Annotated in this window: 43 protein-coding genes (2 of these 43 cut by a window edge); 32 read left to right on the forward strand and 11 right to left on the reverse strand. The window is 41.8% G+C overall.

Annotated elements, in window-relative coordinates; genetic code table 11:
• Together B2746_RS20915 and B2746_RS20920 are read left to right on the forward strand one after the other, a co-directional pair.
• On the forward strand, nt 1-338 hold the 3' end of the coding sequence (locus B2746_RS20915; RefSeq protein ID WP_290798589.1) for a CoA transferase subunit A. 385 nt of this gene lie to the left of the window's left edge; only the last 338 of its 723 coding nucleotides appear in the window; the start codon falls outside the window, past its left edge; its stop codon occupies nt 336-338.
• Nucleotides 328-987, forward strand: coding sequence for a 3-oxoacid CoA-transferase subunit B (locus B2746_RS20920; RefSeq protein ID WP_290798591.1), 660 nt, complete (start codon nt 328-330; stop codon nt 985-987). The genes B2746_RS20915 and B2746_RS20920 overlap by 11 nt, the downstream gene beginning before the upstream one ends.
• Nucleotides 988-1,063: 76 nt before the next feature.
• Here B2746_RS20920 and katG read toward each other — a convergent pair whose 3' ends face one another.
• The gene (gene katG, locus B2746_RS20925) at nt 1,064-3,304 is read right to left on the reverse strand and encodes a catalase/peroxidase HPI (RefSeq protein WP_290798593.1); all 2,241 of its coding nucleotides are present in this window, start codon (nt 3,302-3,304) and stop codon (nt 1,064-1,066) included.
• Nucleotides 3,305-3,692: 388 nt separating this feature from the next.
• Between katG and B2746_RS20930 the strand changes: the two genes are divergently transcribed.
• Nucleotides 3,693-4,025: a hypothetical protein gene (locus B2746_RS20930; RefSeq protein ID WP_290798595.1), complete on the forward strand. Its 333-nt coding sequence runs from the start codon at nt 3,693-3,695 to the stop codon at nt 4,023-4,025.
• Between the two features lie 54 nt (nt 4,026-4,079).
• Here the strand turns inward: B2746_RS20930 and B2746_RS20935 are convergent, their stop codons facing one another.
• Complete coding sequence (locus B2746_RS20935) at nt 4,080-5,330, reverse strand: hypothetical protein (RefSeq protein ID WP_290798596.1); 1,251 nt, start codon at nt 5,328-5,330, stop codon at nt 4,080-4,082.
• Between the two features lie 286 nt (nt 5,331-5,616).
• Between B2746_RS20935 and B2746_RS20940 the strand changes: the two genes are divergently transcribed.
• The 13 genes from B2746_RS20940 (at nt 5,617) to B2746_RS21000 (ending at nt 31,290) form a co-directional block, all read left to right on the forward strand.
• A complete protein-coding gene (locus B2746_RS20940; protein WP_290798598.1) occupies nt 5,617-8,007 on the forward strand; it encodes an ABC transporter permease in 2,391 nt (796 codons plus the stop codon).
• Between the two features lie 84 nt (nt 8,008-8,091).
• On the forward strand, nt 8,092-9,783 hold the full coding sequence (locus B2746_RS20945; RefSeq protein WP_290798600.1) for a GMC oxidoreductase: 1,692 nt from the start codon (nt 8,092-8,094) through the stop codon (nt 9,781-9,783).
• Nucleotides 9,780-10,520: a ThuA domain-containing protein gene (locus B2746_RS20950; RefSeq protein ID WP_290798602.1), complete on the forward strand. Its 741-nt coding sequence runs from the start codon at nt 9,780-9,782 to the stop codon at nt 10,518-10,520. Before B2746_RS20945 ends, B2746_RS20950 begins: the two co-directional genes overlap by 4 nt.
• Before the next feature lie 99 nt (nt 10,521-10,619).
• Complete coding sequence (locus B2746_RS20955; protein ID WP_290798604.1) at nt 10,620-12,299, forward strand: DUF5060 domain-containing protein; 1,680 nt, start codon at nt 10,620-10,622, stop codon at nt 12,297-12,299.
• A 119-nt stretch (nt 12,300-12,418) separates the two neighbouring features.
• Nucleotides 12,419-15,721, forward strand: a complete 3,303-nt coding sequence (locus tag B2746_RS20960; protein WP_290798606.1) for a SusC/RagA family TonB-linked outer membrane protein — start codon at nt 12,419-12,421, stop codon at nt 15,719-15,721.
• Nucleotides 15,722-15,738: 17 nt separating this feature from the next.
• Nucleotides 15,739-17,532 (forward strand): RagB/SusD family nutrient uptake outer membrane protein, encoded by a 1,794-nt coding sequence (locus B2746_RS20965; protein ID WP_290798608.1) that lies wholly within the window; start codon nt 15,739-15,741, stop codon nt 17,530-17,532.
• Between the two features lie 30 nt (nt 17,533-17,562).
• Nucleotides 17,563-20,427, forward strand: a complete 2,865-nt coding sequence (locus B2746_RS20970) for a SusC/RagA family TonB-linked outer membrane protein (protein WP_290798610.1) — start codon at nt 17,563-17,565, stop codon at nt 20,425-20,427.
• Between the two features lie 17 nt (nt 20,428-20,444).
• Nucleotides 20,445-22,127, forward strand: coding sequence for a RagB/SusD family nutrient uptake outer membrane protein (locus B2746_RS20975; RefSeq protein WP_290798613.1), 1,683 nt, complete (start codon nt 20,445-20,447; stop codon nt 22,125-22,127).
• Between the two features lie 21 nt (nt 22,128-22,148).
• On the forward strand, nt 22,149-23,282 hold the full coding sequence (locus B2746_RS20980) for a PKD domain-containing protein (RefSeq protein WP_290798616.1): 1,134 nt from the start codon (nt 22,149-22,151) through the stop codon (nt 23,280-23,282).
• A 70-nt stretch (nt 23,283-23,352) separates the two neighbouring features.
• Entirely contained in the window at nt 23,353-27,531 is a 4,179-nt protein-coding gene (locus B2746_RS20985; protein WP_290798619.1) for a two-component regulator propeller domain-containing protein, read from the forward strand.
• A gap of 104 nt (nt 27,532-27,635) precedes the next feature.
• The gene (locus B2746_RS20990; RefSeq protein ID WP_290798622.1) at nt 27,636-28,661 is read left to right on the forward strand and encodes a glycosyl hydrolase; all 1,026 of its coding nucleotides are present in this window, start codon (nt 27,636-27,638) and stop codon (nt 28,659-28,661) included.
• A gap of 20 nt (nt 28,662-28,681) precedes the next feature.
• Nucleotides 28,682-29,893, forward strand: a complete 1,212-nt coding sequence (locus B2746_RS20995) for a glycosidase (RefSeq protein WP_290798625.1) — start codon at nt 28,682-28,684, stop codon at nt 29,891-29,893.
• Nucleotides 29,893-31,290 carry an MFS transporter gene (locus B2746_RS21000; protein WP_290798628.1) on the forward strand — a complete coding sequence of 466 codons (1,398 nt, stop codon included), beginning with the start codon at nt 29,893-29,895 and terminating at the stop codon, nt 31,288-31,290. Before B2746_RS20995 ends, B2746_RS21000 begins: the two co-directional genes overlap by 1 nt.
• On the opposite strand, the gene B2746_RS21005 is transcribed toward B2746_RS21000, so the two are convergent.
• Complete coding sequence (locus B2746_RS21005) at nt 31,265-32,140, reverse strand: helix-turn-helix domain-containing protein (protein WP_290798631.1); 876 nt, start codon at nt 32,138-32,140, stop codon at nt 31,265-31,267. The genes B2746_RS21000 and B2746_RS21005 overlap by 26 nt on opposite strands.
• A 366-nt stretch (nt 32,141-32,506) precedes the next feature.
• On the opposite strand from B2746_RS21005, the gene B2746_RS21010 reads away from it, so the two are divergent.
• The 3 genes from B2746_RS21010 to B2746_RS21020 are packed head-to-tail and all read left to right on the forward strand — an operon-like array spanning nt 32,507 to nt 36,370.
• Nucleotides 32,507-33,670, forward strand: a complete 1,164-nt coding sequence (locus tag B2746_RS21010; RefSeq protein WP_290798634.1) for an esterase — start codon at nt 32,507-32,509, stop codon at nt 33,668-33,670.
• A 3-nt stretch (nt 33,671-33,673) separates the two neighbouring features.
• Nucleotides 33,674-34,870, forward strand: a complete 1,197-nt coding sequence (locus B2746_RS21015) for an AGE family epimerase/isomerase (RefSeq protein WP_290798637.1) — start codon at nt 33,674-33,676, stop codon at nt 34,868-34,870.
• Nucleotides 34,871-34,882: 12 nt separating this feature from the next.
• Complete coding sequence (locus B2746_RS21020; RefSeq protein WP_290798640.1) at nt 34,883-36,370, forward strand: glycoside hydrolase family 30 protein; 1,488 nt, start codon at nt 34,883-34,885, stop codon at nt 36,368-36,370.
• A gap of 9 nt (nt 36,371-36,379) precedes the next feature.
• On the opposite strand, the gene B2746_RS21025 is transcribed toward B2746_RS21020, so the two are convergent.
• Complete coding sequence (locus tag B2746_RS21025) at nt 36,380-37,099, reverse strand: ligand-binding sensor domain-containing protein (RefSeq protein ID WP_290798643.1); 720 nt, start codon at nt 37,097-37,099, stop codon at nt 36,380-36,382.
• Nucleotides 37,100-37,215: 116 nt separating this feature from the next.
• Between B2746_RS21025 and B2746_RS21030 the strand changes: the two genes are divergently transcribed.
• Nucleotides 37,216-38,148, forward strand: coding sequence for a winged helix-turn-helix domain-containing protein (locus B2746_RS21030; protein WP_290798645.1), 933 nt, complete (start codon nt 37,216-37,218; stop codon nt 38,146-38,148).
• Here the strand turns inward: B2746_RS21030 and B2746_RS21035 are convergent.
• On the reverse strand, nt 38,145-40,322 hold the full coding sequence (locus B2746_RS21035) for an ATP-binding protein (RefSeq protein WP_290798647.1): 2,178 nt from the start codon (nt 40,320-40,322) through the stop codon (nt 38,145-38,147). The genes B2746_RS21030 and B2746_RS21035 overlap by 4 nt on opposite strands.
• Nucleotides 40,319-40,885, reverse strand: a complete 567-nt coding sequence (locus tag B2746_RS21040) for a biliverdin-producing heme oxygenase (protein WP_290798649.1) — start codon at nt 40,883-40,885, stop codon at nt 40,319-40,321. The genes B2746_RS21035 and B2746_RS21040 overlap by 4 nt, the downstream gene beginning before the upstream one ends.
• A gap of 221 nt (nt 40,886-41,106) precedes the next feature.
• Here B2746_RS21040 and B2746_RS21045 point away from each other — a divergent pair, with 221 nt between their 5' ends.
• From B2746_RS21045 to B2746_RS21090, 10 genes are all read left to right on the forward strand, one after another.
• Nucleotides 41,107-41,676, forward strand: a complete 570-nt coding sequence (locus B2746_RS21045) for a helix-turn-helix domain-containing protein (RefSeq protein ID WP_290798651.1) — start codon at nt 41,107-41,109, stop codon at nt 41,674-41,676.
• A gap of 290 nt (nt 41,677-41,966) precedes the next feature.
• On the forward strand, nt 41,967-42,338 hold the full coding sequence (locus B2746_RS21050; protein WP_290798653.1) for a DUF1304 domain-containing protein: 372 nt from the start codon (nt 41,967-41,969) through the stop codon (nt 42,336-42,338).
• A 101-nt stretch (nt 42,339-42,439) separates the two neighbouring features.
• The gene (locus B2746_RS21055; protein WP_290798655.1) at nt 42,440-44,755 is read left to right on the forward strand and encodes a mechanosensitive ion channel family protein; all 2,316 of its coding nucleotides are present in this window, start codon (nt 42,440-42,442) and stop codon (nt 44,753-44,755) included.
• Between the two features lie 122 nt (nt 44,756-44,877).
• Entirely contained in the window at nt 44,878-45,438 is a 561-nt protein-coding gene (locus B2746_RS21060) for a zinc-ribbon domain-containing protein (RefSeq protein WP_290798657.1), read from the forward strand.
• A gap of 56 nt (nt 45,439-45,494) precedes the next feature.
• Nucleotides 45,495-46,364, forward strand: a complete 870-nt coding sequence (locus B2746_RS21065) for a TolB family protein (RefSeq protein ID WP_290798659.1) — start codon at nt 45,495-45,497, stop codon at nt 46,362-46,364.
• Entirely contained in the window at nt 46,364-46,837 is a 474-nt protein-coding gene (locus tag B2746_RS21070) for a GyrI-like domain-containing protein (protein ID WP_290798661.1), read from the forward strand. Before B2746_RS21065 ends, B2746_RS21070 begins: the two co-directional genes overlap by 1 nt.
• A 130-nt stretch (nt 46,838-46,967) precedes the next feature.
• A complete protein-coding gene (locus tag B2746_RS21075; protein WP_290798662.1) occupies nt 46,968-48,251 on the forward strand; it encodes a hypothetical protein in 1,284 nt (427 codons plus the stop codon).
• 36 nt (nt 48,252-48,287) lie between these two features.
• Complete coding sequence (locus B2746_RS21080) at nt 48,288-49,022, forward strand: carbon-nitrogen hydrolase family protein (RefSeq protein ID WP_290798664.1); 735 nt, start codon at nt 48,288-48,290, stop codon at nt 49,020-49,022.
• A gap of 5 nt (nt 49,023-49,027) precedes the next feature.
• Nucleotides 49,028-49,756, forward strand: coding sequence for a diacylglycerol kinase (locus B2746_RS21085; protein ID WP_290798666.1), 729 nt, complete (start codon nt 49,028-49,030; stop codon nt 49,754-49,756).
• Between the two features lie 49 nt (nt 49,757-49,805).
• Nucleotides 49,806-50,492: a TIGR02117 family protein gene (locus B2746_RS21090; RefSeq protein WP_290798668.1), complete on the forward strand. Its 687-nt coding sequence runs from the start codon at nt 49,806-49,808 to the stop codon at nt 50,490-50,492.
• A 12-nt stretch (nt 50,493-50,504) separates the two neighbouring features.
• Here the strand turns inward: B2746_RS21090 and B2746_RS21095 are convergent, their stop codons facing one another.
• Both B2746_RS21095 and B2746_RS21100 read right to left on the reverse strand, forming a co-directional pair.
• Complete coding sequence (locus B2746_RS21095; protein ID WP_290798670.1) at nt 50,505-51,146, reverse strand: response regulator; 642 nt, start codon at nt 51,144-51,146, stop codon at nt 50,505-50,507.
• A gap of 48 nt (nt 51,147-51,194) precedes the next feature.
• Nucleotides 51,195-54,614: a sensor histidine kinase gene (locus B2746_RS21100; RefSeq protein WP_290798672.1), complete on the reverse strand. Its 3,420-nt coding sequence runs from the start codon at nt 54,612-54,614 to the stop codon at nt 51,195-51,197.
• A gap of 173 nt (nt 54,615-54,787) precedes the next feature.
• Between B2746_RS21100 and B2746_RS21105 the strand changes: the two genes are divergently transcribed.
• Nucleotides 54,788-54,982 carry a YiaA/YiaB family inner membrane protein gene (locus B2746_RS21105; protein ID WP_290798674.1) on the forward strand — a complete coding sequence of 65 codons (195 nt, stop codon included), beginning with the start codon at nt 54,788-54,790 and terminating at the stop codon, nt 54,980-54,982.
• A 77-nt stretch (nt 54,983-55,059) separates the two neighbouring features.
• On the opposite strand, the gene B2746_RS21110 is transcribed toward B2746_RS21105, so the two are convergent.
• The gene (locus tag B2746_RS21110) at nt 55,060-55,467 is read right to left on the reverse strand and encodes a DoxX family protein (RefSeq protein WP_290798676.1); all 408 of its coding nucleotides are present in this window, start codon (nt 55,465-55,467) and stop codon (nt 55,060-55,062) included.
• Between the two features lie 82 nt (nt 55,468-55,549).
• Here B2746_RS21110 and B2746_RS21115 point away from each other — a divergent pair, with 82 nt between their 5' ends.
• Nucleotides 55,550-56,119, forward strand: coding sequence for a PepSY domain-containing protein (locus B2746_RS21115; RefSeq protein ID WP_290798679.1), 570 nt, complete (start codon nt 55,550-55,552; stop codon nt 56,117-56,119).
• 6 nt (nt 56,120-56,125) lie between these two features.
• Here B2746_RS21115 and B2746_RS21120 read toward each other — a convergent pair whose 3' ends face one another.
• Together B2746_RS21120 and uvrB are read right to left on the reverse strand one after the other, a co-directional pair.
• Nucleotides 56,126-56,869, reverse strand: a complete 744-nt coding sequence (locus B2746_RS21120; RefSeq protein WP_290798681.1) for a ParA family protein — start codon at nt 56,867-56,869, stop codon at nt 56,126-56,128.
• 14 nt (nt 56,870-56,883) lie between these two features.
• Nucleotides 56,884-57,671, reverse strand: the 3' portion of a protein-coding gene (gene uvrB, locus B2746_RS21125; RefSeq protein ID WP_290798684.1) for an excinuclease ABC subunit UvrB. The gene runs 1,252 nt beyond the window's last position; only the last 788 of its 2,040 coding nucleotides appear in the window; its start codon lies beyond the right edge, outside the window; its stop codon occupies nt 56,884-56,886.

A 57,671-nucleotide genomic window follows, 5' to 3' on the forward strand; every position in this document is an offset into this window, starting at 1 on the left:
CAGAGGGTAAGGAACAACGCAATTTTAATGGAAAAGATTATCTGATGGAAGTTGCGTTTGAGGCTGATTTTGCAATTGTAAAAGCATGGAAAGGCGATACGGCCGGAAATCTTGTATTCCGTGCTACTGCTCGAAACTTTAACCCGATAATGGCAATGGCAGGCAAAATGACGATTGCAGAAGTAGAAGAATTGGTGCCTGCTGGAACTCTTGACCCTGATCATATTCATACACCCGGTATTTATGTACATCGGATTTTTCAGGGAAAGGACTATGAAAAAAGAATTGAACAAAGAACATCGCGCCCATCGCAAAAAAAAGACAGGCATGCTGGATAAAAACGGAATTGCAAAACGAATTGCCCGGGAAATCAAAAACAATTCCTATGTGAATTTGGGGATCGGCATCCCTACTCTGGTTGCGAATTATATTCCGGCAGAAATAAATGTGGTATTACAATCAGAAAATGGCTTATTGGGAATGGGACCATTTCCTGAAAAAGGGGAAGAAGATGCCGACCTGATTAATGCCGGAAAGCAAACCATAACCACCCTGCCTGGCTCTGCTATTTTTGATTCAGCCATGAGTTTCGGTATGATTCGTGCACAAAAAGTTGACCTCACGATATTGGGGGCCATGGAGGTTTCGGAAAAGGGTGATATCGCTAACTGGAAAATTCCTGGAAAAATGGTGAAAGGAATGGGAGGTGCGATGGATCTGGTAGCGAGTGCAAGAAATATTATTGTGGCGATGCAGCATGTAAACAAAGCCGGCGAAAGCAAATTGCTTCCGTCCTGTACCTTGCCTTTAACAGGTGTTCGCTGCGTTAAAAAAATAGTAACAGAACTGGCGGTATTGGAAATACTTCCCGAAGGCGGATTCTTGTTACTGGAGCATGCTCCGGGTGTAAGTGTTGATTTAATTAAACATTCAACTTTGGGAAAATTAATAGTTCCGGATCAGGTTCAGGAAATGAAGCTTGACTAAAATTATTCTTTTTAACTGCGGTATAAAAAAGTGGCCCGGTTCCGGGCCACTTTGCATGTGTATATCCGAGCCTTAATCAACCTAAATCAAAACGGTCAAGGTTCATCACTTTTGTCCAGGCAGCAACAAAATCATGTACAAATTTTTCCTGTCCGTCTGCGCAACCATATACTTCAGCAATGGCGCGAAGTTCTGAATTGGAACCAATTACCAGGTCTGCACGGGTTGCTGACCATTTGAGTTCATTGGTTTTACGATCCCGCCCTTCGAACAAATCTTTTGATCCGTTAACACCTTTCCAGGTGGTATTTAAATCGAGCAGATTAACAAAGAAATCGTTGGTCAGGATTTCAGGACGATTGGTGAATACGCCGCGTTTGCTTTGATCTGCATTTGCATTCAGCACACGCATTCCGCCAACCAGTGCCGTCAGTTCCGGAGCTGTTAGTGTCAGGAGCTGCGCTTTATCGATCAGCATTTCTTCAGCAGAAGAAGTTGTACGGTAAGCGGAGAGGTAATTACGGAAACCATCTGCAGCCGGTTCCAATACAGCAAAGGATTCTACATCGGTTTCTTCCTGGGAAGCGTCCGTGCGACCGGGAATAAATGGAACGGTTATATCAACACCAACTGCTTTAGCGGCTTTTTCAATAGCTGCAGAACCTCCCAAAACAATCATATCTGCTATGGAAATTTGTTTTCCGTTTGCAGCTGAGCTGTTGAACTGGGAACGGATGGCTTCCAGTGTTTCCAACACTTTGGCCAGCTGTGCCGGATTATTTACTTCCCAGTCTTTTTGAGGAGCCAGACGAATGCGTGCACCATTTGCTCCGCCTCGTTTATCAGATCCACGGAAGGTGGAAGCAGATCCCCATGCGGTGGAAACCAGTTGCGCTATGGTGAGCCCTGAAGCCAGGATTTGAGCTTTAAGGGAAGCTATATCCTGATCATCAACCAGTGGGTGGTTCACAGCCGGAATCGGATCCTGCCAGATAAGGTCTTCTGCCGGAACTTCCGGACCGAGGTAACGGGATTTTGGTCCCATATCACGATGGGTCAGTTTGAACCAGGCGCGTGCGAATGCGTCGGCAAAGTAGTCGGGGTTTTCGTAAAAACGACGGGATACTTTTTCGTAAGCCGGATCAAGTTTCAGCGACAAATCCGTAGTTAGCATAAAGGGTTTATGGAATTTACCGGCGATATGCGCATCCGGGATGGTTTCGCCCACATTTTTGGCTTCCCACTGATAGGCTCCGCCCGGGCCTTTGATCAGTTCCCACTCATATTCAAAAAGGTGTTTGAAGAAATCATTGCTCCATTTGGCCGGTGTGGTTGTCCAGGCGCCTTCAATCCCACTGGTAATGGTATCTGCACCTGCTCCGGTACCAAAGCTGTTTTTCCAGCCCAGACCCATTGCTTCAATGGATGCTGCGGCCGGTTCTTCCGCAACATATTTAGTTGGCTCTGCAGCTCCATGGGTTTTACCAAATGTATGTCCGCCTGCAATCAGCGCTACAGTTTCTTCATCATTCATCGCCATTCTGCCGAAGGTTTCACGAATTGCCTTTGCTGCCAGAACGGGATCAGGCGTGCGATCGGGACCTTCGGGGTTAACGTAAATGAGTCCCATTTCAGTGGCGCCTAATGGGTTTTCCAGTGCTTCAGGATTACGGTGCTGGGCTACCCATTCTTTTTCAGAACCCCAGTAAATATCCTGTTCAGGCTCCCAGATATCTTCACGTCCACCTGCAAATCCAAAGGTTTTGAAACCCATCGATTCCAGTGCGCAGTTTCCGGCCAGGATCAAAAGATCTGCCCAGGAAAGTTTTTTGCCATATTTCTGTTTGATTGGCCAGAGTAGTAAACGGGCTTTGTCAAGATTAGCGTTATCGGGCCAGCTATTCAGGGGCGCGAAACGTTGTGAACCTGATCCGGCTCCACCACGACCATCAGAAATACGGTAGGTTCCCGCACTGTGCCATGCCATCCGGATGAAAAACGGACCATAATGTCCATAATCAGCCGGCCACCAGTCCTGAGAATCCGTCATCAGGTTAAAAATGTCCTGCTTAACCTGGGCCAGGTCGAGGGATTTAAATTCTTCTGCATAATTGAAGGATTCACCCATTGGGTTAGAAAGGGTGGAATGCTGACGGAGGATATTTAATTTCAGCAGGTTGGGCCACCAGTCCTGGTTTTTGGTACCACCTCCGGCAACCGCTTTTACAGCTCCTCCGTGAAAGGGACATTTGGAGGCACCGTTCTTGGAGGCGGTTTGATCACCACCTTCGTCGTTCATTTTTTGTAGAGTATCCATATGTTTTGATGAATTAGTTGTGCGTTGTATACGCAGCGAAATTATCGATGAAATCCTCAACAATTTTATTTATTTAATAGATGATCCGATAGATAAAATCTATGAGATTGCCCACTCTTCGGATGCAGCCGATACTCTATTAGTAGGTCAATTGCAGGCTTAAGGCAGGTTCTTCCTTGTATTAACATGGATCCACTAACCGTTCTTTAACCGTCCATCTACCGTTTATCTACCGTTCATGAACCGTTTTAAGACGGTAAGTGAACGGTAGATGAACGGTAAATGAACGGTAGATGAACGGTAAATGGTATTACTTTAGAACCAGGATAAAGCTTGTTTAGGTATATGCAACCCTAAGGCTGAATCTGTTGTCAGCCAATAAAAAACTATGCGGAATTGGTTGGGATTGCTGCTGTTGGTCCTATGTTTTGCAGCCTGTAATAAAAAAGGGGAGACTACCCCTTGTAGCAGCGATCAACCTACGGTAAGAAAAATAGTCAACAAAAATGCAATTGTTCGGGTTACTGCAACAGCAACTGAACCGGTGTATCTGACAGAGGCCGGCACCATTGATTCCCGCCTGATTCCCTGCACCCTTGCATTGGAGTATTACCTGGATGGACTCGAGGTTGTGATTAGTGGTGATGTAAAAGCTTCCATTCAGGCGGCCACGGGCCCTTGTTGCGCCGAGCCAATTGTTCTAACCAGTATTCAAAAATAAATTTCACCCGACCGGTGGCACCCGACCGGTGCCACCGGTCGGGTGAAAGGGAGATTACTTAATTCTTTTTACGCGGAAAGTACCTTCTACGGTTTCTGTTCCGATTTGCAGGCCGCTTAGTCCGGAACGAATTCCGGAAGGTGAAACAAGAAAGCTGCCAGTTACAACCGTTCCAATCGGCCCCCAATTATTAATGGTAATTCCTCCACCACTGTTGAGCACTTCTTCTTCCGTTATTTCATAGAAAGCGGTATAGTATTTTGAAAGCAGCGGATTGGTTATTGTCATTCCACAGCTTCCTCCTTCATAATTCCATGCATAGGTTCCGGATGTACCTTTCCAGATTATGCTAAGAACATCTGTATCATCTTCTCCTGCTAATCCGGATATGTCTCCGGTGGCAATCCCTATATGTCCGGGTATTGTCCTCCAGTCTCCGTTTCCATAGCGGTACCGTATTCCTTCACCAAGGATTTTGATATTGGAAAGAAGCAGTAATTGGTGTGCGTCGGATTTTAATTCAACAACTACAGTAGCACTTGCTTCACCCGAAACAGTTGCAGGTGCTGTATAATTGCCTTTATTTCCCGAACCAGTCAATTTTCCCGGACCAGTGAGTTGCCATTTTTTTATAAGGCCTGCGGGAACCGGTTTGCCTTCTCCGAGTGGCAGTGTAGAATTATCGGAGCTTACCAGCGGTGCAAGCAGATCATTTGAATAAGGATGAAAGTTTAAAACAGTCAGGGGTACTTGTTCATTGGTTGAAACTTCAGCTGCTGTTGGTATGAGTTTGAGCCAGGTTACCAGCACCCAATCACTGAAATGGGTAGTTGGAGTTTCAATTGTTTTATTGTTTTTATTTAATGTATGTGGTCGTACCATATGCCAGATTCCGTCCTGGGACTGATAGGCGATTGACAACACATCCTCAGAGGGAATCGAGTCTATAAGATCCTCGTATGAAAACTGAATGGTAACTGGCTTTTGAAAATTGAGCCCATGAGGTAAAATTCTATATCCCGTCCCAACGCCGGCATCAGCTGTATTGGAAATCGGTTGAACCAGGAAGGTGGTTGTTTCTGTTAATGCACCTGCAGGAATTATTACTTTCAATTTACCATCCGCAGAGCTGAATTGTCCACCTGCAGCACCAATTTGAAAATTTTGCTGGTCACCAAGTGGCTGGCCGGCTGGCCTGCTAACCGGAGGCGGACCCTGGTAAGGTATTTCACCATTTTTAGATTTACTGCAACTGGCAAATAGAGAAAAGAGCCCAATACAAAGGAAGAGATAAAATTTGTTCATGATAAGGTTGTTTCGGGGCGCAAATTAGGGTTGGAACTTTTTGTCAAAATGTTAAGGAAGCAGTAATGGCAGGATTACCGTGATTAAGCGCAGTTTTCGCCCACCAGCGGTTGTCTCAAGAAAATTTCACCCGACCGGTGCCACCGGTCGGGTGGGAGGTAAAAGCGAACACAGGTTGTTCGGATTCGGACATTTTGAGCGATAGAAAATTGCTTAATAATCAGATAATCAATGAATTGAAGGATTGGCACAGGCATTGGGGGAATTTTGTTACAACACAATGGGTATGTTAAAGAATTACTGGCGCATCGCACTTAGAAATCTTTGGAAACATAGGGGCTTTTCGTTTATCAACCTGGCCGGACTAGCGGTGGCATTTACCTGCTGTTTGCTTATGTTTATGTATATACGGCATGAACTCAGTTTCGACCGGTTTCAGGAGAAAGGCAACCGAATTGTTAGAGTTATCATGGAATATGGCTTTGGAGATTCCGAAAAGCGCGCAGGAAATTATACCAGCACCAAAGTGATGCCATCCTTCAAACGAAACTTTCCGGAAGTGGAAGAGGGTGTCCGAATGACATCCGGAAGCGGGTTACTAAAAATTGGGGATCAGGTTTTTGAAGACCCGGAATTTCTTTTTGCAGACTCCACCTTTTTTAATGTATTTTCTTCCTTCACCTTACTGGCAGGGGTACCCGAAAAAGTATTGCAATCACCCAATCAGCTTGTCTTAACGGAGTCGGCAGCAAAAAAATATTTTCCGCAACAGCATGCAGTTGGTCAGACCATACTGGTAGGAGCAGCTCAAACACCTTATCAGGTAACGGGTATTGCAAAGGATTGTCCGGCTAATTCACAGATTCGCTTCTCTCTGTTAGGATCCTTTTCATCACTCGGAGCCAGCCAGGAAGAAACCTACTGGAATGCGAATTACCAAACCTATTTATTGCTAAAGAATGAAACTTCCATTCAAAGCATGCAGCCCAAGATCCGTCCATTTATGGAGAAGGAGATGAATGATCCGAATGTGTTTCTTACCTATTATCTTGAACCCTATTTTGATGTTCATTTGCATTCTCCTTACAGCGCGTATGTTGCGAATACGGATATCCGTTATATCTATATTGCCAGCGGCATGGCCCTTCTTATTTTGCTGATAGCCTGCTTTACTTATATCAATATGAGCACAGCAAGATCATTGGAGAGGGCGAGAGAAGTGGGAATTCGCAAAGTTGCCGGAGCATCCAGGCAACAGGTCTTTGGGCAGTTCCTTGGAGAATCAGTAATGATCGCCGTGTTGGCGCTGGCTGCAGCACTTGGATTAACTGCGCTGCTCCTGCCTGGCTTTAATGGCCTGGTTGACCGGCAATTGAATTTCTCCGATTTATTGCATCCTTCCCTGATTCTCTCGGCCCTTGTCATGGTATTTTGCATTGCCCTGTTGGCGGGTTCTTATCCGGCGATGGTACTATCCGGTTTTCAGCCGATAAAAGTATTAAAAGGAAGCTTCCGAAACAGTGGCAGTGGGCAGCTGGTTCGCCAATCCTTAACGGTATTTCAATTCGCGATTTCAGCCTTCCTGCTGATCGGCAGTTTTGTAATTTATAAACAGGTTCAATACATCCGGGAAAAATCACTTGGCTTCAACCGGGATCATGTAATCCAGTTGAAGATTGATAATAAGGTCCTTGAAAAAATGGAGCTACTAAAGAGTCAGTTAAAGGCGAATCCAGCAATCAAACATACTTCCTTTGCCTACAATGCTCCCATTTCGATTAAAGGCGGATATGGAATGCGAAGTGCAACCATGCCTGAAAACAGCTCATTAAATGTATATGCCAATCCGATTGATGAGGAGTATTTGAAGACCAATGAAATTAAATTGCTGGCAGGTTCGGATTTGACAAAACAGGATTTGCTGGATGCAGATCAGGAGGAGGAGAGTAAAAGAAATTTCCAATTTATCTTAAATGAATCTGCAGCAAGAGAACTGGGCTGGACTGCTGATGAAGCAGTGGGTCAGCGAATGTTTCTGGATGCATCCAGACCGGGAGTTGTAAAAGGAGTGGTAAAAGATTTTCATTTCAGTTCATTACATGCGCCAATCCAAAGTCTGGTACTTTTTCCATCCACTTTTGGAAATTTATTACTGGTGAAAGTATCAGGCGAACAGCTTCCGGAAACTATTGCATTTATCGAAAAGACCTGGAAAAGCCTGGTTCAGCACCGGCCTTTCAGTTATAGTTTTATGGATGAATCCTATACGGCAATGTATCAGGCCGAACAGCAAACATCCAAAGTAATCGGATTGTTTACAGCAGTAGCCATTCTCCTTGCCTGTGTCGGACTGATTGGTTTATCCGCTTTCGCTGTACAGCAACGAACCAAAGAAATTGGTGTTCGTAAGGTATTAGGAGCTTCCGTAAAGGGGATTGTCTGGATGCTGGCTTCACATTTCCTGCGCCTGATTTTCATCGCGCTGGTTATTGCCTTACCCATAGGATGGTATGCAGCTAATAAATGGCTGGAAGATTTCAGTTATAGAACCACCATACACCTGGATGCATTTTTTTGGCCTGCGTTTGGCTTAAGCATGTTGGCATTGATAGCGATCAGTGTTCAAACCATTCGGGCTGCCTTCCTGAATCCGGTAAAAAGCTTACGCTCGGAATAAGAATTTGCATCATTTTTTGTTAGGATTGAATTATTATTTGCCTGACTGGTCCGTTAGATTTGAATGAATCTAACGGGTATTGCCATGCAAACATATGATGCTATAGTAATTGGATCAGGAATCAGCGGAGGATGGGCAGCCAAAGAGTTGTGCGAAAAGGGCCTGAAAACACTGCTGCTTGAAAGGGGAAGAATGGTTGAGCATGTAAAAGACTACCCAACCGCAAATGACCATAGCTGGAATGAATCACACCATGGAAATGCGACGCTTGCAGCAAAAAAGGCGAATCCGGTTCAAAGCAGTATTTATGCCTGGTCACCGGCATCCAGGCATTTTTTTGTGGAAGACGAGGAACATCCCTATGTGCAGGAAAAACCGTTTGGCTGGATTCGCGGTTATCAGTTAGGAGGGCGTTCTCTTGTTTGGGGGCGACAATGCTACCGGTTCAGTGATCTGGATTTTGAAGCCAACCAAAAGGATGGGTTTGGCATTGACTGGCCAATACGATACCGTGATATAGCCCCCTGGTATGATTATGTTGAACGATTTGTCGGCATCAGCGGATCCATTGAACAAATTCCTCATCTGCCGGATGGTGTTTTCCAGCCTCCAATGGAAATGAATTGTCTCGAGCAGGAAGTAAAAAAACGGATGGAGAAATTGTATGGAAAGGATCGCCGGCTGATAATGGGAAGGGTAGCCAATCTTAGTGAACGAATAGGGAATCGGGGACCCTGTCAATACAGAAATAAATGTCATTTGGGTTGTCCGTTTGGAGGCTATTTTAGCAGTAATTCCGCAACAATTCCAGCTGCAGTAGCAACCGGAAAATTAACCATCCGTCCCTTTTCAATCGTAACAGAACTGCTGTATGATAAGGAGACAAAAAAATGTAAAGGAGTACGGTTGATTGATGCGGAAACCAGCGAATTCAAAGAATATTATGCCCGCATTTTATTCCTTAATGCATCTACCATTGCATCAGCGGGCATCCTTTTGAATTCAGTATCTGAGGTATTTCCCAATGGTTTGGGGAATAATTACCAGCAGGTTGGACATAACCTGATTAATCATCATGTTGGAGCTGGTGCATCAGGTAGTTGGGAGGGAATGGACGACCAATATTACAGCGGACGAAGAGCCAATGGTCCCTATCTGCCCAGGTTTCGGAACCTCGGCAATTCAGCTACTGACAGAGCAGATTATCTCCGTGGATTTGCGTATCAGACAAGTGCAGAACGGCAGGGTTGGGCGAGAAATCCGAATGAATATGAAATAGGAGAGGAACTAAAAAAAGGACTTATTGAACCGGGAATCTGGACCATGAGCTTTGGTGGCTTTGGTGAACAATTGCCTTTTTATGAAAATCATATCCGCCTGCATCCGACAGCAAAAGACAAATGGGGCCAGCCACTGATAGTGGTTGATTGTGAAATAAAAGAAAATGAGTATGCCATGCGAAGGGATATGGTTGAAAGTGCAGCAGAAATGCTGGAAATGCTGGGCTTTTCCAATATTCAAACCTTTGACAGGGCAACTACTCCCAAGGCAAGGGTATTAAGTGTGCATGAAATGGGAACTGCCCGTATGGGAATGGATAAAAAAACATCCGCAGTAAATAAATTCAATCAGGCACACGAAGTTAAAAACCTGTTCATAACCGATGGTTCCTGTATGAGTTCAGCAGGCTGCCAGAATCCTTCACTCACCTATATGGCATTAACCGCAAGGGCATGTGATTTTGCAGTAGCAGAACTAAAAAAACAAAACCTATGATAAAAATAATTCAACTGCATTGCAACAAATTCATTGGATTAGCAGTAGTGTCTTTCTGTTTACTTTCCTGTACTGAAAAAGCAGGCCAGAAAAAAAGCGTTTTAGTTTTTTCGAAAACAACCGGTGGATATCGGCATGCATCCATTGAGGCAGGAAAAAAAATGTTCATGCAGACGGGGGTTGAAAGGGGATATCAGGTGGATACGACAGAAAATTCCGGAATATTTACGGCTGAAGGACTAAAAAAATATCAGGGTATTGTGTTTCTTAATACAAGAGGAGATATTCTGGACAGTCTGCAACAATTAGCCTTCCAGCAATTCATTCGGTCAGGGGGCGGCTTTACCGGTATTCATGCAGCCACAACAACCGAATATGACTGGCCCTGGTATAACAAATTGATCGGTGCTTATTTTGATGGGCATCCCGAACCTCAGCAGGCCGTATATCAGGTGAAGGATAAAACATTCCCCGCTGTAAAACATTTGCCAGCCAGTTTTAGCTGGTATGATGAAGTATATAATTTCAGGTCGGTTTCCGACTCCCTGAATGTTATACTAACAGTACAGGAAGATTCCTATAGCGGCGGTAAAATGGGATCCGTACATCCCGTAAGCTGGTACCATGAATTCGAAGGTGGGCGTAGTTTTTATGTTGGTCTGGGGCATTTTGACGAAGCCTATACAGACAGCTCATTTATCCGATTGGTTTGGGTGGGGATTGAATGGACTTTGTAGTTTTTGCATATCTCTTTGTTAAGAATCAATCAGAAAACAGGAACTATACCAACTAGTTTTGAGAAGCTATATTTTCTTTGTTTGCCATAATTCAAAACTATGTACCGTATTTTTTCTATTCTTTCTGTCATTTTTTTGTTGACTATTCAATTCTCCAAAGCGCAGGACAAAATTGAATCTGCTGTTACTGCTTCTGCAAATTTATCGCAGTATGAAAAATCAGAATGGAATCTGCAAATCAGCACCAGTTTTGAAAATCCCTATTTACAGGAGGAACTGGCGCTGAATATGATACTAACCACTCCATCCGGAAAGGAACTTATTCTACCCTGTTACTATGAATCTGGCCAGTCGGGTCAGGTTTCCAATTGGAAGGCAAGATTTCTGCCACAGGAAGTGGGTAACTATTCGTATAATTTTGAATTATGGAAAAAGTATAAACTTGTTCATACAACAGCAGAGCAAAGCATCCTGTCAAAAAAATCAAAGAAGAAAGGAATTCTTAAAGCGGGAGACAACTGGACTTTCCGTTTTGATAATGGAGAAGCTTTCCGTGGCATTGGTGAAAATATTTGTTGGGAGTCAAGAGCCAGTGATGATTCAAAATATTTCAAATCCCTGCATGAAAAGCCAAAATACAATTATGAAGAAATGCTTCCTGCTTTGGCTTCTTACGGAGGCAATTATTTCCGTACCTGGATTTGTTCCTGGAATCTTCCGCTTGACTGGAAATCAGGAATAAACAGTAACCGGTATACGAACTCTGATGCCTATTATCATCCGGAAGCAATCCGTAAGATGGATCGATTGGTTGAATTGTCCGATTCACTTGGATTATATATCATGTTAACACTTGGGCCAGGTACCTATGATGAAAAACATGGCCGTTATCAGACTTCTACACAGGATTTTTTCATTGATCCCAAGGCAAGAGCTCAATATAAAAACCGCCTGCGTTTTATCGTAGCACGTTGGGGATATAGTCCCGCCATTGGAGCATGGGAATTTTTCAATGAGATTGATAATATCCAATTTAGAAATGCCGGAAATCCCATTCCTTCTCCTCATATTGTTCAATGGCATGAAGAAATGAGTAATTACCTTAAACAGATTGATCCATTCGATCACCTGATTACAACCAGTATTTCCCATCGCGACTTACCAGGATTGAATTCGATACAATCCATTGATTTCAATCAGAAACATATTTATAAAAATAACCGGGCCTTACCTACCACAATAAACAATTACACGAAGGATTTCAATAAGCCCTATGTAATTGGAGAATTTGGCTATGAGTACGACTGGCAAAAAGATTTTAATCAGTTTGGAGCAGAAATGGACAGTGATTTCAAACGGGGATTATGGTACGGGCTTTTTTCATCAACACCGGTATTACCGCTTTCCTGGTGGTGGGAGTTTTTTGATGATCGTGGAACTGACCGGTATATTTTGAATGTTCGGAAAATTATGGATCAGATGCTGGAGTCGGGGAAAGGAGAATTTAACGTCCTACCTGTTACCGCAACGGAAGGAGTTGAAATTTACGCCGTAAAATGTGGAGCTAAAATTTATGTTTATGCATATAATCCTTCCACAGAATCTAAAAAAACCAGTATCCAACTGAATTCCACACAGCTTAAAAAGAAATCCGGAAAAGTGTATGATTGCGAATCAGCTACCTTTTCAACTCTGAAAAATATTGAATCAACAAAGAATAGTTTATTAAATGATATCAGTATGGAAGCCGGGAAAGATAAAGTTTTTATACTTGAATGAAACCGATTTCATGCATTTTGAATCCTGCAGAACATAAGCAAATGTTAAGAAAGCATCAGAATTCGATTTGTTCTGCATCTACTTTTGAAATAATAACGATTGACCAAAACCAAAGCTATATGAAAAGAGCCCAATGGCGTCTTTGCCTCTTATTAATTGCGCTGCTTCTGGGATCTATGCTGCATGCACAGGTAAACTCTTCCGGAACAATGCAGGTTACCGGGCAGGTCCTGAATAAAGCCGGACAACCCATTGCTGATGTAAGTGTGAATATCAAATCGTCGGGCACTGGAACAACTACAGGTGCCGATGGACGATTCACAGTTCGGGTTCCAAATGCCCAATCTGTTCTTGTTTTTTCTCACGTAGGGTTTCAGACCATTGAACAAAGAGCAGGTACTGCTTTAGAGTTAACAATTATACTGGAGGAGTCTGGCGGTACGATGGATGATGTAGTGGTAATTGCCTACGGAAGTCAGAAAAAAGCAACCGTTACAGGTGCGGTAGCAGCCGTATCAGGAAGGGAGCTGGTGCGTACACCGGTATCCAATATTTCCAATATGCTGATTGGGAATACACCCGGACTTACCGGATTACAGGGCAGTGGTGAGCCTGGTCGGAATGCTGCGTCCATTTATATAAGGGGTGTATCCACTTTTGCAGGAAGTGTGAATCCATTAGTAGTAATTGATGGAGTAGAGCAAGCACCTGAACGTGCCTTTGATCAGATGAATGCGATGGATGCAAATGAAATTGAAAATATCAGCATTTTAAAAGATGCTTCTGCAACTGCTGTTTATGGTATTCGTGGTGCAAATGGTGTAATACTGATTACCACTAAAAGAGGTAAATCCGGGAAGGCGCAAATCAGTCTTTCAGGAAATTATGGTTTTACCAAGGCAACCAATCTATTGAACAACGCTAACTCGTATGAATATGCGATGATGCGGAATGAGGCAATTCGTGTGGAAGAATCCGCCTTTCAGAATACAAGTTTTGGCCGTAATCTGTTTAGTGCAGATGATCTCTGGAAATTTCAGAATAATCGTGACTATACTCCGGATGAGGTAGCAGCGATGAGTAATTTAACTGACCAGCAAAAGACCGCATTGAATAATAGTCCGGCGCTCTATTATGGTAGCCGTGATCTGTTTGCAGAACAATTCAATGGAACCGGCCCACAGAAACAACTGAACATGAATATTTCCGGCGGCACATCGCGGCTGAAATACTTTACTTCAATAGGGTTATTTGATCAGGGCAGTATTCTTACCAATACGAAATACGAAGGGGCGAATACGGAATCCAGGTATAACCGGTACAATTTCAGATCCAATTTTGACATTGATGTGATGAAAAACCTGCAGATTTCTGTTAATCTGGCCGGGCAGTTTGGTACAACGAAGGGACCTGGTATTGGTGCAGGTCCTTATGATATGGCGGGCCGGTACAAAATCATCATGCAGTATATTTTTGATTCCAATCCAATAACGGCACCCGGTTTGGTGGATGGAAAACTGGTGAACGGATACTCCGGACCAAATGGATCACCCGGTAATCCGCTGGGTGAAAAAGTGGGAAGTTTAAAGGGACCGCAGAATGCAATTAGAAATCTGCTGGTAAGCGGATCAGAAACCTTGTTCAATACCATGTTAACCGGAAGTATAGTGGTGAAACATGATATGAATTATCTCACTAAAGGATTATCACTGAGAGGAACTTTTAACTATGACGACAGTTATGTAAAAGCTATCGTCCACGCTCCGTCACTTCCCGAATATGCCATCCGGAGAAATCCGGAGAATCCGAACCAGCTTGATTTTTTTGGAGGTGCTGTAGGGGCAGATGTATTTAATCCGGATCCCGGGCATAATTCTGTTTGGAGAAAATTATATGTGGATGCCGGCATAAATTATAACAATCGGTTTGGAGACCATGGCATAACTGCCTTATTTCTTGGAAAAGCGCAAAAATATATTATGCCTGGAAGCAGTGATAATACGCCTTCCGGAATTATGGGTCTGGTTGGAAGAGTTGGCTATAATTTCAGGGAGAAATACCTGCTTGAATTCAATGCGGGATATAATGGAACCGAACAATTTCTGGAAGGGAATCGATTTGGTTTTTTTCCGGCCTATTCAGCGGGATGGGTTGTTTCCAATGAAAATTTCTTCCCAGAGTCAAATGCAATTACATTCCTTAAAATTCGGGGCTCTTATGGTGAAGTAGGAAATGATCAGATTGGAGGCCGGCGTTATTTGTATGTACCCAGCACCTTCAATTTAAATCAGGCAGGTTATTATTGGGGTACAAGCGATGGATCGGCACAGAATCCATTTTTCTCCGGAGCAACTGAAGGTAATATTGGAAATCCCCTTGTTACCTGGGAACGAGCTGTAAAGCAGAACATAGGTTTGGAAGCCAGGTTTTTAACTGATCGGTTATCGCTCACGGTGGATGTATTTAAAGACGATAGAAAAAATATCCTGACCAGTCTGAGTGAAATTATTCCGTATGCATATGGCGTAAGTGCTTCTGCTGTTCCTCCGGCCAATGTTGGAATCACTACCAATAAGGGGTATGAAATTGTATTGAACTGGACAGATAAAATAGGCAAGGTTGGTTATTCAATTGGCGGAAATCTGAGTTATGCAAAGAACAAAATAATTTATCGGGCTGAAGCACAGAAAGAGTTTCCCTGGATGGCTCAAACCGGTTATTCAATTGGTCAGTATAAAGGACTTAAGACAGATGGATTTTTTAATACGCAGGAAGAATTGGATGCCCGTCCATATAATACCTTCAATGGTAACAGAGCTACATTCGGAGATGTTCGGTATCAGGATATAAATGGAGATGAGCTTATTGATAACCGGGATATTGTTCCCATTGGATTTTCAAATCTGCCACAGTATGCATACAGTTTCAGAGCTGCGATAAACTATAAAGGATTTGACCTGACCATGTTGTTCAATGGATCGGCAAAAGGATCTTTTAACCTGGCCAATTATCAGTTTAACACACCCTTTTTTCAAACTGCAGGCAACCTCATGCAATGGCAATATGAGGGCAGGTGGACGCCGGAAAAGGCAGCCAGTAATACTGCCATACAATATCCTCGGGCAACCATGCATGGTGGTGCGGGCGGCAATGCCAATTATCTTTCCAGCGACCTCTGGTTAATTTCAACAGATTTCTTCCGGCTTAAAAATGTGGAACTGGCCTATACCTTCCCTCCCAATCCCTTCTTCAAAAAAGCAGGCATGAGTGCTGTTCGGGTTTATGCCAATGCCAATAACCTGTTTACCTGGAGTAAGGAGGCCCTGGATAAGGGAGTAGATCCGGAATCAACTGATCAGGGAGGATATGGAATTTATCCCATGACGAGAGCGGTTGTATTTGGTGCAAACATTCGTTTTTAATTTTCAAAACTGAAAGCATGCAATATAAAAGAGTAACAAAATTTGCAGGATTGATATTGCTGGCCCTCGCCGTATTCTTTTCCTCCTGCCAGAAATATTTTCTTGAAAAACCAAATACCACAGGAAACACCACGGTGGAAACAGTTTTCGCCAACAGGATAGGAGCAGAAAGTGCCATTGCAAATGCCTATCGTCAGGTATTGGTGCAAAACTTATGGAATGGCAGTTCAATTAATAATGGAACACTTACGGGTATTTCAGGTGAGGCATCCTATGGTGAAACCTGGGCGAGTCTGGTTCGCTTTGTAACAGCCGGGTTTGCTCCCACACCATTTGAGAATAACAGGGCGCAGAGCACGGATAATTTCTTTGATAATTTCAGGAGTATCCGGCAATGTTATACAGTAATGGAAAATATTGACAGGGCGGTTGATATTCCTGCAACAGAAAGGGATCAGATTAAGGCAGAAATGAAAGGATTGATTGCTTATCGGTATATGGGTATGTTTATCAGATACGGCGGAGTTCCGCTGGTATCAAAAGCACTGGCGGCTGATGATGATCTTAATATTCCCCGCGCTTCCCTGCAACAGACACTTGATTTCATTACCGGATTGGCGGATGAAGCCGTTGCAGGTTTACCGGATACCAGAGAATCAAGGTATGTAGGCAGGTTAACAAAAGGAGCTGCACTGGCCATAAAGGCCAGGGTATTGTTATATGCTGCGCGTCCGCTATTTAACAGCCCGGCGCCGGTTGTTTCTGGCGATGATAATACCTTAGTGTGCTTTGGCAGTTCAGACGCTGGTCGTTGGACAGCTACCATACAGGCACAGGAAGCTGTGTTGGCCTGGGCCAGACAGAATGGATATGAACTAATTAATACAGGCGGTGGTACCAACATACCAAATGCAAATGCATTCGATGATTATGGAACAGCCACTTCTCTTCCCAATAATACTGAGGTATTGCTTGCCTTTAAATTGAATGAAGGTGGCAGTAAACTGTATAAGTTTTACAATCCTACCCGGTATAGTGGAAATGAACGTTACCTGACGGATAATTATGGAATGCCCACCAATTTTCTTGAAAACTATTATCGGCAGGATGGCACCGATCAGGTTTGGCCGGGAGAAGGTGTTGGCAATGCCTTTCTTTATGCAGATTATGCCAGCAAAATGCAGGCGATGGAGCCAAGATTCAAGGCATCCAATTATGCGCATGGTATTGACACCTGGAATAATCCCGGGGAGTTTGCATGGACCTATGCACAATGCAGCAGTGGACAAAATCATGAAGGAAGAGGAAAGGGTGCTGCCCAGAGTACAAAATTTTATTACCGGGCAGGTGCAAGAATCTGGTTTGATTATCCCTTATTCCGTATGGCAGAATTTTATCTTTCCCTGGCTGAAGCGTATAACGAAGCCGGAAATGCTACAAAGGCTTTGGAAAATCTCAATATCGTTCACAATCGGGCCGGATTACCTTCTATTACAGAAACAGATCAAAGCCTGCTTCGTGCTATTATCCAACGCGAATGGGCGATCGAATTTTATAATGAGAACAAGCGCTATTTTGATGTCAGACATTGGAAACTGGAAGGAATAAACAATGGTATTCTGGCCGGACCAATGCGGGAGTTTCAATTTACGCTGGTGGCACAGGGAGCGAATGATCGCCTACCACAGAACCTGCTCAACTATTATGATAAAGTGACCTATACCGTTTTCTGGGATGATAAAATGTATTTGGATCCCATTCCGCAGGAAGAAATCGATAAGGGAATTATCATTCAAAACCCCGGCTATTAATTTGTCTCCACTATTCAAATAAGGATTGCAATGCACATAAAATATTTAACCTGCTGTACTGTACTGTTGAGCCTGCTCAGTAGCATGGCTCATGCACAGGATATAAGCTCCGATTCCGATACTACCAGAGGATTGAAACCTGTTTATGAACATAACCGATTGTTAACCGTTCCCGCAAGGTTATCAACAGCAGCTATTTCAACAGTAAGCGGCCAAACGCTTTATAAAACACCAACGGCTAATTTTACCAATACATTATTCGGTAGATTACCGGGATTAACCGTTAGTCAGGGTAGTGGTGAACCCGGGAATGATGATGCACTACTTGGAATTCGTGGTATTGGAACCTATGGTTTTTTAGGGGGCTCAGGTGGTTATCATACCTATAAAATATTTGTGGATGGCTTTGAGGCCAACCGAAATTATTTCCGGAATCTATCCCCGGCAGAAATTGAATCAGTTTCCATTTTAAAGGATGCTGCTGCCCTGGCTACTTTTGGGATGCGTGGAGCAAATGGAGTTATTTATGTAACGACAAAGCGGGGAGAAGCGGGTAAACCAACCATTCGTTTTCAAACAAGGGCAGGAATTCAGCAACCCATTCATATGGCAAAGCCTCTTGGAAGTTTTGAATTTGCATCACTCTATAACCAGGCTGTGAGCAATGATAATGGAAGAGTTTGGACACCTGCTTATTCACCTGCCGAGCTTGATAATTACCGAACTGGTTCAGGAACCAATGTGAACTGGTACAACGAAACAGTAAAAGAGCAAACACCTTATGCGGATGCTGATCTTGTATTCAGCGGTGGCAATGAAGATGCAAGGTACCTGGTATCCATGAACTATGCCAATCAGCAAGGGTTATACAATGTGCCGAATACAGATACCACCTCCAATAAATTATTCCGGAGGTATAACCTCCGGACCAATCTCGATTTCAGGATGTTTAAAATTGTTGAAGCAAGAGTTGATCTGAGTGGACGGATCGGTGAAAACAAACAACCTAATTATAATACTGGTCAGTTTTGGAATGATCTGGCCAGGTATCCTGCCAATATTTATCCACTCAAAGATCCGGCCAGCGGAGAGTGGTCGGGTAGCACAATTTATCCGAATAACCCGTATGCTTCGATCAATGAATTAGGCTGGACATCCAGTAATAGCCGCATATTACAGGGAAATTTTGAATTGAAGGAAAGACTGGATGCAATTTTACCCGGGCTCTACCTGAGTCAGGCCTTTTCCTTTAACAGTTTCATGATTTCCAATTATAGTAAAACGGCGAATTATGCCCGCTTCCTGAATGGAGTAAAAACAACCACAGATGTGAACACTCCTATCCGTGCCAATCAGCAATGGCCAGGCGGACAGGAAGACTGGAAACAATTATTGGCAACAGTTGGATATGATAAAGAATCAGGAGATCACAGTTTAAAATCAGCCATTAATTTTCATCAATCGGAATTCCGCGGAGACGGATTATTTTCCTTTGCGTATCATTATCGGAATTTAAATGGAAGAGCACATTATTCTTATAAGAAAAAATACCTGGCAGAAATTGCGTTTTCTTATTTTGGATCGGATGCATTTGCAGAAGGAAATCGATGGGGATTTTATCCCGCACTATCTGCTGCCTGGATCCTTTCTGAAGAGGATTTCCTAAAATCAAGTAAGCTGGTTAATTTTTTGAAACTGCGTGCCTCTGCCGGTAAAACCGGTTCAGCGGATAGCGATGGGGCAGGTATCGGTATGCAGAATGGCCGGTTTTTGTACCAGCAGTATTATCAGCTAAACTGGAACCTGTTTTACCTTGGAAATGGCACTCCGGCATCCCAGGGTTCACTTCAGCCTCAATATATTGCCAATCCCAATGTATTTGCAGAGCGCAGTATGAAATATAATATTGGTGCTGATGTGCAGCTGTTTAAAAAATTATCCTTAACTGTTGATGCGTATGTTGATAAACGTACGGGCATCCTTACACGAGATAATCTGGTGCCTGGATCTTACGGAAATGTGGTGGTTGTAAGTAACCTCGGTGAACAAACCAACAAAGGGTTTGAAATCAATGCAGAATTTGCCGATCGTATTGGAAAATTCGACTATGCGCTTTTCGGGATGGCTTTCTATAATAAAAACAAGATCAAATATATGGCAGAAGTTCCGCCTGCCAATTCCTTCAGTGCTTTAACCGGCAGATCTTTTGGTACCAGAATTGGTTTGGAAGCAGAAGGATTCTATCAGCTCAGTGATTTTAATGCGGATGGCTCACTAAAAGCCAATTTACCAAGTCCGGCTTTTGGCGCCGTTCAACCGGGCGATTTAAAATACAGTGACCTTGACGGTGATGGCGTTGTTGATCAGCGGGATGTTACTGAAATTGGCAATCCTGTTTTTCCGAAACTGACCTATTCATTTGGGGGGCGTATTGCCTATGCAGGATTTGATTTGGATGTATTGTTTCAAGGTGCTTATGGAGCATCGGTTTATCTGTTGGATAACGGAAATATATATCGGCCTTTTGTTGATAACGGAAATGCTTATTCGACTTCAACCAATGCATGGGCCTATTATCCGGATCAGCAGATTGACACCCGCGAAACGGCCCGGTTTCCACGCTTAACAACTCAGGGAAACAATAATAATTACCGAATGAGCAGCTTCTGGCTTAAAAGTGGTGATTACCTGCGCATCCGTAACCTTACCCTTGGATATACGTTGCCTGGAAAGATGCTGGAAAAAATGCGGATGAGCAGTTTCCGAATATTTGTGAATGCAGTTAATCCGGTTACCTGGAGCAGCCTGATGAAAAATTACGATATGGATCCGGAAACGCTGGGAGGTTATCCGGCCATCAAATCCTTTAATGCCGGCATCTCTTTAACATTTTAAATCTTACAACTTCTAGTATGAAAATAGCTAAACAGCAGATCGCTTTACTGGTTGTTGGGTTCACCTGCCTGGCTTCCTGCAAAAAAGACTTTCTGGATACAAAAATAGATACCAATGCAACGCCTGAAACGATTATAACGGACAGGGCAACCCTTTATACATTTGGTAACGCTTTTTATGCTTCTTTACCAAATGGATTTACTGCTATCGACAATAACCTGTTTGCTACTGTATCGGATGAAGCGCAGCAAACGCAACCGGTTAATCAGTCGCAGGTATTTAATGAAGGTGTATTAAATGCCAACAGTAATCCGGATGAGGGCTCTTATAAACGTTTGTACGAAGGAATCAGGGCAGCCAATTTTTACCTGAATTATTCAGCGAACTGGCGGGCATTTATTGCCATGAATCGCGATACGGTTGCAGATGTGGTAAATTATAGTCGTGATAAATTGTTTATCAACTGGTATCGTGGAGAAGCTCATATTGCGCGTGCCTATTATTACAGTGAGTTGATTAAACGATATGGGGCTGTACCTCTGATTACAGAAACCTATAATCCAACAGCGCCTGTTATTGTACCGCAATCTACGTATGATGAAGTGGTTGATTATATAGTTTCTGAAATTGATACCTATAAAGACAGTGTTGCAGCCAACTGGAGGGTAGCGGGGTATGCTGATCAGGATGGAAGGTTTTCAAAAGGAGCAGCATTAGCCATAAAAGCAAGGGTATTACTGTATGCTGCCAGTCCTTTGAATAATCCGTCAAATGATTTGGGAAAATGGCAGCGGGCGGCCGATGCGGCCCGTGACCTGGTGCAGGCAACCGAGCTGGATTATGCCTTACATACTGGGGGATATGGACAATATTTCACCGGAAATAATGCGTTGAACAGTAAAGAAACCATATTTGCGGTTCGTCGGGCAGCCAGCAATCAGCCGGAGGTCAGTAATTATCCTATCTCAACACCAGGAGGAAACAGTGGTGTTGCACCAAGTCACAATCTGGTGGCCGCATATGAGTATATTGGTACACCCGACCCTGTCAATCCCTATGCCAATCGTGATCCACGATTAGCAGCATCTATTGTAACCAATGGCAGTACCTGGAATGGTCGGATCATTGATCAGTCATTGGGAGGCAGCGATGATATGACAAAGCCTAATACCAGTCCGACTGGTTATTATCTAAAAAAATTCCTGACAGATCAGTTGAATCTTACCCAGGGAGGAACCGCGCAACATAACTGGGTATTGTATCGGTATGCAGAAGTATTGCTGAATTACGCTGAAGCATTAAATGAAGTGGCTGGACCGGATATGGCACCCCAGGGTTTTCCATATAGTGCAAGACAGGCTGTACAGCTGGTTCGTAATCGCGCCAGCAATGCATTGCCGGCAATTACAGTTGCTTCAGCTGATGAATTCAGAACAGCGTTGAAAAAAGAAAGAAGGATAGAATTGGCCTTTGAAGATCACCGTTATTGGGACCTTTTACGTTGGAAAGATGCAGAATCTGTGCTGAATCAACCTATACAAGGAGTAACAGTTACCAAAAATCCCGACAATAGCTTCAATTATCAGGTGGTATCCATTGTGCAAAGAAAATTTACTGCTCCGGCCATGTATCGTTATCCTTTTTCACAAACAGAACTGGCTGCCTCCAAAGGAAGTTTAATTCAAAACCAAGGCTATTAATTCGAAACAAATTGCTTCAATATGAAAAATAGATTCGCTTGCTACCTGGCACTTGCTATGTTTGCAATTACCATTTTGAGTGCCTGCAGGAAAGACGCCGACTTCATATCAGATCCGGTTGAGGGGCCGGAGCCGCAGGCTTCGTTCACACATAACTCCGGAACACTGCAGATAAGTTTCACCAATACCAGCCAAAACGGGGATACGTATTATTGGCAGTTTGGGGATGGAGGCAGTTCTACAGAAGCTTCTCCGGTACATTCCTATGCAGTACCAGGTAAATATGAGGTCAAATTAAAAGTGAACAGTGCAGCCGGATATGCTGCTGTTTTCAATAAAGAAGTAATTGCCTCTTCACCGGCAACAGCAGATTTTGCGATTGCTTCCTCGTTTGGAACAAATCTTGTTTTCCAGAACACCTCTACTGCAGTTGAGTCTGTCTTATGGGATTTTGGTGATAACAGTACCTCTACAGAATTGAATCCGGATCATGCCTTTCCTGATTTCGGGACCTATACTGTTCGTTTAACCGTAACCGGATTATTGGGTGATGAAATAAGTACAGAAAAGGAAATTGAAGTAAAGGATATGAATTTACTAAAGGGTGGGGGCTTTGAATCAGGAGATGAAACGCATTGGCAAAACTGGGCAAGCCAGAATAATAATCCACCTCAATTTGGATATACCGGAGATAAACCTGCAGGTGCTTATGGTGCTGCCCTGCGTTTCCCTTCTTTTTCGAATAGTGGTGGTTCCACCAACCAGCTGATTTATCAGGCTGTTCAGGTAGAAGCAGGCAAAAAGTATAAATTGTCTGCACAGGTAAAAATTCCTTCCGGTGCTTCTCAGGCATATTTCCAGTTTTACATTTCTACTGATGCAAATACCTGGGTTGAAAACAATACCAGTGCAGCCAATCATTTTCTGGTAATTAATTCCTGGCATGGCTGGGGTGCACTTAATAACAGTACTGCCTTTAATGGAAGTTTGCTGGATATAGCCAACAAATCCTATGGATTTGGCGCAACAAGCGGCGGAGTATATACGGCAACTGAAACAAGAACGGTATTTATTGGAATTCAGGCAGGAACCTGGCAGGGGAAATCCAATGGAGACTGGTTATTGGATAATATGTCATTTGTAGAACTTCCTTAACAGGATGCAGCAGTAAAGGTGGTGGTTAGCGTTCATTTCTGTAGATTTGAAGCATTAATGAACTGCGCCGATGACGAGATTATGGTTGAAACTGTGGCTGTTCTTTCTTCCCTCCTTTGCCCTTGCACAAGAATCGAATCGTTATTTTAATAGTACAACAGAACAGGGACTACCAACCAATTCGTTTGATTATATTTTCCAGGATTCCTATGGTTTTAACTGGCTGGCTTCCTTTGATGGTTTGTTCCGTTGGGATGGTCATTCCTTTAAAAAGTATCAGGCCAATTCTATCGTCTACACCATATTTGAAGACAGCAGGAAAAGATTATGGGTAGGTGGTCTAAATGGGTTATTTCAGTACGACAGAATAAATGACCAGTTCAATTTTCACCCTCTTCGTACTAATCAAACCACGATTCCGGTAAATGCAATTTTGGAGGATAGGTCCGGACAATTATGGCTGGGAACCTCCTATGGGTTGTGTGCCTATGATCCGGTAAATGCAAAGGAAGAATGGTTCAGTACCGGTGCTGATGTGATCTTTTGTATGGATATTGATGCTTCGCAGAATATTTGGATTGGCACAATCAATGGTGGACTTCAACAGATTTCAGTTAAGGAAAGAAAATTGCGAATACTCCCCATACCGCAACCGGCACAAGGCAATCCGGGGTTCACAAAAATTAATAGTTTGTTAGCGGCATCAGATAGTACAATTTGGGTAGGTACGGAAAACCAGGGCTTGTATGTGTTGAATAAGAGGGGTGAATTAATAAATAAATTGGATCAGTTTTCATTGGGGGGATCAGGTAAACCCAATCTGATCCGATGTTTGTATGAAGACAGAAAAGGGACGATTTGGATTGGGGTTGTGCGTGATCTGGTTTATTTTCTTCCAAAAGGAGCAAAAGAGCCTATACCATTAAAATCGGCTGCGCAAAATAATGAGAATGAAAGACTGACTTCAATAACCTCTGTTATGGAGGATAATTCCGGAAATACCTGGTTCACATCCATCGATAAAGGACTTTTCTATACCAATCAATATAAAAACAGATTTATAAGTTATAAATCGGGCATTCGACCCGAACAGATTCCGGGTGCAATTAATGGATTTGTAGAACTGCCGGATGGAAAAGTTTGGATTGGAACAAATGGTGCGGGAATTTATAGTTGGGATTTTAAAAAAAACCAGTCTGTTCGATTGTCAGACCCCTCTTTGTATTCTGATGCGGTAAATGATATGCAGCCGGATGGAAAGTATGTTTGGATAGCGACCTGGGGGAATGGAATCCGACTATTGGATTCAGATGGAAATCAACTAAAACATTTCCATTCTAAGCCTCAGAACAAAAACGGTATGCCGGGCAACGATGTCAAAACAATACTTCCGGATGACAGCCTTGTATGGATAGGCACACATGGTGAAGGATTGGTGATTTATAATAAACGGACCGATCAGTTTATTCACGAGGGAAACAATACTAAATATCCATTTAATCTAAAAGCACCAGCCTGGATAAATCATCTCTTTAAGGATTCTCAAAAGAGAATTTGGATTAGCACCTACAGCGGACTTTTTGTGATTGATGGCGAAACCATGCGGCAATTTATTCATGCAAATGAATCAGGCAGCATTGGAAGCAATTCGGTCAATATGGTCACGGAATCACCCGATGGCAGGATCTGGATTGTACATGAAGCCGGTCTGGACAGATTTATAGATACCAGTGGAAAGTTCGAAAGGATAGCAACTCAATTAGGTCTGCCACCTGCTATGAAGTCGATAAAGGTAGATGGCGACCATCTCTGGATTAGTTCAAATGAAGGAATTCTGGAGTTGAACAGCAGCACCTTTGAAAGGCAATTGTATCGGCAAACAGATGGATTGGCATCAGATATGTTCCAACGCTCCGTTTTTATTTCCAGAAAGGGAGAAGTATGGACAGCGGGCTCAAGAGGGTTTATACGATTTAAAGTGTTACCGGATCAAATCCAACTTCCGCATTCTTTCTATTTTACCGAGTTACAAATTTATTCCAATGAACAAAAGGGTTCTAAAAACGATACTATTCAAAAGAACTATTTATATGATACGGACACGATCCTACTCAATCATAATCAATCCTTTTTTTCTATCTCATTTACCAGTCCCAATTATTATGCAGCTGAAGATTTGCGTTTTCGTTATAAATTGGACGGATTACGAAATGAATGGATAGATGCAGATAACCAGCGAAAATTATTGTTTACCAACTTACCAACGGGAAGTTATACCCTTATTTTTCAAGTTCTTCAACGGGATGGGCATTGGAAAGCTGTGGATAAAAAATTACATCTGGTTGTGCTTCCTCCCTGGTGGAAAACCTGGTGGTTTAATTTGATCCTGCTATTAATTACCATTGGTTTAGTACTGTTTTTTATTTCCTGGCGGGTTGCAAACATAAAAGCCAGGAATCTTCAATTGAAATCTGAGATTAAACGACATACTGCGTCTCTTCAGGAAAAGAATGAAGCATTAATGGAGCAACGGGATGAGATTCTACATCAGAATGAAACAATTGAAGCTGCCAATACGGAGCTGATCCGGCAAACAAACCGTATTCTGGACCAGCAAAAACAAATGGTACAACACAATTCTCTTTTAGCAGAAACAGTAGAAGAATTGCAGGCCATCAATAAAACCAAAACACATTTATATTCAGTACTTGCACATGACCTTAAGAATCCGGTTCATGCACAGGCAGAACTCTCCAGTTTTCTCCTTAACAATTTAAAGAGAATGAATAAAGCAGAGTTGGAGACTTATTTGTTAAGTCTTCAGCGCTCTTCTTCAGCACTACATGATTTATTGCTTAATCTGCTGAATTGGGCTAGAACAGAATCCAATCTGCTTGAGCCGGAACCGACTATTTGGGATTTGTCAGATTTGGTTGCAGAAAATCTTGAATTGATGAATAGTCAGTTTAGGAATAAGAATATTACCGTGGCGATTGATCTTCACACAAAAAATAAAATATTGGCAGATCGGAATATGATAGATGCTGCTTTTCGGAATATCTTATCCAATGCGTGTAAATATTCAAAGTTTAATGGAATTGTTGAAATCAGATCTGAAACTATTGAGAATAGGATTTTAATAACGGTAAAAGACTATGGTATTGGTATGAGCTCAGCGCAGTTGAATGAATTGTTCAGTTTGAAAAAAGATGCGTGGCAAGCTGGTACAGCCGGAGAAAAAGGAGTGGGGTTGGGCTTGTTGGTGGCGAATGAATTTATGAAAGCAAATGGTGGATCCATCCAGGTAGTTTCAACTCCCGGATCCGGGAGTTTATTTACCCTTGCCTTTCCTTTGGCAGAACATTCTGAAATATCAGAGCATAGAAGTTTACGATATGTTGCCAGCCAGCAACCATCTGCTGAATTGGTACTCCAGGAACAGGATCGATTGCTGATTCATGGTAAAAAAATTCTAATTGTTGATGATAACCGGGAAGTGAGGGAATACCTTAAGCTTGTTTTATCGGGATTATTCGAAATTTTTGAAGCTTCCGGAGGAGAAAATGCCTTGAAAATTATGGACGAAACCATACCGGATATTATTCTTGCTGATTTATTGATGCCTGGAATGGATGGCCTCCGCTTTTGTAAAGAGATTAAATCTAAATCTTCAACCAGTCATATACCTGTAATTTTATTAACGAGTCAGGTACAGGAACACATGCAAAAGGAAGCTTATTCAGCAGGTGTTGATATTTATCTGGAGAAACCTGTAAAGAATGATTTACTCATTCAGCTTATTATCAATTTAATACTAAAGAAAGAAAAGCAACGGGAATTGATAATGGAATTGGTGACAACTGAGCAATCTATGTCTGCGGTTACTGCAGGACTTAATAAATCAGATGAGGATTTTTTAAGGCAATTGGTTGAGTTGATAGAAACAAATCTGGCAGATTCTTACCTTGATGCACGTATGCTCAGCAAAGAAATGAGCGTAAGCCGTTCTGTATTATATGCAAAAATTAAAAGTCTGACAGGCAATACAGTTCATGAATTTATAAAGTCAGTAAGGCTTCGAAAAAGTGTAAAATTGTTATTGGAGGGGCGATTGAGCATTACTCAGGTGGCATTTGAAGTTGGCTTCAGCAGTCGCTCCTATTTTGATCGATGTTTCGTAAAGCAGTATAAGTTGGCTCCCAGGGAATACATCAATAATTATTTACCCGGGAAGAATAAAAAAAAGTAAAGGCAAATGGCAGGTTGATAAGTATTATTAATTGTCAAGATAGCATCAGAATGGTTTGATCCGGCAGGGTATTTTTGATACAGGTATTATCAAAAGTCTGCCATATGAATGCATTGTTTAAGCACAGCACCATCTTTATTGTATTATTAAGCTTCTCCTGTGGTGCGGGAAATAAATCCATAGTAGATCCTGTACCCCCACCGGTACCTCAGGTAAAATATAAAACACTGGAATATCTGAAAGCTATTTCAGGTTCCAAAACGCTTTTCGGAATACATAACAGGGAACCTAATTCAAAGCCGGCTCAGTGGACAGAAGAGGTTTTTAAGCAAACCGGAAAATATCCTGCTCTCTGGAGTGGTGATTTTCTTTTTCAGGAAGAAAATATCAGAGATCGGCCTGCTATGATTGCAGAAGCCGTTCGGCAGTGGAAAAATGGCGCTGTTGTCAATATAATGTGGCATGCCTGTAATCCTGCATTAGCACAACCATGTGGTTGGGATGATAAAGGAGTAAAAAGTCAGTTATCAGATGCACAATGGAAGGAGTTGATTACAACTGGCACAGGCTTAAATAATCGCTGGAAAGCGATGATGGATGAAGTGTCCATACATCTGAATATATTAAAACAACAGGGGGTGGAAGTGCTGTGGCGACCGCTACATGAAATGAACCAGGGCGTTTTTTGGTGGGGAGGCAGACCCGGGCCAGAGGGCACGAGAAAATTATGGCAGTTAACCTATGATTATATGGTGAAGGAGAAAAAACTCACCAATCTTATCTGGGTATGGGATATTCAGGATTTTCCTACGCTGGCAACAGATGCAGTACAGTATAATCCCGGTATCAATTATTATGATCTGGCTGCTTTGGATATTTATGATGATGCTTCCGGTTTTTCAAATGAGAAGTATAATATAATGCTACAGGCTTCAGGCGGAAAACCCATTGCTCTTGGAGAATGCCAAAAATTACCAACAGCAGCTGTGTTGGCTGCACAACCAAAGTGGACATTTTTCATGGGATGGTCTGAATTGGTATTCAGCCATAATTCAACTGAATCTATCAGGAATTTAATCAATGCACCAAATATAATTACACTGGATCAGATGCCAGGTTGGAACAATTAATGAACAACTTTTTTATACATATGAATTTCGACGAGAGACTTCAGGAACTGGTTGCAGGTTACCAGCAGTTATTGAATTTGAGAAATGAGGCAATTGTACCTGGAAATGGAATTTTTACAAGATATAAAAATCCGGTATTGACAGCTGACCATATTCCTTTATCCTGGCGGTATGATTTTAATCAGCTAACTAATCCGCATTTAATGATTCGGTTTGGTATTAATGCGGTATTCAATGCCGGCGCAATAAAATGGGATAATAAGTATATCGTAATGGCCAGAGTGGAGGGATGGGATCGAAAATCATTTTTTGCTCTCGCTGAAAGCGAATCCGGTATTGATGGATTTGTATTCCGGGAAAGACCGGTTCAGATTCCATCAGAAGGGTTTTATGATACTAATATTTATGATATCCGGCTTGTTCAACATGAAGACGGGTATGTATATGGTTTGTTTTGTACGGAGCGTCGTGATCCGGCGGCATCCGAAGGTGATCAAACATCAGCAGTAGCTCAATGCGGAATTGTTCGGACAAAGGATCTTGAAACCTGGGAACGATTACCGGATCTGGTAACACCATCCCCGCAGCAAAGAAATGTGGTCCTTCACCCTGAATTCGTTAATGGAAAGTATATGTTATATACGCGCCCGCAGGATGGTTTTATTGAAGCTGGAAATGGCGGAGGAATTGGTATTGGATTTTGTGCTGATATTACACATCCGATTATAGAAGAGGAAAAAGTTATAGATAATAAAAAGTACCATACTATTGCTGAGGCAAAAAATGGACAGGGACCGGCACCCATTAAAACAGCCTATGGATGGCTTCATCTGGCACATGGTGTACGAAATACTGCAGCCGGATTACGTTATACGCTATATTTATTTATGACTGACCTGGAGGATGTTACAAAGGTCATTTACAAACCAGGTGGTTATTTTATGGCACCTGAAGGAGCCGAACGGGTTGGAGATGTATCCAATGTGTTATTTTCGAATGGCTGGATAGCAGACGATAATGGTGATGTTTTTATTTACTATGCATCCAGCGATACCCGCCTTCATGTAAGCACAACAACTATAGAAAAATTAGTAGATTATTGCAGATTCACCGCACCGGACGGCTACCATTCAGCTGCATCTGCTGGTGTTGTTCAGGAGCTGGCAGAAAAGAATCATATCTTAGGCTTTACATCTGCTATAAATGTTGAAAAACAACAGACAGGAAAATAATGATGGAATCAATCAGTCTACGTGAAAAAATCGGGTATGGGTTCGGAGATATGGCTTCCTCTATGTTCTGGAAGCTCTTTGGAATGTACCTGCTTTTTTTCTATACAGACGTAATGGGATTAAATGCTGCATCGGTTGGCACCATGTTTCTGATTACACGAATATGGGACACCGTATTTGATCCTGTTGTTGGTGTTATGACCGATCGAACTACCACTAAATGGGGTAAGTTCCGTCCTTACATTTTGTATATGGCGATTCCATTTGGACTGATAGGTATCGTTACATTTACCGTTCCGGATTTTGATAATAACGGAAAATTGTTATATGCATATATAACATATTCCGCCATGATGATGATTTATTCATTAATAAATGTACCTTATGCATCGCTGTTAGGAGTAATATCATCTGATACAAAACAAAGAAATACACTAGCTTCTTTCCGAATGAGTTTTGCATTTGCGGGAAGTTTGATTGCCCTTGCCCTGATGGAGCCTTTGATTTCCTATTGGGGAGGAAGTACGCAGGAAAGCAGTCCGTTAAATGCAATGGCCTGGCAATATGCCGTAACCTTCATTGCAATTATTTGCATAGTACTTTTTCTACTTTGCTTTGCATGGGTTAAAGAACGGGTTAAGCCAATAATTGAACATCCTGTTTCTTTAAAGGAGGATATTAAAGACCTGATTAAAAACCGCCCCTGGTGGATCCTCTTACTTTCCGGTGTGGCAGCTTTGATTTTCAATTCGATCAGAGATGGAGCAACCATTTATTATTTCCGATATTTTGTTGCAGAAAAAGACACTGTGAATTTATTGGGAACTGCGCTTACCTATTCTACATTATATCTTGTTATTGGCCAGGCGGCCAATATGCTGGGTGTAATTATTGCCTCTCCAATTGCCAATAAATTGGGGAAAAAGCAAACCTATTTTTGGGCCATGTTACTGGCTTCCGTTTTTAGTTTGATTTTTTATTGGATGGGAAGAGAATCCCTGCTTCCTATTTTTATTTTACAATTTTTGATCAGTATCTGTGCCGGAATTGTATTCCCCTTATTGTGGTCAATGTATGCTGATATTGCTGATTATTCAGAATTAAAAACAGGAAGGAGGGCTACCGGGTTGATCTTTTCATCTTCTTCCATGTCACAAAAACTAGGCTGGACCTTAGGCGGTGCGCTAACCGGATGGCTGCTCGCTGCATTTGGCTTTCAGGCAAATATGGAACAGGCCGAATCTGCCCAAACCGGAATTCGCCTAATGCTGAGCTGGCTACCTGCTATTGGTTCGATTCTTTCCTTTGTTTTTATCCTGTTTTATCCGTTGTCTGAAAAGGAGATGGAGCGGGTTGGTACTGAACTTGCAATTAAACGAAAACCCGTTGACCATTAAATTTCCGCTTGAATTCTTTTGGGGTACATCCCTTTCTTAATTTAAAAATCCGATTGAAGTTTGCCAGGTTATTAAATCCGCATTTAAATGCAATTTCTGCAATGGAATGGGTAGTGTCGATCAGCATTCGGGAAACATGTCCAAGCCGAATCTCTGTAAGACTGTCTGTAAAGGTATACCCGGTATGAAGCTTGATAAAACGGCTAAAGGATGCCTCCGGCATATTAGCAATTCTGGCAACTTCTGCCAATGAAATCTCCCGCTGGAAATTATAATGCATATAATCAAAGACCCGTTCCAGGCGTCGACTGTTAAGCTGCAGGCTTTCTTTCGTAAAACTTACATCCGATAACATCCTGGTATTTCTTGCAATTGACAGATCGTGCAGTATAGAGAATAGTTCAAGTATGGAGTCAAATCCCGTCCTTTTTTCAAGGCGGAGGATGCGTTTTGCAATAACCTGTGCAGTTTCCCTGTCAAACAGAACCCCTCTTTTAGCGTTGTCGAATAGTTTCCGGATATAGATGAGCTGGTTCTTTTGCAGGAGATTCTGACAAAGCAATTCCTTATTAAACTGGATGGTAACCTCATGAATATCGCTGCTGGTACATTGATGGGTAAACCATCCATGAGGTAAATTGGGACCTATCAGCACCAGTTCCATATCATCAATAGTGTCAATATGATCACCGATTATCCGCTGGGTACCGGAAGCGTTTATAATCAGATTCAGTTCCATTTCTTCATGATTATGCAGGGGGAAGGTAAATTCCGCTTTGTGACGCGAAAAAATGGTATAACAATCGTACTGATTGAGGGGTGTAATCTCTCTTAAGACATCTTTCAACATAATGCAAAGCTTTCGTTCGTTAATAAATGGTGCGTTGTTAACAGACTGATCTTATTTTGTCCTATAACAGGTTCCCAATACTATTTTTTTTACCTCCATAAGCTTTGAATTATAGTCCGAATTGTATGAATTATGGTCTGCCTGGTTTTTATTTATTGATAATCAATGTATATACAGATTATATTTTTATTCTGTTTTGATAATGAACCAGTGTAATTCGAATCCCGCGTATATGCTTGTTTTACCCGAAACTGGTGTTGATTTGATTCAGGAGATGACAGCATATAATCAGGAATCGACAAGAAAGCATCAAAAACCGGAAGTTCAGGAACCTAATTTTGACTTCCTTCATCAATTCAACGGTATATGAAACAGCCTTCATCAATCATTGCTTTATTGGTATTTATCCTATCTGTTATTAGTTCGGCGGTAGCCCAGGATTCGGGTAGTTTCAGTACCAGTGGATTCTGGCAACCCGCATCTGCACCATTCTCTCCGCAGGTTCATCCGGATGGCTCCATTACATTTCGTTTGAAAGGGAAACAGGCAAAAACTGTGGAACTCCATTTTGGAGAATGGAATATTGTCCCTAAAAATATGGAGATGGACAGTGCCGGAGTTTGGTCAGTAACAATAGGCCCACAGGCTCCCGGCCTATACTCCTATATATTTATAGTAGATGGTGTAAAGACAACAGATGTAGCCAACCCTCTCGTTAAAAGGGGAACAGAATTATATGGAAATGTAGTGGAAGTAAAAAGCAGGCTGCCGGGTTTTGATCAGTATCAAAATGTACCACAGGGAGTTCTTCACCAGATAAGGTATCATTCCAGGGCATTAAACAGAGAAGCCACCATGGTGGTTTACCTGCCGGCAACCTATTTAAAAGAGCCAACCCGTAAATTTCCGCTGCTTTGCCTTCGACACGGTGGGGGTGATACAGAAACCAGTTGGACGCAGGAATCAGGCAGGGCCAACGTAATCCTGGATAATTTGATTGCTGAAGGAAAAGCGGTTCCAATGATCATGGTAATGCCTTATGGTTTAACCGATGGATCCTGGGCGGGTGGCAGTAATAAAGAGGGAATGGAATTACTGGAGAAGGAAATGATGGAAGATATTGTTCCTTATATTGAAAAAAATTACCGGATTCTGCCAGGAAAAATGAACCGGGCTATCGCAGGACTTTCAATGGGCGGCGGACAGGCGTATGTGATGGGATTGAGAAACCTTCGTTCCTTTTCCTGGATTGGCGAATTCAGCTCCGGTTTATTAAGCGACCCTGCTTTTTCAATTGATGAAAGAGCTCCCGGAGTTTTTGACAAGCCCGAAAATGTTAATACTGCGTTACGGCTATTATGGATTGGTTGTGGTACAGATGATCCCAGAATGCCGGGGCATGAAGCCCTGATCACACAACTAAAGCAGAAAGGCATTCGACATAAGGTATTTACGAATCCTGGAGGACATGAATGGAAGGTTTGGAGGGTTCAGCTACATGCATTTCTGCAGGAACTGTTTAAAAAATAAAGGATGGGAACATATTTGGATTTGCAATTGCTGAAACAGGATTTGAATACTGAATTGATCAGCATATTGGATTATTGGTCAAAACATAGTGCAGACCTGGAGAATGGTGGTTTTTATGGTCAGATAAATAATCTTAATCAGGTCAATAAAGAGGCACCAAAAGGTCTTATTCTGCATGCAAGGATACTATGGAGTTTTGCAGCTGCTTATCGGCTGAATGCCCGCCTTTCGGATTTGGAAATGGCAGATCGGGCTTTCAATTTCCTGATAAACCATTTTCTGGATAAGCAAAATGGCGGCATGTTTTGGAGTATCCGTGCGGACCAGGAACCACTGGATTCCAAAAAACAGGCATATGCACTGGCTTTTGTAATTTATGGTTGTTCAGAATATTTTCTGGCTACCGGTAATGAACAATCGAAACTGATGGCGATTGATCTGTTTAAAAAACTGGAAGAATATTTTTGGGATCCGGTTGACGGAGGTTATATCGAAGCCAAAACTGCCAAATGGGACCAGCTGCAGGATTTGCGCTTAAGTGATAAAGATGCCAATGAACCCAAAACCATGAATACGCACCTGCATATTCTGGAAGCTTATACCAATTTATTCAGAATCTGGCCCGATATACGCTTAAGATCCAAAATCATCCAATTGTTATGGATCTTTTCTGAGAAGATACTTGCAAAAGAAACGGGTCATCTGCAGCTTTTTTTTAGCATGGACTGGTCGGTACAGTCAGGAATTATTTCATTTGGACATGATATAGAAGCTGCCTGGTTATTGTTGGAAGCTGCAGAAGTCGTAAAGGATGATGTATTGATAAATTTATTCCGGCAGAATTCGGTTCGAATGGCAGAAGCAACTCTTAGCGGATTGGATACCGATGGCGGATTGTGGTATGAATCGGACCTCTCTTCCGGTCATATGATCAGAGAGAAACACTGGTGGCCCCAGGCAGAGGCCATGGTAGGCTTTTTTACCGCCTGGCAAGTAAGTGGCGAGTTGAAATGGCTGGAATTCACCCTGTCTTCCTGGAAATTTATTAAAAATAAAATCATCGACAAGGAAAGAGGGGAATGGTTTTGGGGAATTGATCATACTGGTAAAATTCTGGATAAGGAGGATAAAGCCGGCTTTTGGAAATGTCCTTATCATAATGGACGTGCCTGTTTGGAACTCATACATCGAATCCAATAAAAAAGAATAAAAATGAAACAATTGCTTGCTGGTGTCCTTTTATTTGGGAGCTCATTTGCCGTCGGCCAAACATCAACTGATATACCTGTTCAATCCTGGATAAGCTCGGCCGACAGAACCATGCTGCTAAAAGAAAGTGGAGAGCAGTTAAGCTTTACGCACAAAGCAAAGCCTGGTGCCACTACAATAGTAGTAGATGAAAAACAGCAGTTTCAATCCATGGATGGTTTTGGATTTGCAATTACTGGTGGAACTGCTGAATTGTTAATGAAGATGAGTGCCGTTTCAAGAACTAAAACTTTAAAGGAGCTATTTGGAACCGGGTCAGGATCTTCCGGCATAAGTTATCTGCGGCTCAGCATCGGCGCTTCTGATTTAAATAGTTTTGTATTTTCCTATAATGATCTTCCGGCTGGACAAACTGATATGGAGTTAAAAAAATTCAGTTTATCTCAGGATCTAAAGGATGTGGTTCCCGTAATGAAGGAAATTCTAACTATAAATCCGGATATCAGGGTTATGGGATCGCCCTGGTCGGCACCTGTCTGGATGAAAACGAACGATAATATCCGGGGCGGTGCATTGAAAAAGGAATGTTATGATGTGTATGCCCGTTATCTGGTGAAGTATATTGAGGAAATGAAAAAACAGGGCATTCGGATCGATGCCATTACTGTGCAGAACGAACCACTAAATTCACGCAATACACCCAGTATGCAATGGCTGCGGGAAGAGCAGGGAGCCTTTATAAAAAATCATCTTGGTCCCGCATTCCAAAAAAAATCAATTCAGACTAAAATTGTTTTATTTGATCATAATTGCGATCGTATTGATTATCCGCTGGCATTATTAAGTGATCCGGATATCGCTCAATATGTTGATGGTAGTGGTTTTCATCATTATGGCGGGGATTTAAGCGCAATGAATACCATGCACCTGGCACGGCCGGATAAAAATATTTATTTCACCGAGCAGATGATTATCGAGCGGGACTATGAAAAACAACTGAATATAACAGGATCGGTAAAACGAATGTTGATCAGCACAACCCGGAACTGGAGTAAAAATGTAATACTATGGAATCTTGCTGCGGATCCAAATAATGACCCGCATACAGACAATGGCGGATGTTCCATGTGCCAGGGTGCTTTAACAATTGACGGCGATCGGGTCAAAAAAAACCTGGCCTACTATACCATTGCGCATGCTTCCCAATTTGTACCGGCAGGTTCAGTAAGAATTGCTTCTACCAATACCGGAGATAAAGTAGTTGTATTAACACAGGATGAAGAAAGAGCATTCATTAACCGGGTTGCAACCATTGATCAGGCGCAGGTATTTCCGAACGTTGCATTCAAAACCACCACCAATAAAATTGTACTGGTGGTGGTAAATGACAGTTTTTCTTCTGGCGCCTTCAGTGTTCAGTACCATGGGAAAATCATGCAATGCAAATTGGCACCGGGATCAGTTGGTACGTATGTCTGGAATACTGATTAAGGAACCGAATCAACAACCCGGTTTGATAATATTTTTCAGGTTTTTACCATCGTACATAAACAAGCCAAAACCGTTGGTGCCAAACCAAAGCTGACCAGCTTTATCTTCATAGATTGTACTGACCGGGGTTCTAACAGGTTGGTCCTTTTCAGGTCTTGGTTCGCGATACATTGGCAAAGAAACAAAGCCATCCTTTTCAAATTTTGCCAAACCAGTGCTGGTTCCGGCCCAAAGAGTACCCTTGCGATCAATATGCAGGGTTAAAACTTCATTGTCAGGCAAGCCATTGGCGGTTGTATAGGTTGTAAACCCGCTGGCTGTGCGGCGTGAAATGCCTCCGTTGGTGGCCATCCAAACTGCTCCGGCTGCATCCTGGATAATGGTTCGAACGGTATTTCCGGCTAATCCGTCCACTGTCGTAAAATAGTGATACGCTGTTCCGTCAAACAGGCAGACTCCCGCTTCACCGGTGGCGATCCAGATTCCACCTGCCCGGTCTTCCACTATCTGATGAACAGACTGGCTGATTTGCAGTTCCTCTGGTCCGGGATTCATGCCTTTCATGGCTTGCAGTGGTCCGGGCCATAAGCGGATGGTACCGGAAGGCATTTCAGCAGGCTGCTTTTTTGTTGGTAAGCTGTCAGTTGCCAGGTCTGGAACATTTACAGCGGTGGTACCGGCGTAGCCATTTAGCAGAAACCACAGCATGGAAAAAAGGAAGGAGGTCATTGGTATATTCGTTTAAATGATAAATTCAGATGCAGTGTTAAAGTAGAAAATAGCTGGCCGGCAGTGGTAAAACGACTGTAAATTGATTGTAAACGCCTGTAAAATCGTGGTTTTAAGTGGAACAGGCTATTGGTAAAACCTATCTTTACACCATGAAAGGAAAACTCTATTGGCCGGGATTTGCAATAGTGTTGGTGTTGATTCTGGCTGCTTTTGTAAGTAAGAATCCGGCACAATCTGCTTTTGAATCAGCAAAAGAAATGATTGTGTTGAGAAAAATCGCCCATGATTTATTGCGATCTGCCGGTGATAGCAGTTCAAGAATTCCTGCCGTTCAGCGAATTTCGGATACAGAATTTCTGCTTCCTTTCGAAACGGCGTTTTCTTTTAAGCCGGATTCTCTTGTAAATACCATCCGGAAAGTTTTCCAGGATCATAAATTAAGTTCCCGCTATATTGTAAATGTAAAAGAGCAGTCAAGCGGGGAGGTTGTGTTTGGCTATGCCATGCTGGGAAAAGAGCAGGATAATATCGTTCCCTGCCTGGGAAGAGAGCAGAAACCTGCCCGATATACCATTCATATCAAACTCGGGGAACCACCTGTTGCCGGAACGGAAAAACTCTTTCTGGGTTGGGCTGCGATTGGACTTGCCGGCCTGGTTTGGTTTGGTTGGTATCGATCAGGGAATAATCCCGGGGAAAAGATAGTGGAGGAAATAGAAGTAGGTCAGCCCATTTCAGCGGGTATTTCTATCGGCCAGTTTTTATTTGATCCACAGCAGCAATGCCTGCTTCTTGCTGGTAACGGTATTCAGCTAACAAGTAAAGAAACCCGCCTGTTGGAGATATTCAGTTCGGATCTGAATCAGCTGATTGACCGGAAAAGACTCCAAAAGGAAGTATGGGAAGATGAAGGAGTCATTGTTGGCCGAAGCCTTGATATGTTTGTTTCAAAATTGCGGAAGAAACTGGAAGCGGATCCCACGGTGCAGCTGATAAACATTCATGGGAAAGGATATAAGCTGGAAGTGCTGGATCAACCAATCTAAACAGCCTCCAATTTCTTCAGTTTGATATAAAAACGGGTACCCCTGTTTTGTTCCGTTTCATACCATAGTTGTCCCTGGTGTTTATCGATTATCCGCTTTACTATGGCGAGACCCAACCCGGTTCCTTCGAAACTGCTGGCTCCCGGAAGGCGGTAGAATAAATGAAAAAGGTTGGCTGTGTGTTTTGGATCCATTCCAATTCCGTTATCCGTAATGGTATAAAGAACAGAGTCTTCATCTGATTCACCAATAATCTGAACGGTTGGTTTCTCCTTTTTGGAGGAATATTTTACTGCGTTACCAACCAGGTTGCTGAATACCTGACTGATCATGGTGCTGTCACCATAAACAACCGGAGTATCCCCAATTTGAAGATCAGGTTGTGCATCTTTGTAGGCATCCAGCAAATCTTCTCTGATTTGAAAAAGCAGTGATTGCATATCAATTGGCTGGAGTTTGATCTGCTCACGACCCAGTTTAGTATAATGAAAAACTTCTTTGATCATCTGCTGCATTCGCTCTGCATTTCGCTTAATCTTTTGCGTAAGTAGCCGGTTATCTATTGAGGGATCTTCTTCCAGTAATAAATCTGCAAAATTGTAAATAGTTGCGATGGGAGTTTTTAAATCATGTGAAATAGTATAACTGAAACTATCGAGTTCTTCATAGGCTTTTTTTAGTTCTTCATTCAGGCGGCGTAACTGGTTTATTTTTTCCTGTATAAGTAAGAGTACTTCTTCTCTTAATTTATATGCATTAGTAAGCTCGGCTGGCGACCATTTTTCAGAACGTCCCTTAAGAGATTGTATAAATTCTGCAAATGAGGTACGAGGTTCTATTCTGGTTTCGCCATTCATATTTATAACTACCGCCTTCTCCGGATTGCCTGCCCATTTGATTTCCTGTTCCAATTCAGGTTTGAACCAAAGTATCAGGTCTTTAAGATCGGCGGATAAAGGCGCGCATAATATTCCACTTGCAGTTTGTGTAAAATTTGCTGCTTCAGGGAAAATTGCAGATAAAAAATTGGTCTGAAAAACCTGTTTGGTGGAAGCATTTTGCAAAAAAACCGCAAGCTCCCGAATAAAAGAAGGTTCGGGTGTTTGTCCAACGAGGGTAAGCTGATCCTCATACAGAATGGCGGCGCCGTTGGCACTATTGATAGACAGCAAATCATGGTTGCCATTGGTTAAACCGGTTATAATGCTGTCGGACTGACGCATTTGCCGTACCAGGCTGGCGGTATTTTCGCGCCAGAAATGGAGCAGTTGTTGTTTTTCTTCTTCTGCCTGGAAACGAACAGCGGATGACAACATCTGGCCGATCATTTTAGCATGTAAGCGTTGACGGTAGTCCAGGTGTTTGGGTTGATAATGATGGCAGGCAATTAATCCCCAGAGCTCACCCTGGGATAATATAGATATACTGAAACTGGCTGCCACCCCCATGTTTTGGAGATATTGAATGTGGGTAGGGGATACGGATCGCAATACGGAATCGGACAAGTCAACCGGAGATTCATTTTCCTTTCCGGCTATTTTTTCCAGTACACTATCAGGTGCAGACACATCTGCAATAAGTCTGACCAGGTTCTTTTTATATAAGTCTCTTGCTTGTTTGGGAATATCTGATGCAGGATAATGTAATCCAAAAAATGGCTCTAAACCAGGATCTGCAAGTTCTTCTATTACTTCACCATGACCATCTTCATGAAACATATACACCATTACACGATTAAAGCCGGTGATTTCTTTTACATTTTTTACAGCTTCTTTAAGAGAAACCGAAACTCCGTCTGATTGATTCAGATAATGGAGCATTCTTGTCATTATGGCTTCTTCGTTATACGTATAACCCAGATAGGGCTCAAATTCAAGTAACAGGTGCTCAGTTGTATAATGAGAAATAAGATAAGTCTCACCAAGCCTGGTTTGAATCAACTGGTATGCTCCCTGTTCGAAATTGGGATGATAATTGCAATTGGCAAGCAAATCGTAGATGGATTTACCCAATGCATCAGCTGCGGTTACCGGTAGAAATTGTTGGATAGAAGGACTTGCCTGTTCTATCAGCAAACTTTCCCGATTAATGACAAGGAGTGCTCCATGAGGCTGAATTTTGCCTGGATATTGAATTAACTCCCGGTTGCATTGATTAATTGGATTTTGCATCATAATTGATTCTGCTTTTTTAATTCCAACCACTGTTTATAAGCCATAAAACAGGCTATTGCAGTGGAAGCAATGATTTCTTTATGTTGAAAAAGTCCGGGTAACTCCAGCGAGTCCCGAAATTTTGTCCACATAGGTTTTCGATCTTCCCCATAGCTTTCAAAATAGGTAAGTCCTTTTTCAATACCCGTCTGTTGCCTCACCATGCGGGCAATAATTGGTCCGCCCAGCGTTGATCCTTCGAGTACATATAATGCACCCATTGCCTGATAAGTACTGTTTATTTCCGGAAGTTCCGCTGATTGTTCTGGTTGCCAATCGGGATCGAAATGTGCTATATCTGCTAATAAATGATGTTTCCTTTGTCTTTGAGATATATCCGGAATAAATTCCTGCAATGGGAATTGTCTGAGCAATTCTTCCAATGGGACTAAAAAGCCTGCCATTTTTTTAAGCAGTTTTTCATAATCGCCAGCGGTTTTAACCTGCAGCAACAGATCCATAAATACTTTTTCCAACTGCTGGTGTTGGTCATCAGTTTTTGAACGTAAAAAAGGGTGAAGCATGTGTGGTCGATCAGCGTCAAAAATACGTTTAAATCACAGGGGCTCCTCTCCGCTAATGGTTAAACAACAAGCAGATCTTGTTTCCCCGGACCTAACATCAACATAGTTAAGGGTTTGAAGAAATTGTTGAAAAAATTACACAATTTATTACCCCAATTATGCAAGTTTCAGCCGTAAAATGATTGGTATTTATCTTGCTATTACGGGTATAAAACCAATCTATGATTTTATACATTCGGAATATGGCCTGTGAAAGCTGCCTATTGCTGGTGCAGGAGGAGCTTGAAAAACTGGGAATAAAACCAGTTCGGGTAGACTTGGGAGAAGTTGAATTACCGGGGTTGATATCAGATGAAAAAAAGCAAAATTTCGCTCAGGCAATAGAAAAAGGCGGACTTGAACTGGTAGATTCAGAAGAAGAAGTGCTGATTGATAAAATTAAAGGCGGCATTGCAGACTTCATTATGAATAAAAGGAAAATAAAGCAAAACCTGTCTGATTATCTGGCTGATTTATTGGGAATGGAATACAAACAGTTGGCGTCCTATTTTTCAGGACTAACTGGCAATACAATTGAACAGTATGGGATTGCTCTTAAAATTGAAAAAGCTAAGGAGATGCTTACTATTGAAAATAAGTCCCTGAAGGAAGTAGCAGAATTATTGGATTATAAACAGGTGGCTCATTTATCCAATCAGTTTAAGAAAATCACGGGAATATCACCTTCCCAATTTAAGAAGGAAGGTATTGCCAGAAGAAAAACAATGCAGGAACTGGGAAAAGTTGGGTAAGAATCAGTATAGGATAAAATGAAAGCAGGCCTTTACCCCATGTGAAAGACCTGCTTCATGGTTTTCAACTTATAACTTCATGTGTGAGAATTCTGCAAACAATAGTTATGTAGGATTTGGAACCTGTAACAACCGACAAAGTATTCATTAAACCAAACTGCTGCTACTAATTTACATCAGCAGGATACCCGATAAAATTTTAATACACCAATACCCCTTATTTTGGGACAAACAGGCGTTTGCTAAGTACTAACCTGTCTTTTTCGTATCTTTTTGGAAATCTTGTACTTATGGCTTTGCTGGCTTCCATTCTAATTGCACTGGTTGCAATTGAACATCTTTATATACTTTATATGGAAATGTTTGCCTGGGAAACGCTCGGTAAAAAGACGTTCCGTGGATCAATGCCGGATGAACTTTTCAAACCAACCAAAAAACTGGCAGCGAATCAGGGACTATATAATGGGTTTCTCGCCGCAGGCTTGATCTGGTCTTTTTTTGTGAAGGATGAGTTATGGTGCTCCAATATCGCGCTCTTTTTTCTATCCTGTGTGTTGGTGGCGGGCATTTATGGAGGGTGGACTGCCCACAGAAAAATATTTATTACCCAGGGACTACCCGCTTTGCTGGCATTGCTGGCGGTAATTGCCAACAGGCTATAAATTGCAGCAGAATACCTGTATTTTCAGGTATTATTTTGACTCCAATTCCTGTTATGATCCATCGTTTCTTGGTTTTTCTGTGCATCTTTTACAGCATTTTCTTGTCTGAATCTCTGCAGGCTCAGGATTCTCTTTCCCGTCAGCGATCGGATTCTTCTAACACAACCCGGCGATGGAGGGGTGGTTTTTTTGCCGATACCAGTCAGTTGAATAGCAGCGACTATCAGTTACAGATCGAAAAGACCTTTGCTGTCCTGGAGGATATTGATAACAGGACCCAGCTGGGAAATTCATTTGGAAAGACCCGGAATAAGTTAAAGGAAAACGATTCCATCCTGGCTGTTATAAAAGATAACGTTATTAATAATTCAAAAGCCCTTAACCTTCGGAATCTGCAGGTATTCCGGACCCTCCTGGTTCATATGGAAGAGGATCTGGTTAGTCGGCGCGAAAGACTTGATACAGCAGAAGCAAATCTGCTATTGATGCGGAAAACTATCAGAACCCTTATTGGCGATACAGTTCTCCGGCAATTGCAGAAAGATTCAGCCATGGTTCAGGAATTTAGTACGCAGTTAATGGAGATGAGAACCAGCTGGCGATCCACCCGCCGCCATCTTCGGGAAAGTATAGCAGCAGTTAACCGACTGCAAACTCATGCCTCTTCCAATTCGGTTTTAGCCGGACAATTACTCGATAAGCTGGACGATCTGCTGGCATCTGCCACCAAACGCATTTTTGGGAAAGAAAGCAACTTATTATGGGAGAAGGACACCTCTGTGTTGACAAGCAGTGAAAAATCATCTATCCGTAAAGTGGTGGAATCTGAACGGAAAGCACTTAATTTTTATTTTAGGGATAGCAGTATCAACCGGATAATGTTATTGTTTATAGGGATACTATTTATTGGATGGACTTACCGGAACAGTTACACTATCAGGAAGGCCAATGCTGCCAGTATATTAAGAGAAATGGGTTTCATATACCTGCCTTCTGCTTTTTTCATAGGCGGATTGGTAATCATCTTGTCGCTGGCACCCTTATTTGACCTAAGTGCTCCCTCCGCTTATGTCGAAGCAATTCAATTTCTGGTATTAATCGTTTTAACGATCATCTGTTGGAATAAATGGCCGAGACAGTTATTTATGTACTGGTTGATTATGGTGGTTTTATACCTGGCATTTTCTCTGACCAATCATATTCCGGATCCGGGCTTCTGGGCCAGGATCGGATTTATTTTCCTCAATATATTGTCCATCCTGTTTGGTACACTTTTTTTGACCAGGATGAAGGATCATCTTCACCTGAAAGGTTTTTTGCGTTTTGTGATCATTTTGCATAATGTAATGAATGTACTTTCCCTGTTCTGTAATCTGGCAGGAAGAATCACCTTATCCCAATTACTTGGCAATGCTGCAATTTTTGCTTTTATGCAGGCTATTGGGTTAGCGGTATTCAGCAAAATTTGTATGGAAGCGATTCTATTACAAATGGTTGCAAGCCGTTATCGGAGAGGTATAACAGGTGGGTTTGAATACAATCATGTGATGGAGAGCTTCAATCGACCTATATTGTTGATTGTGATTTTACAGTGGCTGATCGTATTTACCACCAATCTAAATATTTATTCTGCCTTGTATGATTGGATGCTCGTAGCTCTAAGAACCGAGCGAACAATTGGAAATGCAAGTTTCACATTTGGAGGAATATTGCTTTTTTTTCTAATCATCTGGATGGCACACCTGCTGCAGAAATATGTCGGTTATTTCTTTGGCGATGCGGGAATGGATGACGAGGTACAAAACAAAAAACAACGATCCCGTTTGTTAATCACTAAATTAATTGTACTGAGTTTAGGGTATATGCTTGCAGTAGCAGCATCCGGGGTTCCGGTTGATAAAATCACAATTGTCCTGGGTGCCCTTGGGGTTGGTATTGGGCTTGGCTTACAGAATATCGTCAGTAATTTTGTTTCGGGTATTATTCTGATTTTTGATCGTCCCTTACAGATTGGAGATTCAGTAGAAATTGGTGCGAATCAGGGTAAGGTTCGGGAAATCGGACTTAGGTCGAGTATTCTGCAAACAAAGGAAGGCGCTGAGGTAATCATACCTAATGGAGATCTTTTATCCCAACCGATCATTAACTGGACCCTTAGCAATCAGCAACAAAGAATGGAGTTGTCACTAAGAATTTTGGGCAATGATATGGAAAAAGCGGCTGCTCAGGTTAAAGAGTTTGTTCTGTCTTCCAATTTTGTGTATCCTTTGCGGGAACCACAGGTTTTATTCACTAAAATTGATGCGGACGGTTTTGAGCTGAAAGTTTATTTCTGGTGTGTGGATACCACAAAAATTGAAGAAGCGAATAGTGACCTTTTGGTTCGCGCTCATCAATCCGGCCTGGAATTGCTTTAAAATTGACGGGGCTTGCAAATACCGGGTTTTACTATTATTTTTTCCTATGATTAACCCAATTAAAAACCCAGAGCATGATTATTTATGGTTCAAGAGCGAAGCAAATTTCAAAAATTCAGTTAATGGACAAATGCAGCAATTGCGGAATGGATAACCGGATTGATCTGTACGTGTTTCAGAAGTATGCACATGTATTTTGGATACCATTTTTTCCAATTGGTAAAACAGCAGTGAGCCAATGTGATCATTGCAAACAATCACTTGAACCCAAAGAAATGCCTCCTGGCTTAATGGCTTCTTATAAGGAAGCCAAAAAAACAATAAAATCTCCTTTTTGGATGTTTTCAGGTCTTGCATTACTTGCTATTTTAATTACTGTGATAGTGGTCAATGACAAAAAAAAGCAGGATAAAAATGCACAACTGGTATTGACTCCTAAGGCAGGTGATTTATTGGAAATCAAAACGCCGGAACGGCAGTATACTCTTTATAAGATAGATCAGATAAATGGTGATTCAGTGCTGTTCAGAGTCCATAATTATGAAACCAATAAACTTTCGGGTTTAAGAGAATTAAAAGAAAAGGGAGAAACCGGATTTTCAACAGAACAATTTGCAATTCATAAAAATGAATTAAAAGCCTGGTTTGATAAGGGAGAACTGATCGATATTGAACGAAATTGATAGAAGGTATTGCCTGAGAAAGGCAAATGCTTATCTTTTGTTTTAAAACTATTTTTATGTTTCGCATAATAACCTTATCTATCATTTTTCTCTCAAAAGTAAATGCTGTGTTTTCTCAACCACATATGTTTGAACCGGGACTAATTAGCAATGGTGGCGTATTTGGGCTTACGATTTCTCCCGATTCCAGGACAGCACTTTGGGTTCAGTCAAATGGAAGGAGGGATACTTTGGTTATTATGGAATCACATAAAAAAAACGGCCGGTGGTCAAAACCTGTAATTGCAGGCTTTTCTTCGGCAACAGCATCCTGGAAAGATATTGATCCCATGTTCAGTCCGGGTGGGGACCTGGTGCTCTTTCAATCAACCCGTTCCGTACCTGATAAACCGGGCCGCACCGGGTTTGATATTTGGGCGGTTAAAAAGGAAAAAAATGGCTGGGGTGAACCCTACCACCTGGGAAATGTAATAAATTCAGATGCTTCAGAATCTTATGCTTCTATGTCTGCCAATGGAAATATCTATTTCATGAAAGAAAATGAAGACCAGGTTGGCAAATCTGATATTTATGTTTCGGAATTCAGGAATGGAAACTATCTGTTACCTAAGAATTTGGGTAGACCGGTAAATACTTCTCAACGGGAATCCAATCCTTTTATATCTCCGGCGGAAGATTTTCTCCTTTATTTTTCTACTGATTCTACAGGATTTGGTGAAGTTGATTTATATATAAGTTTCAGGAAGAATGAGCAATGGACTGCGCCTAAAAATTTGGGGCAGCCAATCAATTCAGCATTGGCTGAGTTTTGTCCATTTCTGCATAAAAAAGAAAATCGGCTTTATTTTTCACGACAGGAAAAGCTGCCTAACCGAATGTTGGAGAATTTGTATTATATAGATTTTGATGTTGAAAAATACCGATGATGTTTTTAAGAATAGAATTTATTGAAGAACGATTGATGGCAGGCCAGCAAATAGAAATGTCGCTTATCAATAATCGAACAGGAGAATTATGGTCCGGTTTTATGTCAACTCGTAAATATATCACCGACCGTATAGGCAATGATCTCTACTCTTTGCAGGTATATCCTCCTGATTATTTTGCTGCCTTCAATCCGGCAACTAATTTTACCAAATGGGCATTGACTGAAGTTTCCACGCATGATAATTTGCCGGAAGGAATGCTCCCTTTCCTTCTGCCGGCTGGCAAATATGCAGTATTTCTGCACAAAGGAGATACTACCAACTTTGGCATCACTCTTCAATTTATATTTCAGCAATGGCTGCCTTCTTCCGGTTATCAGTTGGATAATCGTCCACATTTTGAAGTGCTGGGTGCTAAATACCGAAATAATGACCCGCTTTCAGAGGAAGAAGTGTGGATTCCGCTTATCTAGTGTAGATCATTTCAACAGTTGATTTCTACAGGTCAACCTATCTAATCTTCTTTATAAAGGTTGGCTATTGTAGCCAGCATGGCGGATTTATAGCTTTATGATTGGATATTCTCCATAAACCAGCACAATCATGAAAGTCAGGATCAGCCACCTCTTTATTATTTTAATTGGTTTTTGCTTTACCAACTGCAGTAAAACCGAGGATAATCCGGATGGACCAACAGGGCGGGGCATTGTTCAACCACAGGGTACCAATATTGGCACCGCGCTGGAGTTTATAGTAACCAGTGCCGGTGGTACATTTAAAACAGCAGACGACAAGCTGGAGCTGATATTCCCGGCTGATGCAGTTACTCAGGCAACCAGAATTGCTATTCAGCCAATTACAAATACCAATCCGGCTGGTGTAGGCAATTCTTTTCAGCTCAGTTCGCCGAATGAACTGCTAAAACCCGTTAAGATCAGGATGTCATATAAAGAATATGCGGACAGCTTACCCGGAGGATCCTGTGCACTTGGAATTTCCTACCAGGATAGTTCCGGTGTATGGCAATTATTATTGGGCCGAAGTTTGAATGCCGCGAATGAGTATGTGGAAATAAGTACAGCAACACTTAGTTCCTTTTGCCTGATGCAGGCAGTTCGATTGATACCTTCCTACAGTGAGATTGCACCAAGCCAGACGGTAGAACTCAAAGCTGTGTCCAATATTCTGCTGCCGGATGATATTGATATCTGTGATTTATGGGATGTGTTACAGGGAGGAACAATTCCTGTAGAAGGTGATTTTCCCATTAAAGAAGCAAGGATTGAAAAATGGTCGGTGGCGGCAAGTGGAGAAACGATCGGCACACTTTCACCGAATGGAGCAAGAGCGGTCTATAAGGCGAGCCAGTATCAATTGCCAGCCATTAATCCGGTTACAATTATGCTTGAGCTGAAGGCAACTACAAAGCCATTCTTTGCAAAAGTATTTGTAGTCCCATCTGTTAGGGGCTTATCAATCCTGATCAGAGATAAATTGTATGTTTTTTCTGATGATCAGGTATATGTTTCAGTCAGTGGTTCAAACGAAGTATCTATTCAATGGGAATCCAACCAGGGAATGGGAGGTTTAAACATTCAGTTTAACCGGGTGAATTCTTATGGCTGGAATGACCCTTCAGGCAAGAATGATTTTTGGTTTGAACCCTCGGATTTTAGTCCCCTGTCCGTCTTTCAGCATTTATGGGACGATGGGAGAAGTATTAGTTCCGGGTCTGTTCGAATTTCCAAAACAGGTACAGTGGGTCAGCCAATTATTGGAAGTATAATAATTGATCGCGCAGGAAGAACAAACACAGAAAGTGGTAATGGAGAATATCTTGGTGATACAGAAATCCTTGGATCCTTTAATCTGATGCGGGATGAATAAAAGGAATGCTTAAATTGTTGACTGTAAGCAGTCAGCATGAAACTTGCAATAGCACAATTGGCATCTGTAAAAGATGATATTCAGTCGTCGATTTATAAACATATAAATTGGATTCAGAAAGCAAAGCAAAATGAGGCAGATGTTATTTTCTTTCCAGAATTATCCATTACCGGTTACGAACCGGCAATAGCTGAAAAGGTTGCTCTGAACCCATTGGATGATCGATTGTATTCTTTTCAGGAACTTGCTGACGAGTCTGAAATTGCCATTGGAGTGGGTTTGCCGGCCCGAATAAATGATCAGGTATTTATCAGCCTTCTTCTTTTTCAAAAAAGAAGAAATGCCCGGATATATTCCAAGCAATTATTGCATGAAGATGAAATTCCCTTTTTTTCAAGCGGGAATAAACAGGAAATATATAAAATAAAAAACCAGCAGATCGCTCCGGCTATTTGTTATGAATCTCTTCAGGCAAGTCATGCTGAAATGGCCGTTGCTCTTGGAGCAACTATCTATGTGGCTACTGTTGCCAAATCACCTGGTGGTATTGAGAAAGCATATAAACATTATCCAGCAATTTCTTCAAAGCTTTCCATACCTGTTTGTATGGTGAATTCTGTTGGTCCGGCTGATAATTTTATAGCATCAGGTAAAAGTTCCGTTTGGTCTGCCAATGGAGACTTACTGGGCAGTCTAAATTCCATAGAGCAGGGAATATTGATTTTTGATACAGAAGCATGCAGTACATCGCAGATTTCCATGAATGAATAAATACTATGCAAAAGCAGTTAAAATTTAATGGATATTATTTCTGCTGGACCATCCTGCTGTTTCTTACGGAAGTACTGATGGAAAAATATGTACATGATACTGTCATCCGTCCTTATGTTGGAGACCTTCTGGTGGTTATCTTATTATATTGTTTCGTTCGCTCATTTTTTAACTTCTCCATAAAAGCGACCGCGTTTGGAGTGCTGTTTTTTGCCTATGGCATTGAAGTGCTTCAATACCTGAATTTTATCAAACTGATTGGATTGCAGGATTATTACTGGGCCAATATGCTGATGGGTAATTATTTCGAATGGATGGATCTGGTTGCCTATTCCATGGGTATTGTACTTGTTCTCTTATTTGAATGTTGGCTTGTACCAATTTATAAAAACAGTTTTTCTGCAGCATGGCAGGGAATACTGGTATTTTTTAAAGAAGAATCCAACACATTGGTTCACCTGTTTTCTGCCGTTGGGGTAGTATTGTTAGCCTTTTTATTAAAAGTTGGACCTCTGGAGTGGATTGCCCTTTTGAGTTGTATCAACCTGGTTTGGGTGAGTGAGATAATTAACAGTTCCATCGAAACAATGGCTGATTTTATTTGTCCGCAACGGGATGATCGAATAAAAAAAATCAAGGATCTTGCTGCCGGAGCAGTTCTGGTAGCAGCTATTTTTTCTGCTATTATTGCTGCCATGGTTTTTGTACCCAAATTGATATTGCTGTTTAAGTAGCGCAGGACTACAACACCCGATGCTTCCAATATTTTTGTAGATTCATACTATGAGAAAAAAACTCGTCTGGTCGGGTAAATTGCTTGCAAAAGCATTGCTTGGTTTCATAGCTTTTATTGCATTGTATCTGCTAATGGCTTATTTACTTTCTTCCATAAAGATTGAAAGAGAAGCTGATAACGCACAGGACGTAGCCATTTATATCCTTACCAATGGGGTTCATACCGATATTGTTGTGCCGGCAAAAAATGAACTGTTTAACTGGACAGATTTTGTTCGGTATGAACATACCACCGGCAAGGACAGCAGTGCCTCCTGGCTGGCAATGGGCTGGGGCGATAAGGGCTTCTATCTGCAAACCCCTACCTGGGCGGAACTTAAAGCCTCTGTTGCTTTTAAAGCTGCATTCGGATTAAGTTCCTCAGCAATCCATGCAACCTATTACCGAAAATTAAACGAATCGGAGATATGCCGAAAAATACTGATCAGTCGAAAGCAATACCAACGACTGGTGAATTTTATCAGGAGCAGCTTTCGAACAGATTCCACCGGTAATTTTCAGCATATAGAAACTACTGCGAATTATGGCACCACAGATGCTTTTTATGAAGCACATGGCAGCTATAGTCTGTTTCGTACCTGTAATACCTGGGCCAATAATGTGTTGAAAGCATCAGGACAAAAAGCCTGTTACTGGACCGCGTTTGATACCGGAATTTTCGATAAGTACAAATAAGGAACTGCTAACTTATTTTACCAGTTTCTCAGTTATAGCTTTGCTGACTGCTTCAATTTGGGACCGAACATGCAATTTGTCGTATATGTGTTTTATATGGGTACGGACTGTATCAAGACTGATTGTAAGCTCGGAAGCAATCATTTTAAAACTGTTTCCATTTGATAATAATTGCAGTATTTCTTTTTCCCGATTGGTTAACTGATAATTTTTGGCAGCTACTACCGGTTGTTGCAGGCTGGATATTATAAGCCTGGCAATAGAAGGACTCATCGGAGCTCCTCCCTGAAGTACTTCCTGAATTGCATGAATCAGTTTGTCTGAAATATATTTTTTTAGGAGATATCCATTGGCACCGGCATACATGGCGTCGAAAACATGCGTATTGTCGTCGAAAACGGTAAGCATAATGATCTGAACCTGTTGATTGAAGCGCCGGATTTTACCAACTGCCTCAATTCCGCTGATTCCGGGCATATCAATGTCCATTAAAATCACTTCAGGATTCAATTCATGTACGAGCTCTTCCACATTGGAGCAATCTGGATAACTGGCCAAAACTATATATTCGCCTGTGAGCGCCAGCAGATTTGTCAGACTTTCCCTTAAAGTGGAGTTATCTTCAAAAATTAGTATACGAACTGGTTGATTCATAAGTTGAATGCAAACTAAAGCATTCCAATTCAGGATAAAATACCCTGATCAGGTGATATGCTTTCTGAGAAAAATCGTGGTGCCGGTCCCTTTTATTGATTCAACCTGAAATTCTGCCCCCATCGCCTGCGCTCTTGCCTTCATATTGGTGAGCCCGTTTCCCGTGAATTCCTGTCCTGTATCAAATCCGGTTCCATTATCCAGCATGGAAAGACTCAGCTCTTCTTTATCAAATTTCAGGGAGATGGTAACTTCTGTTGCTTTACTGTATTTAACGATATTGGTTATAGCTTCCTTGAACACGAGGTAGATATCCTTTCGTTCCTCCAGATTTAGTAGCGATTGCTGTGAAAAGCCCTTGGTTTCAAAATAATAATTGATCCCTATTGGTTCCAGCATCTCTGCTGCAAATTCTTTCATTTTAATCAATACTTTTTCCAGACTGTCATTTGCCGGATTGATGGCCCAGATCATATCACTCATGCTCTCCATCATATTACCAGAATGCGTTTTAATTTTTTGCAGGTAATCCTGCACCTCTTCTTTTTTCTCATCTTTCGCCATAGCAACCGTACTCAGAATATTAATACTGGTTAATGTTGATCCCATCTCATCATGTAGATCACGTGAAATTTTACTCCGTAATTTTTCTTCCGTTAAATATTTTGAAATCCGTTCCCCACAGATTTTTGCAATATTTTTTAATAGTCTGCTATGCCGGGATTGGAAGAAATATCGTTTGCTGTGTTCTGAATCAATAATTCCAAACAGTCGGCCATCCACCCAAATGGGTATGGTGATTTCTGCATTTCTTTTTTTATCATCTATTACATAGCGATGGTCACTTGCCGTATTCCCGATTCGTTCCGCTTTACCGGTTTTTGCAACTGTTCCAACTATTCCTTTGCCTAGCGGAATTTCCAAATGATTAATTATTTCTCGAGACGTATGCGGACTTTTCGGTCCGGCTGCCGCTCTTTGTACCATCACTTTTTTATCAGGATTGTATTGATACATGACACAATCTTCAAAGCCAAGAAGTTGGATACAGTTTGTTGCAACATCCCAGAAGATATCGTCTATACTTGTTTTGCCGTATAATGAAGTCGCAAACTGGTTTAGTATTTTTTCGTCTTTTACTTTTTGTTGAAGTGTATGAATGATGCGGAAAATAATAAAGCCTGTAATTGCCAGAAAGCCCAGTATAAACCAGGCATTTTTCCAAAGTGGGGGCGCTATCTCCAATTGGATCTTATTACTGGTTGTAATAAGCTGCCCATTCTGGTTGACAGCCCGCATGGAAAAGCTGTATTTTCCGGGTGGCAGATTTTGAAACAAGATGGTTTTTTCTGTTCCTGAACTCATCCATTTGGATGACCATCCATCCAGAAAATACTCAAATTGAATCGGATCGTTTGCAAAATACAGACCATCGTAGGTAAAAGTAGAGTGTGTTCCCGGGACTTGTTTTATCAACAGCGGGAACGAGTCAATTTTTTTGGATGGATGCGGGTAATAAAAAATCAGTCCACCTGCCGCTGCAAGTACGATTTCCCTGCCCGTTTTATTGTAATAAAGTGAATGCGGATACCTGGGATCCGATCCAAAATTGGAAACGGGCTGAATATCCCGAATAAGGTTTTCATTATCCGGTTTTTCTGTATCAATATATGAAAGACCTGTCTCCGATAATAGCCAAAGTGTATTTTCTTCACCCGCTGTTAAAGCATAGAATTGATTGTGTTGCATTCCATTCCGCATATCGAATTGGGTAAAACTGGCAGCATAGGGCTTACCCGGATTATTTCGATACAATCCCCCGGAATTTGTGGCAACCCACAAGGTGCCGGAAGGATCAATTGTAAGGTCATTAACCAAATTTAGAAATGCATAATACGGTAAACTGTCATTTTCATGATAAGGAGTTAATTTTTCCTTCGTGAAATCGTATTCAAAGAGGTAATTTCCAAAAGTTGATAACCAGATTTTATTATGAATGGAATCGTATTGTAATCCGGTTCCGGAAGTCTGTAGAAATACTGATTTCGGATCCTTCAAAGTTGAAAATTCTCTAGTTTTCGAATCGTAGATTAAAACACCTTTATTAAAGGAGCTGATCCAGATTCTGTTAAGGTGATCTGTTTCTATATCACGGTATACGGTAGCCGGACTATCATGCGGCGTTGGAAAGTGTTGCAGTGATTGATCCTTTCGATTTATTCGAAAGATTTTATCTTCTGTCAATAACCAGTGTTCACCCTTTATTTTTTTAACCGTATAACAGGAGCTAAGTTTATTTCCTTTATCATCTGATTGAATTTTTCTGATATTTCCATCTTTTTTTGAAAGAACGAAAAGAGCGGCAGGCTGAATGGCACAGGCATAGTATAGTGAGTCTGTTTCATCATAATATACACCTCCCATGCGATTGGTTCCCTCCTTATCTGATGCGTAAATCAGTGGTATAAAAAAAGAGCTGTGAGCTGCCTGATTTGAAAGAAAGATTCCATTTGGAGTTCCGACCCAGTACATATCGGCATTGTCTTTATAAGTGGTAGTAACGCCGCCCGGCGGTATCGAAGAACTGATAGATGGAATATGTTGATGGAGTTGAATTTTTTCTCTGTTGGGATCCGCACGTAACAACCCTTTTTCAGAAGCGACCCATATTTCGTTTTCAGAAATACCGGGTAAAGAGATGGATGGATAAGGTTCTGCAACCGGACTTAATTCCTGATATTTTCTGTTCTTTTCATTATAATGAAATACCTGTCCACCTTCCAGGGAGATCCACAGTTGCTGAATTGCAGCATCATATTGCAGATCAATTATGTCCTGATAATAATTTCCACCGACATAGGTGAATTGCTTTGTTCTGGTATTAAGATGGACCAACCCTTTATTGGAAGCCAGCCAAAATTCGTCCTTGTTTTTTTGGGCAAAGGATTGAATGGCATGATAGCCGGGCTCGGTAATGCTGCCGCTTATCGTTTTCACAAAACCTGGCCAGTCGTAAAATGTAAATGAATTGGTAGTCGGATTATAACAGGTGAATTCTTTAACATCGCAGGCTATCCATAATTGTCCATTGTCGTCAAACTGGATTTCCCAGATAAGAAAATTATGAAGGGTGCTTTCGGCAGATTGATTTGTACCCGGAATCCAGTTCGTCCATTGTTCGGTAATTGGATTAAATTTATTCAGTCCACTCATGGTTCCAACCCAGATATTCCCATCCCTGTCTCCGGTGATACAATTAATTATTTCATTAGAGATAGAATTTTCTTTTTTTGGTTTATAAATGGTAAAGGACTGGCCATCATATTTATTCAGCCCATTTTTTGTTCCAATCCAGATATAACCAGTCTGATCTTTATAGAGGGCTGTTATTCGATTGTCGCTTAATCCGTTTGCGGTTGTTAGTGTCTTTCCGGAATAATACAATTGCCCCATTCCTGTATGAACCATACAGGTTAAAAGGAGGGTAAAAATGCTGAAGAGGACCTTCTGCACGGTATTAGCTTGTTACCCTAAAATACTGTATTTTATACGGAGGAAGAAAATCTTGTAAAAAGTTTAAGAAGATAAATCAAGTACGAATGATTTCTAAATACTAGTTTTTCAGAACCTAAATCGTTTTTATGACACAGAAACCATCCAACGCCTTCGTTGGCGCTTCCTGGGTTGCCCTTGGTGTGGGTATTGTTGGTTACCTTGTTGGACTCTGGCGCGCTGATATGCCGCTTAATGAAAAAGGCTATTACTTCACTGTTTTAATGTTTGGACTTTTTGCTGGGATTGTTTGGAGCAATTACCGTTCAGAAAAATACGCGTGATTTGATAAACAGCAGAAAGGAATAAAACGCTATATCTGGCAGGCAGATGATACCCGGCAGGGATGGAGGAAAATGGTTTATGAAGATGTCTTTTTCTTTCTGAGTGCACCTGTACACCAGAGTGCCCAAATGATTAAAACTGGCTGAAAGAATAAACGGATCAATCGGGTACTGTCTGTATTCAAACCAAAAGCATCAATTTTATTGAGATACTGTGAGATGTTTCCCGGAAAGATCAGGAGGAAAAAGATGGCTGCTGCCCATCCCACCTGCCGGCGCCTTGCTTTCATCAGAAGTAAAGCCAACCCAAGACCAATTTCAATAAAACCCGAAACAACCACAACCAAATCCGGCTCCAGAGGAAGCCATTTTGGAACCTGTGCCAAAAACTCTCCACGTGCCCAGGTTAAGTGACCGATTCCGGCCAATAGTAAAAAAATCCCCAGCAGTACTCTCGCGGCATGCTGAATAAAACTTGCTTGCATGGGACTAAGATAAATAATCTTTATTGTTAATATAAATTCTGCCTTTTGTGATCTTGTCAAATTGGTGCATCTTACCGGCGGTATGAGTATAAATCCTAATAGAGCAGATCAGGCGAAATTGTTACGGAATGTCAGAAAGGTACACCGGACAATGGGAGCTACTCTTTTTCTGCTATTCCTGTTGGTTTCAATAACCGGACTTTTGCTTGGCTGGAAGAAACACAGTGGTGGCTGGGTTCAGGCAGAAACGGCAACAGGAAGCTCTTCCGATCTTAACAACTGGCTTCCGATTGATAGTCTTTATAACCTGGCTAGTCAATACCTGCATGATTCAGTTGATGCGGGACTTTCTACTGAATTGGATAAAATTGATATTCGTGCAGATAAAGGAATTGCCAAATTCATATTTACCCATCATTTCTGGGGCTTACAAATTGATGGTGCAACAGGTCAGTTACTGAAGGTTGAACAAAGACGCTCCGACTTTATTGAAAAATTACACGATGGCTCCATTATAGATATGAAGCTCCTTGGAAATGGTGCTGTATTTAAATTAATTTTTACCTCAGTTGCAGGTTTATCCCTTTTACTTTTTACCATCACTGGTTTCTGGCTTTGGTATGGCCCGAAGAAAATGAGACGCGAAACCTGAAACGGCTCACTCCATTACGCCTTCCTTAATTTCTTCCCATAAATCACTGTAACATTGAGCGGCATAAGAAGAGGCTGCAAAAGCGTGTAAGGGTGCCTGATAGGTGCCCATTTTTTCCACGTCAGAGAGATAGGGAATATAATTATGAAAGAATTTATTATCGCGAATCAATTCCTGCATGATTTCATTGTGCATGTTTTTTCGAATGTCCACCATGGTGAAACAGCACATCAGTTTGGATTCATCCAGGTTTTTTTCTCTGAAATAATCCTTCACCATTTCGTAACTGCGTACGGAAAGTGTAGTGGGGATGGTTGGCATCAGAATGATATCGGTGGCATAAAATATATTCTCAGATAATACCGAAAAGCCCGGCGGACAGTCAATAAACACAAAATCATATTCCTTTTCGAGCTGGTTTAGAATCGATTTAAACCGGCGTTTGGAACTTCGCAGTTCTTCGAGAATTATATCGAGGTTACGTGCTGTGAGATCTGCCGGAATGATATCAATATTTTCATAACCGGTAGCCATTACCAGATCATCCAAATCGAGCTGTTCACTGAATAATTTCTGGGTACCACTTTTGATTTTCGGTTGTACATTATAGTAAAACGAAGTGGATCCCTGCGGGTCAAGGTCCCATAACAGGACTTTGTATCCGTCCTGAGCTGCCAGATATGACAGGTTTACACAAGTGGCTGTTTTGCCAACGCCACCTTTTAAATGGTAGAGTGCGATGGAAATCATATTGGAAAAATACCCTATTTCTTCATGCTATCCAATTCCTTTTGCATGCGGAACATTTCATCCCGAAGTCGTGCTGCTTCCATAAAGTCCAGGTCGCGGGCGGCTTTTTCCATGGTTTTTTTGGTTTGAGCAATGGCTTTTTCCATTTGCGGGATGGTCTTGTATTGTTCCTGATCTTCTGCAGCAACTTCTACCAGTTCGCCATCAGGAGCCATCACATAAGGGTTCCTGATATCATACCCTTTGATATCCAGCACAGAAGTTTGTGCCATTACCTGCTCAATTGATTTGATAACCGTTCGGGGTGTAATTCCGTGTTCCAGATTATAGGCAACCTGTTTTTCTCGTCGGCGGGTCGTTTCATCAATGGTTCGCTGCATGCTTTCTGTGATTTTATCGCCATAGAATATAACGAGTCCGTCTACATTACGGGCAGCCCTTCCAGCGGTTTGGGTAAGTGATCGTTCATTTCGCAGAAAGCCTTCCTTATCCGCATCGAGGATGGCTACCAGAGATACTTCGGGCAGATCGAGCCCCTCTCTTAGGAGGTTAACGCCAACCAGTACATCAATTTCGCCTAACCGAAGCTGCCGGAGAATTTCCACCCGGTCGAGGGTATCAACTTCAGAATGGATATATTTCGATTTGATATTGATCCGCTGAAGGTATTTATCCATTTCTTCTGCCATCCGCTTGGTAAGGGTTGTAACCAGTACCCGATCGCCTTTTTTAATGCGTAGATCAATTTCCTGTAGCAGGTCATCGATCTGATTGATGCTTGGCCGAACTTCAATGGGAGGGT

This window comes from Flavihumibacter sp. UBA7668 (assembly GCF_002483205.1).
Taxonomy (GTDB): Bacteria; Bacteroidota; Bacteroidia; order Chitinophagales; family Chitinophagaceae; genus Flavihumibacter.

Excerpts from the sequence above, each read along its gene's own strand:
- B2746_RS20920 (WP_290798591.1), top strand. The coding sequence starts at position 328 with ATGCTGGATAAAAACGGAATTGCAAAACGAATTGCCCGGGAAATCAAA.
- katG (WP_290798593.1), bottom strand. The coding sequence starts at position 3,304 with ATGGATACTCTACAAAAAATGAACGACGAAGGTGGTGATCAAACCGCC.
- B2746_RS20930 (WP_290798595.1), top strand. The coding sequence starts at position 3,693 with ATGCGGAATTGGTTGGGATTGCTGCTGTTGGTCCTATGTTTTGCAGCC.
- B2746_RS20935 (WP_290798596.1), bottom strand. The coding sequence starts at position 5,330 with ATGAACAAATTTTATCTCTTCCTTTGTATTGGGCTCTTTTCTCTATTT.
- B2746_RS20940 (WP_290798598.1), top strand. The coding sequence starts at position 5,617 with ATGTTAAAGAATTACTGGCGCATCGCACTTAGAAATCTTTGGAAACAT.
- B2746_RS20945 (WP_290798600.1), top strand. The coding sequence starts at position 8,092 with ATGCAAACATATGATGCTATAGTAATTGGATCAGGAATCAGCGGAGGA.
- B2746_RS20950 (WP_290798602.1), top strand. The coding sequence starts at position 9,780 with ATGATAAAAATAATTCAACTGCATTGCAACAAATTCATTGGATTAGCA.
- B2746_RS20955 (WP_290798604.1), top strand. The coding sequence starts at position 10,620 with ATGTACCGTATTTTTTCTATTCTTTCTGTCATTTTTTTGTTGACTATT.
- B2746_RS20960 (WP_290798606.1), top strand. The coding sequence starts at position 12,419 with ATGAAAAGAGCCCAATGGCGTCTTTGCCTCTTATTAATTGCGCTGCTT.
- B2746_RS20965 (WP_290798608.1), top strand. The coding sequence starts at position 15,739 with ATGCAATATAAAAGAGTAACAAAATTTGCAGGATTGATATTGCTGGCC.
- B2746_RS20970 (WP_290798610.1), top strand. The coding sequence starts at position 17,563 with ATGCACATAAAATATTTAACCTGCTGTACTGTACTGTTGAGCCTGCTC.
- B2746_RS20975 (WP_290798613.1), top strand. The coding sequence starts at position 20,445 with ATGAAAATAGCTAAACAGCAGATCGCTTTACTGGTTGTTGGGTTCACC.
- B2746_RS20980 (WP_290798616.1), top strand. The coding sequence starts at position 22,149 with ATGAAAAATAGATTCGCTTGCTACCTGGCACTTGCTATGTTTGCAATT.
- B2746_RS20985 (WP_290798619.1), top strand. The coding sequence starts at position 23,353 with ATGACGAGATTATGGTTGAAACTGTGGCTGTTCTTTCTTCCCTCCTTT.
- B2746_RS20990 (WP_290798622.1), top strand. The coding sequence starts at position 27,636 with ATGAATGCATTGTTTAAGCACAGCACCATCTTTATTGTATTATTAAGC.
- B2746_RS20995 (WP_290798625.1), top strand. The coding sequence starts at position 28,682 with ATGAATTTCGACGAGAGACTTCAGGAACTGGTTGCAGGTTACCAGCAG.
- B2746_RS21000 (WP_290798628.1), top strand. The coding sequence starts at position 29,893 with ATGATGGAATCAATCAGTCTACGTGAAAAAATCGGGTATGGGTTCGGA.
- B2746_RS21005 (WP_290798631.1), bottom strand. The coding sequence starts at position 32,140 with ATGTTGAAAGATGTCTTAAGAGAGATTACACCCCTCAATCAGTACGAT.
- B2746_RS21010 (WP_290798634.1), top strand. The coding sequence starts at position 32,507 with ATGAAACAGCCTTCATCAATCATTGCTTTATTGGTATTTATCCTATCT.
- B2746_RS21015 (WP_290798637.1), top strand. The coding sequence starts at position 33,674 with ATGGGAACATATTTGGATTTGCAATTGCTGAAACAGGATTTGAATACT.
- B2746_RS21020 (WP_290798640.1), top strand. The coding sequence starts at position 34,883 with ATGAAACAATTGCTTGCTGGTGTCCTTTTATTTGGGAGCTCATTTGCC.
- B2746_RS21025 (WP_290798643.1), bottom strand. The coding sequence starts at position 37,099 with ATGACCTCCTTCCTTTTTTCCATGCTGTGGTTTCTGCTAAATGGCTAC.
- B2746_RS21035 (WP_290798647.1), bottom strand. The coding sequence starts at position 40,322 with ATGATGCAAAATCCAATTAATCAATGCAACCGGGAGTTAATTCAATAT.
- B2746_RS21040 (WP_290798649.1), bottom strand. The coding sequence starts at position 40,885 with ATGCTTCACCCTTTTTTACGTTCAAAAACTGATGACCAACACCAGCAG.
- B2746_RS21045 (WP_290798651.1), top strand. The coding sequence starts at position 41,107 with ATGATTTTATACATTCGGAATATGGCCTGTGAAAGCTGCCTATTGCTG.
- B2746_RS21050 (WP_290798653.1), top strand. The coding sequence starts at position 41,967 with ATGGCTTTGCTGGCTTCCATTCTAATTGCACTGGTTGCAATTGAACAT.
- B2746_RS21060 (WP_290798657.1), top strand. The coding sequence starts at position 44,878 with ATGGACAAATGCAGCAATTGCGGAATGGATAACCGGATTGATCTGTAC.
- B2746_RS21065 (WP_290798659.1), top strand. The coding sequence starts at position 45,495 with ATGTTTCGCATAATAACCTTATCTATCATTTTTCTCTCAAAAGTAAAT.
- B2746_RS21070 (WP_290798661.1), top strand. The coding sequence starts at position 46,364 with ATGTTTTTAAGAATAGAATTTATTGAAGAACGATTGATGGCAGGCCAG.
- B2746_RS21075 (WP_290798662.1), top strand. The coding sequence starts at position 46,968 with ATGAAAGTCAGGATCAGCCACCTCTTTATTATTTTAATTGGTTTTTGC.
- B2746_RS21080 (WP_290798664.1), top strand. The coding sequence starts at position 48,288 with ATGAAACTTGCAATAGCACAATTGGCATCTGTAAAAGATGATATTCAG.
- B2746_RS21085 (WP_290798666.1), top strand. The coding sequence starts at position 49,028 with ATGCAAAAGCAGTTAAAATTTAATGGATATTATTTCTGCTGGACCATC.
- B2746_RS21090 (WP_290798668.1), top strand. The coding sequence starts at position 49,806 with ATGAGAAAAAAACTCGTCTGGTCGGGTAAATTGCTTGCAAAAGCATTG.
- B2746_RS21095 (WP_290798670.1), bottom strand. The coding sequence starts at position 51,146 with ATGAATCAACCAGTTCGTATACTAATTTTTGAAGATAACTCCACTTTA.
- B2746_RS21100 (WP_290798672.1), bottom strand. The coding sequence starts at position 54,614 with ATGGTTCATACAGGAATGGGGCAATTGTATTATTCCGGAAAGACACTA.
- B2746_RS21105 (WP_290798674.1), top strand. The coding sequence starts at position 54,788 with ATGACACAGAAACCATCCAACGCCTTCGTTGGCGCTTCCTGGGTTGCC.
- B2746_RS21110 (WP_290798676.1), bottom strand. The coding sequence starts at position 55,467 with ATGCAAGCAAGTTTTATTCAGCATGCCGCGAGAGTACTGCTGGGGATT.
- B2746_RS21115 (WP_290798679.1), top strand. The coding sequence starts at position 55,550 with ATGAGTATAAATCCTAATAGAGCAGATCAGGCGAAATTGTTACGGAAT.
- B2746_RS21120 (WP_290798681.1), bottom strand. The coding sequence starts at position 56,869 with ATGATTTCCATCGCACTCTACCATTTAAAAGGTGGCGTTGGCAAAACA.